54 protein-coding genes and 1 pseudogene (2 of these 55 cut by a window edge) are annotated in these 57,671 nt (G+C 73.3%); 50 read left to right on the top strand and 5 right to left on the bottom strand.

Annotated elements, in window-relative coordinates:
* The 6 genes from AC559T_RS31890 to AC559T_RS31865 all read left to right on the top strand — a co-directional run.
* Positions 1-838, top strand: the 3' portion of a protein-coding gene (locus AC559T_RS31890; RefSeq protein ID WP_071060635.1) for a lysophospholipid acyltransferase family protein. Its footprint begins 26 nt before the window's first position; the window shows 838 of its 864 coding nt (coding positions 27-864); its start codon lies beyond the left edge, outside the window; the stop codon is at positions 836-838.
* A complete protein-coding gene (locus tag AC559T_RS31885; RefSeq protein WP_071060633.1) occupies positions 835-1,839 on the top strand; it encodes an NAD(P)H-dependent glycerol-3-phosphate dehydrogenase in 1,005 nt (334 codons plus the stop codon). The genes AC559T_RS31890 and AC559T_RS31885 overlap by 4 nt, the downstream gene beginning before the upstream one ends.
* A 76-nt stretch (positions 1,840-1,915) precedes the next feature.
* Entirely contained in the window at positions 1,916-3,052 is a 1,137-nt protein-coding gene (locus tag AC559T_RS31880) for an MTB12 C-terminal domain-containing protein (protein WP_498871044.1), read from the top strand.
* 15 nt (positions 3,053-3,067) lie between these two features.
* Positions 3,068-4,510, top strand: a complete 1,443-nt coding sequence (locus tag AC559T_RS31875; RefSeq protein ID WP_498871043.1) for a WD40 repeat domain-containing serine/threonine protein kinase — start codon at positions 3,068-3,070, stop codon at positions 4,508-4,510.
* 17 nt (positions 4,511-4,527) lie between these two features.
* Complete coding sequence (locus tag AC559T_RS31870; protein ID WP_498871042.1) at positions 4,528-4,692, top strand: hypothetical protein; 165 nt, start codon at positions 4,528-4,530, stop codon at positions 4,690-4,692.
* Positions 4,689-4,991, top strand: a complete 303-nt coding sequence (locus AC559T_RS31865; RefSeq protein ID WP_498871041.1) for a WD40 repeat domain-containing protein — start codon at positions 4,689-4,691, stop codon at positions 4,989-4,991. Before AC559T_RS31870 ends, AC559T_RS31865 begins: the two co-directional genes overlap by 4 nt.
* 13 nt (positions 4,992-5,004) lie before the next feature.
* Here the strand turns inward: AC559T_RS31865 and murA are convergent, their stop codons facing one another.
* Together murA and thiD are read right to left on the bottom strand one after the other, a co-directional pair.
* Positions 5,005-6,411 carry a UDP-N-acetylglucosamine 1-carboxyvinyltransferase gene (gene murA, locus AC559T_RS31860; protein WP_071060631.1) on the bottom strand — a complete coding sequence of 469 codons (1,407 nt, stop codon included), beginning with the start codon at positions 6,409-6,411 and terminating at the stop codon, positions 5,005-5,007.
* A gap of 239 nt (positions 6,412-6,650) precedes the next feature.
* Complete coding sequence (thiD, locus tag AC559T_RS31855) at positions 6,651-7,472, bottom strand: bifunctional hydroxymethylpyrimidine kinase/phosphomethylpyrimidine kinase (protein ID WP_112105292.1); 822 nt, start codon at positions 7,470-7,472, stop codon at positions 6,651-6,653.
* Between the two features lie 211 nt (positions 7,473-7,683).
* Here thiD and AC559T_RS31850 point away from each other — a divergent pair, with 211 nt between their 5' ends.
* Positions 7,684-7,917, top strand: a complete 234-nt coding sequence (locus tag AC559T_RS31850; protein ID WP_018504536.1) for an Lrp/AsnC family transcriptional regulator — start codon at positions 7,684-7,686, stop codon at positions 7,915-7,917.
* The gene (locus AC559T_RS31845; RefSeq protein WP_373693930.1) at positions 7,914-8,438 is read left to right on the top strand and encodes a DUF3515 family protein; all 525 of its coding nucleotides are present in this window, start codon (positions 7,914-7,916) and stop codon (positions 8,436-8,438) included. The genes AC559T_RS31850 and AC559T_RS31845 overlap by 4 nt, the downstream gene beginning before the upstream one ends.
* Positions 8,439-8,540: 102 nt before the next feature.
* On the opposite strand, the gene AC559T_RS31840 is transcribed toward AC559T_RS31845, so the two are convergent.
* Positions 8,541-9,644 carry a D-alanine--D-alanine ligase family protein gene (locus AC559T_RS31840; RefSeq protein ID WP_071060720.1) on the bottom strand — a complete coding sequence of 368 codons (1,104 nt, stop codon included), beginning with the start codon at positions 9,642-9,644 and terminating at the stop codon, positions 8,541-8,543.
* Positions 9,645-9,771: 127 nt separating this feature from the next.
* The gene (gene rpmB, locus AC559T_RS31835) at positions 9,772-9,960 is read right to left on the bottom strand and encodes a 50S ribosomal protein L28 (protein ID WP_006545176.1); all 189 of its coding nucleotides are present in this window, start codon (positions 9,958-9,960) and stop codon (positions 9,772-9,774) included.
* A 222-nt stretch (positions 9,961-10,182) separates the two neighbouring features.
* On the opposite strand from rpmB, the gene AC559T_RS31830 reads away from it, so the two are divergent.
* The 27 genes and pseudogenes from AC559T_RS31830 to AC559T_RS31700 all read left to right on the top strand — a co-directional run bounded on the left by AC559T_RS31830 (position 10,183) and on the right by AC559T_RS31700 (position 39,650).
* A complete protein-coding gene (locus tag AC559T_RS31830) occupies positions 10,183-12,522 on the top strand; it encodes an ATP-dependent DNA helicase RecG (protein ID WP_498871040.1) in 2,340 nt (779 codons plus the stop codon).
* Between the two features lie 7 nt (positions 12,523-12,529).
* Positions 12,530-13,087, top strand: coding sequence for a 16S rRNA (guanine(966)-N(2))-methyltransferase RsmD (gene rsmD / locus AC559T_RS31825; RefSeq protein ID WP_071060623.1), 558 nt, complete (start codon positions 12,530-12,532; stop codon positions 13,085-13,087).
* Positions 13,084-13,572: a pantetheine-phosphate adenylyltransferase gene (coaD, locus tag AC559T_RS31820; protein WP_020458767.1), complete on the top strand. Its 489-nt coding sequence runs from the start codon at positions 13,084-13,086 to the stop codon at positions 13,570-13,572. Before rsmD ends, coaD begins: the two co-directional genes overlap by 4 nt.
* 223 nt (positions 13,573-13,795) lie before the next feature.
* Positions 13,796-14,716: a hypothetical protein gene (locus tag AC559T_RS31815; protein ID WP_498871039.1), complete on the top strand. Its 921-nt coding sequence runs from the start codon at positions 13,796-13,798 to the stop codon at positions 14,714-14,716.
* Between the two features lie 237 nt (positions 14,717-14,953).
* Positions 14,954-15,538, top strand: coding sequence for a YceD family protein (locus AC559T_RS31810; protein ID WP_020458769.1), 585 nt, complete (start codon positions 14,954-14,956; stop codon positions 15,536-15,538).
* Positions 15,538-15,708 (top strand): 50S ribosomal protein L32, encoded by a 171-nt coding sequence (gene rpmF / locus AC559T_RS31805; RefSeq protein WP_020458770.1) that lies wholly within the window; start codon positions 15,538-15,540, stop codon positions 15,706-15,708. Before AC559T_RS31810 ends, rpmF begins: the two co-directional genes overlap by 1 nt.
* Before the next feature lie 7 nt (positions 15,709-15,715).
* Positions 15,716-16,702, top strand: coding sequence for a phosphate starvation-inducible protein PhoH (locus tag AC559T_RS31800; protein WP_498871069.1), 987 nt, complete (start codon positions 15,716-15,718; stop codon positions 16,700-16,702).
* Positions 16,699-17,416, top strand: a pseudogene (gene rnc, locus AC559T_RS31795) (ribonuclease III); the annotation flags it as partial. The gene AC559T_RS31800 and the pseudogene rnc, both read left to right, overlap by 4 nt.
* A gap of 302 nt (positions 17,417-17,718) precedes the next feature.
* Positions 17,719-18,648, top strand: a complete 930-nt coding sequence (gene mutM, locus AC559T_RS31790) for a bifunctional DNA-formamidopyrimidine glycosylase/DNA-(apurinic or apyrimidinic site) lyase (protein ID WP_498871068.1) — start codon at positions 17,719-17,721, stop codon at positions 18,646-18,648.
* Positions 18,649-18,950: 302 nt separating this feature from the next.
* Positions 18,951-19,727: a DUF2786 domain-containing protein gene (locus AC559T_RS31785; protein WP_020458774.1), complete on the top strand. Its 777-nt coding sequence runs from the start codon at positions 18,951-18,953 to the stop codon at positions 19,725-19,727.
* Positions 19,728-20,244: 517 nt separating this feature from the next.
* Complete coding sequence (locus AC559T_RS31780) at positions 20,245-20,556, top strand: acylphosphatase (protein WP_071060615.1); 312 nt, start codon at positions 20,245-20,247, stop codon at positions 20,554-20,556.
* 518 nt (positions 20,557-21,074) lie between these two features.
* A complete protein-coding gene (locus AC559T_RS31775) occupies positions 21,075-21,272 on the top strand; it encodes a hypothetical protein (protein ID WP_018504552.1) in 198 nt (65 codons plus the stop codon).
* Positions 21,273-21,816: 544 nt separating this feature from the next.
* A complete protein-coding gene (locus tag AC559T_RS31770) occupies positions 21,817-25,608 on the top strand; it encodes an AAA family ATPase (RefSeq protein WP_498871038.1) in 3,792 nt (1,263 codons plus the stop codon).
* 196 nt (positions 25,609-25,804) lie between these two features.
* A complete protein-coding gene (ftsY, locus tag AC559T_RS31765) occupies positions 25,805-27,100 on the top strand; it encodes a signal recognition particle-docking protein FtsY (RefSeq protein ID WP_071060611.1) in 1,296 nt (431 codons plus the stop codon).
* A gap of 452 nt (positions 27,101-27,552) precedes the next feature.
* Complete coding sequence (ffh, locus tag AC559T_RS31760; protein WP_071060714.1) at positions 27,553-29,118, top strand: signal recognition particle protein; 1,566 nt, start codon at positions 27,553-27,555, stop codon at positions 29,116-29,118.
* Between the two features lie 256 nt (positions 29,119-29,374).
* Positions 29,375-29,815, top strand: coding sequence for a 30S ribosomal protein S16 (gene rpsP / locus AC559T_RS31755; RefSeq protein ID WP_026240110.1), 441 nt, complete (start codon positions 29,375-29,377; stop codon positions 29,813-29,815).
* Complete coding sequence (locus AC559T_RS31750) at positions 29,816-30,049, top strand: RNA-binding protein (protein ID WP_006544182.1); 234 nt, start codon at positions 29,816-29,818, stop codon at positions 30,047-30,049.
* A 36-nt stretch (positions 30,050-30,085) separates the two neighbouring features.
* On the top strand, positions 30,086-30,826 hold the full coding sequence (rimM, locus tag AC559T_RS31745) for a ribosome maturation factor RimM (RefSeq protein ID WP_498871067.1): 741 nt from the start codon (positions 30,086-30,088) through the stop codon (positions 30,824-30,826).
* A gap of 101 nt (positions 30,827-30,927) precedes the next feature.
* Complete coding sequence (trmD, locus tag AC559T_RS31740; protein WP_112105302.1) at positions 30,928-31,779, top strand: tRNA (guanosine(37)-N1)-methyltransferase TrmD; 852 nt, start codon at positions 30,928-30,930, stop codon at positions 31,777-31,779.
* Between the two features lie 563 nt (positions 31,780-32,342).
* Positions 32,343-32,699: a 50S ribosomal protein L19 gene (gene rplS, locus AC559T_RS31735; RefSeq protein WP_020458783.1), complete on the top strand. Its 357-nt coding sequence runs from the start codon at positions 32,343-32,345 to the stop codon at positions 32,697-32,699.
* A gap of 192 nt (positions 32,700-32,891) precedes the next feature.
* The gene (gene lepB / locus AC559T_RS31730) at positions 32,892-34,187 is read left to right on the top strand and encodes a signal peptidase I (protein ID WP_498871037.1); all 1,296 of its coding nucleotides are present in this window, start codon (positions 32,892-32,894) and stop codon (positions 34,185-34,187) included.
* Positions 34,188-34,192: 5 nt separating this feature from the next.
* Entirely contained in the window at positions 34,193-34,915 is a 723-nt protein-coding gene (locus tag AC559T_RS31725) for a ribonuclease HII (RefSeq protein WP_071060710.1), read from the top strand.
* On the top strand, positions 34,912-35,208 hold the full coding sequence (locus AC559T_RS31720; protein WP_011606858.1) for a DUF2469 domain-containing protein: 297 nt from the start codon (positions 34,912-34,914) through the stop codon (positions 35,206-35,208). The genes AC559T_RS31725 and AC559T_RS31720 overlap by 4 nt, the downstream gene beginning before the upstream one ends.
* Positions 35,209-35,405: 197 nt before the next feature.
* Positions 35,406-35,762, top strand: a complete 357-nt coding sequence (locus AC559T_RS31715; RefSeq protein ID WP_071060603.1) for a YraN family protein — start codon at positions 35,406-35,408, stop codon at positions 35,760-35,762.
* Entirely contained in the window at positions 35,762-37,354 is a 1,593-nt protein-coding gene (locus tag AC559T_RS31710; protein ID WP_498871036.1) for a YifB family Mg chelatase-like AAA ATPase, read from the top strand. Before AC559T_RS31715 ends, AC559T_RS31710 begins: the two co-directional genes overlap by 1 nt.
* Positions 37,351-38,577 (top strand): DNA-processing protein DprA, encoded by a 1,227-nt coding sequence (gene dprA / locus AC559T_RS31705; protein WP_498871035.1) that lies wholly within the window; start codon positions 37,351-37,353, stop codon positions 38,575-38,577. Before AC559T_RS31710 ends, dprA begins: the two co-directional genes overlap by 4 nt.
* 188 nt (positions 38,578-38,765) lie before the next feature.
* Positions 38,766-39,650: a tyrosine recombinase XerC gene (locus AC559T_RS31700; RefSeq protein ID WP_368672056.1), complete on the top strand. Its 885-nt coding sequence runs from the start codon at positions 38,766-38,768 to the stop codon at positions 39,648-39,650.
* Positions 39,651-39,778: 128 nt separating this feature from the next.
* Here the strand turns inward: AC559T_RS31700 and AC559T_RS31695 are convergent, their stop codons facing one another.
* Positions 39,779-40,588, bottom strand: coding sequence for a M23 family metallopeptidase (locus AC559T_RS31695; RefSeq protein ID WP_498871034.1), 810 nt, complete (start codon positions 40,586-40,588; stop codon positions 39,779-39,781).
* A gap of 1,020 nt (positions 40,589-41,608) precedes the next feature.
* On the opposite strand from AC559T_RS31695, the gene rpsB reads away from it, so the two are divergent.
* From rpsB to AC559T_RS31620, 15 genes are all read left to right on the top strand, one after another.
* Complete coding sequence (rpsB, locus tag AC559T_RS31690; RefSeq protein WP_498871033.1) at positions 41,609-42,529, top strand: 30S ribosomal protein S2; 921 nt, start codon at positions 41,609-41,611, stop codon at positions 42,527-42,529.
* 245 nt (positions 42,530-42,774) lie between these two features.
* Positions 42,775-43,389: a translation elongation factor Ts gene (locus tag AC559T_RS31685; protein ID WP_041253727.1), complete on the top strand. Its 615-nt coding sequence runs from the start codon at positions 42,775-42,777 to the stop codon at positions 43,387-43,389.
* 285 nt (positions 43,390-43,674) lie between these two features.
* Positions 43,675-44,472 carry a UMP kinase gene (gene pyrH / locus AC559T_RS31680; RefSeq protein ID WP_071060590.1) on the top strand — a complete coding sequence of 266 codons (798 nt, stop codon included), beginning with the start codon at positions 43,675-43,677 and terminating at the stop codon, positions 44,470-44,472.
* Complete coding sequence (frr, locus tag AC559T_RS31675) at positions 44,469-45,026, top strand: ribosome recycling factor (RefSeq protein ID WP_020458794.1); 558 nt, start codon at positions 44,469-44,471, stop codon at positions 45,024-45,026. The genes pyrH and frr overlap by 4 nt, the downstream gene beginning before the upstream one ends.
* Positions 45,027-45,137: 111 nt before the next feature.
* Positions 45,138-46,265 carry a phosphatidate cytidylyltransferase gene (locus AC559T_RS31670; RefSeq protein ID WP_498871032.1) on the top strand — a complete coding sequence of 376 codons (1,128 nt, stop codon included), beginning with the start codon at positions 45,138-45,140 and terminating at the stop codon, positions 46,263-46,265.
* A 51-nt stretch (positions 46,266-46,316) separates the two neighbouring features.
* Complete coding sequence (gene rlmN / locus AC559T_RS31665) at positions 46,317-47,474, top strand: dual-specificity RNA methyltransferase RlmN (RefSeq protein ID WP_112105088.1); 1,158 nt, start codon at positions 46,317-46,319, stop codon at positions 47,472-47,474.
* 2 nt (positions 47,475-47,476) lie between these two features.
* Positions 47,477-48,889, top strand: a complete 1,413-nt coding sequence (locus tag AC559T_RS31660) for a CE1 family esterase (RefSeq protein ID WP_498871031.1) — start codon at positions 47,477-47,479, stop codon at positions 48,887-48,889.
* Between the two features lie 302 nt (positions 48,890-49,191).
* Entirely contained in the window at positions 49,192-50,487 is a 1,296-nt protein-coding gene (gene dxr / locus AC559T_RS31655) for a 1-deoxy-D-xylulose-5-phosphate reductoisomerase (RefSeq protein WP_498871030.1), read from the top strand.
* Positions 50,487-51,668: a M50 family metallopeptidase gene (locus tag AC559T_RS31650; RefSeq protein ID WP_071060582.1), complete on the top strand. Its 1,182-nt coding sequence runs from the start codon at positions 50,487-50,489 to the stop codon at positions 51,666-51,668. The genes dxr and AC559T_RS31650 overlap by 1 nt, the downstream gene beginning before the upstream one ends.
* A 199-nt stretch (positions 51,669-51,867) precedes the next feature.
* A complete protein-coding gene (ispG, locus tag AC559T_RS31645) occupies positions 51,868-53,022 on the top strand; it encodes a flavodoxin-dependent (E)-4-hydroxy-3-methylbut-2-enyl-diphosphate synthase (RefSeq protein ID WP_368952550.1) in 1,155 nt (384 codons plus the stop codon).
* A 16-nt stretch (positions 53,023-53,038) separates the two neighbouring features.
* On the top strand, positions 53,039-53,890 hold the full coding sequence (locus AC559T_RS31640; RefSeq protein WP_071060578.1) for a GNAT family N-acetyltransferase: 852 nt from the start codon (positions 53,039-53,041) through the stop codon (positions 53,888-53,890).
* Between the two features lie 260 nt (positions 53,891-54,150).
* The gene (locus AC559T_RS31635) at positions 54,151-55,224 is read left to right on the top strand and encodes an ABC transporter substrate-binding protein (RefSeq protein ID WP_112105098.1); all 1,074 of its coding nucleotides are present in this window, start codon (positions 54,151-54,153) and stop codon (positions 55,222-55,224) included.
* A gap of 214 nt (positions 55,225-55,438) precedes the next feature.
* Positions 55,439-56,200 (top strand): ABC transporter ATP-binding protein, encoded by a 762-nt coding sequence (locus tag AC559T_RS31630; protein WP_498871029.1) that lies wholly within the window; start codon positions 55,439-55,441, stop codon positions 56,198-56,200.
* Positions 56,190-57,275, top strand: a complete 1,086-nt coding sequence (locus AC559T_RS31625) for an ABC transporter permease (protein WP_112105093.1) — start codon at positions 56,190-56,192, stop codon at positions 57,273-57,275. Before AC559T_RS31630 ends, AC559T_RS31625 begins: the two co-directional genes overlap by 11 nt.
* A 103-nt stretch (positions 57,276-57,378) precedes the next feature.
* Positions 57,379-57,671: the 5' portion of an RrF2 family transcriptional regulator gene (locus tag AC559T_RS31620; RefSeq protein ID WP_020458805.1), read on the top strand. The gene runs 163 nt beyond the window's last position; 293 of the gene's 456 nt are visible here — the first part of the coding sequence; its start codon is at positions 57,379-57,381; its stop codon lies off the right edge, out of view.

Raw genomic sequence — 57,671 nt, 5'->3', positions numbered from 1 at the left:
CTGGATCGCGCTCGCCGCGGCCGTCATCCGTCCGCTGTCCTGCCTGCTGACCCGCCGGCGCTGGTCGGGGCAGGGGAACATCCCCGCGTCGGGGGGCGTCATCCTGGTCGCCAACCATCTCTCGACGGTGGACCCGCCCCTGCTCGCGCACTATGTGTACGCCGCCGGGCGCAGTCCCCGGTTCATGGCGAAGAGCGACCTGTGGGAGGTTCCGATCCTGCGGCGTGTGCTGGCGGGCGCCGGGCAGATCCCGGTCTACCGCCGGGATCCCAGCGCGGGCGGCGCGCTGCGTGACGCGGTCGCGGCGCTGCGCGCGGGGCGCGCGCTGGTCATCTACCCGGAGGGCGGCATCACCACCGATCCCGACTACTGGCCGATGCGCGCCCGCACGGGCGTGGCCCGGCTCGCTCTCGCGACGGGCGCGCCGGTGATCCCGGTGGCCCAGTGGGGCGCGCAGCGCATCTGGGGGCGCGACCGGCGGCCGCACCTGTTCGCCCGCCCGGAGATCCGCGTCCACGCGGGCCGGCCCGTCGACCTGAGCCGTTTCGCCGCCCGGTCCGGTGCGCCGACCGACCCGTCCGGTGTGGCTGACCCGTCCGGTGCGTGGCTGCTGCGTGCGGTGACCGACGTGGTGATGGCCGATCTCACCGCGGTGGTGGAGCTGGTCCGGGGCGAGCCGGCGCCGCCGCCGGCCGGTTCCGCGGTGCCGGCTGATCCTGTGCCGCCGGCCGGTTCCGCGGAACCGGGTCCGGAGATTCCCTGTCAGCCGGAGGCGGCGGCGTCGCCCGGGGCCCGCCCGCCCGACCCGGACGCGCCGCGGGCCGGGAGCGCGCGGTGAGGCGCGCGGCGGTCCTCACCGCCGGCTCCTGGGGGACGGTCTTCGCCAAGGTGCTGGCCGACGCGGGCGCGCGCGTCACGCTGTTCGCCCGAGACCGGGCGATCGCGGACGCGATCAACGGCCGGCACGTCAACCCTCGCTACCTGGCGGACGTCCGCCTGCCGGACCTGGTCCGCGCCACCTCGAGCCCGGAGCGGGCACTGCGCGAGGCCGACCTGGTGGTGCTCGCCGTCCCGTCGCAGGCGCTGCGCTCCTGCCTCGTCGAGTGGGCGCCACTGGTGGGGCCCGGCGCCGTCTACGTGAGCCTGATGAAGGGCATGGAGGCCGGGAGCAGCCGGCGGATGAGCGAGGTGATCGCGCAGGCAGCCGGGGTCGGCCCGGAGCGCATCGCGGTGGTGAGTGGCCCGAACCTGGCCCGCGAGATCGCCGTCGAGCACCCCGCGGCCACCGTGGTGGCCAGTGCGTCCGCGGCCACGGCGCACGCCGTCCAGGCCGCCTGCTGGACGCCGTACCTACGGCCCTACACGAACGCGGACGTCCTGGGCTGCGAGCTCGGCGGGGCGGTGAAGAACGTGATCGCGCTCGCCGCCGGGATGCTGGAGGGCATGGGCTTCGGCACCAACAGCCTGGCCTCGCTGATCACCCGCGGGCTCGCCGAGACCGCGCGGCTCGGCACGGCGCTCGGCGCGGACCCGATGACGTTCGCCGGGCTGGCCGGTCTCGGGGATCTGGTGGCCACCTGCGGATCACCGCTGTCGAGGAACCGGAGCTTCGGCGAGAAGCTCGGCCGCGGCATGACCCTCGACCAGGTGCTCGCCGAGCAGCGCCAGGTGGCCGAGGGGGTGCGCTCCTGCCGGCCGCTGCTGGCGCTGGCCGACGGGCTCGGGGTCTCCATGCCGATCACCCGCCAGGTCGAGCGGGTGCTGTACGAGGGGCTGCCGCCGCTGGAGGCGGTCAAGGACCTGATGAGCCGCGAGCCCGGCCCCGAGTACCACCTTTGACGCGGCGCTGAGCGCGGCGGCGGTGCCGGGAATCCGATGGACGCCAAGTCACGGGTCTGTCACGATGCGGCGCATTATGGGATTCTTCGAGGATGTCCCGCAGCCCGTGCCGGCGGCGCCCCTGCCGGTCTCACTGACGGCCTCACTGACGGGGCCCGTGCGCGCTCCCTGGCTGGCGCCGCCGGACCACCAGCTCGGCGGGGTCGTCGCGGCGCCACCCTCGCTCGGGGTCACCGGGGACACCGCCGTCTCGATCGGTGGTGTCGTCGCCTACCCGAGCGGGGTGGAGATCACTCTGGAGGTCCGCCTGCGGCCGGGGACGGCGGCCGGCGCCGATCCGCGGCTGTCCGTGGCCTGGGCACGGGAGGCGCAGCGGATGGTCCGGTTCGGCGTCGTGCTCCCCGGCGGGGCCCGGGTGATCGCGGCCGATCCCGGCGTGCCCCTCGCCGCCCGGCTCGACGCCACCGCGGACACCTCGGGCACGCAGGACGACCCGTTGCTGACCGTCGTGGACTCCTGGGGCCCGGTGGAGGACTGGGCTGGCCCCGGCTTCGTCCAGCCGCCGCAGCCGGCCTACGGGTACGGGCCCGGGCCCGTACCCGGCCTCGCGTATCGCACGTTCACGGCCGGGTTCGCCGGTGGGCGGGCGCCGGACGTCCACCGGCTGCGGTACTGGCTGTGGCCGCTGCCGCCGGCCGGGCCGCTCACGCTGGTCGTCGACTTCCCCGCCCGCGGGCTGGCCGAGTCGCGCGTCACCGTGGACGGCTCCGCGTTGCGCGCGGCTGCCGAGCGGGCCGTGACGCTGTGGCCCGCGGGGGACGGGCTCGACGAGCCCGGCACGCCGCCGGTGGACGTCCCGACCGAGGCCGCGCGGGTGCGGGCGGCCTTCCGGCGCGCCTTCACCGGCGGGCAGGGTGAGGACCACGCCCTGAGCGCCGTCGAGGGCGGGCCGGGGCTGCGGGACGTCCTGGAACGGGTGCGGGAGCGGTTCCCGAGGCAGACCACGGGCGCGCGGGTACTGGTCGGCGAGCCCGTCTTCGTCGATCCCGGGCACGCGCGGGTGCTGTTCGAGGTCGTGGTGCCGGGAGCCTCGCTGGGCGGGGTCTCCGTCGGCGCCGCGGTGCTCGTCGCCGGGGACTGGAAGGTGACGACGCAGACCTACACCGGGGTGCTCGCCCGGTCCGGGATCGGGGCTTTTCCTGTTCGCCCCTGACCCGGCGGTGCGTCGATGAACGAGGTTGACCTGGCGCGGCTTGCCGCCGTCCTGCCGGACTACACGCTCGGCGACCCGTTGGGGAAGGGCGCGTCCGGCCTGGTGCTGGCCGGGTGGCACCGCGGCATGCATCGTGACGTCGCGGTCAAGGTGATGGCGCGCGGCTACGGCCGGGCGGACGACGGGTTCGCCGCCGAGGCGCGCATCGCGGCCCGCTTCGACCATCCGCACGTCATCCGCGTCTATGACTACGCCGAGCGGGACGGGCTGCGCGTGCTCGTCATGGAGATGCTCGCCGGCGGCACGCTGACCCGGCGCCGCGCCAGGATGAGCCCGCAGGCGGCCTGCGCGGTCGGCCTCGCGGCGGCGTCGGCGCTGACCTACGTCCACGGCCGCGGCGTGCTGCACCGCGACATCAAGCCCGACAACATCCTGTTCGACGCCGCCGGGCAGCTCAAGGTGGCCGACTTCGGGATCGCGAAGATCGTCGACGGGACGAGCCCGGGCGCGAGCACGGTGATCGGGACCCCCCGCTACATGGCGCCCGAACAGCTCGCGGGCGGTCGGCTGATGCCCGCCAGCGACCTCTACTCGTTGGGAGTCGTGCTTCTCGAGCTGCTGACCGGTGCGGAGGCGTTCGACCCGGCGACCTTCGTGCGGCCGGCGGGCGGGCTCGACCGGCCGGGGCCGGCGGGCGGGCTCGACCGGCCGGCGGGCGGGTTCGGCCCGCACCATGTCGCGACGCCGGCGGCGGACATCGCCGGCCCGGTCGCGGCGGTGGTCGCGAGCACGCTGGCCCGGGACCCGCAGGCGCGGCCGGAATCGGCGAAGGCGTTCGCGCTCTCCCTGGCCCGGGCCGCCGCCGCGGCGTACGGACCGGACTGGTTGGACCGCTGCGGCCTGCCGCTGCACCTCGACGCGGACGTCCGCTCCGAGGCCAATCGCCGCCTGCCGGCGGGGGCCGGGCCGCGGGCGTGGCGCCAGGGGCCGGCGCCGGCCCCAGCCATCGCCGCGGCTCCGGCCCTGACCCCACCTCCGGCCGTGGGGTCCGCACCCGCCGAGGCGGGGTCCGGGGCGCGCGGCCGGACTCCCACGGTGGCCGGGAACCCGACCGTCCGGGGCACGGGGAGCCGCTTCGGCATCGGGCGGCGGGTGGCTCCGCGTCCGGCCGGCCCGCCGCTGGCGGGTCACGCCGGCTGGGTCCTGGCGGCGGACTTCTCCTCGGACGGAGCGATCATGGCCACCAGCGCCAAGGACGGCGAGGTGCTGCTGTGGGACGTCGCCGAACCGGCCGCGCCCCGGTCGATCGGGCGCCTGCCGGACGGCCCCGACGACGGCGTCACGTCGGTCGTGTTCTCGCCTGACGGGCGCACCCTCGCCGGCACCAGCTGGGACGGCTCGCTGCGGCTGTGGGACGTCCCCGGCCCGGTGCTCCCCATCTGCTGGGCAGGCCGCTGAGGGCCCACGCGGGGCCCGTGCGCTCGGCGGCGTTCGCCACCGACGGCCGCATGCTCGCCACCGGAAGCGACGACCGGTCGGTCCAGCTGTGGGACATGGCCGACCGTGGCGCGCCCCGTCCGCTGGGCGGGCCGGTGACCGGCGCGACCTCGTTCGTGACCTCGGTGGCGTCGACGGTGTGATCCGGCTGTGGGACGTCACCGCCCCGGACCGCCCGACCGCGCTGGGCCGTCCGCTGGCAGGGCACGACAACCGTGTCTGGGCGCTCGCCTTCGCCCCGGACGGCCGCACCCTGGCCAGCGGTGGCTTCGACAATGTGGTCCGGCTGTGGGACACCTCCGAGCGGACCCGCGCGCGGCCGCGTGGCCGGCCGCTGGCGGGCCACGCGGACTGGGTGATGTCGGTCCGGTTCGCCCCGCACGGCCGGATCCTGGCCAGCACCGGCAAGGACCAGACCATCCGGTTGTGGTCCCTGCCGTGAGCCGTTCGCCGGCTCAGCCGGTGGCGCGGCTCCCCGCGGCGCCGGTGCTGTCGGTGCTGTCGGGCGGAACGTCCGCGGGCACGGTCTCGATCAGCGCGCCGATCGAGCGGAGCTTGCCCACCGGGTCCTCGTATCCGCGCTCGAGGAACCGGGTGCCGCTGATCAGGCTGGACCCCTCGGCGACCAGGGCCGCCATCACATAGGCGAACCCGGCACGTAGATCGGGGATCTCCAGGTCGGTGCCGCGCAGCCGGGTGGGACCGCTGACGACCGCCGAGTGCTCGAAGTCCCGGGACGCGAACCGGCACGCCTTGCCGCCCAGGCAGAACGTCGACAGGGCGATGTCCGCGCCCATCTCGTTGAGCTGGCGGGTGTAGCCGAAGCGGTCCTCGTAGATCGTCTCGTGGATCACCGAGGCGCCCTTGGCCTGGGTCAGCAGCACGGCCAGCGGCTGCTGCCAGTCGGTCATGTACCCGGGGTGGACGTCGGTCTGCACGTGCGTCGCGGTGAGCTCGCGCGCCCGGTGGAAGGTCAGCCCGTGCGGGCTCACCTGGAACTCCCCGCCGAGGCGGCGCAGGTGGTTCAGGAAGGTCGCCACGTGCTCCTGGCGGGCCCCGACGACGTCCACCCGGCCGTTGGTCGCGACGGCCGCAGCGGCGAACGAGGCGACCTCGATGCGGTCGGGGATGGCCTCGTGCGTCGCCCCGCGCAGCGCCTCGACGCCCTGCACGACGATCGTGCGGTCGACCTCGACGTCGACCAGCGCGCCCATCTGCTGCAGGAAGAGGATGAGGTCGATGATCTCAGGCTCCACCGCGGCGTTCGAGATCACCGTGGTGCCCTTGGCCCGCACGGCGGCCAGCAGCAGGTTCTCGGTGGCCCCGACGCTCGGGAACGGCAGCGTCACGTGCGCCCCGTGCAGGCCCAGGGTCTTGACCTCGACCGAGCGGAGCTGCTCGATGATCTCCGCGCCCATGGCGCGCAGCCCGCGCAGGTGGAAGTCGACCGGCCGCTTGCCGATCCGGCAGCCGCCGGGCAGCGGGACGACGGCCTCACCGACCCGGTGCAGCAGCGGGCCCATCATCAGGATGGGGATGCGGTTGACCCCGGAGTAGGCCTCGGCGAGCGAGGCGTCCTCGATGCGCGGGGTCGTCACCCGCACCGTGTGCGAGTCGAGCCACTCGACCTGCGTTCCCAGCTCGGCGAGCATGCCGAGGACGACGTCCACCTCGACGATGCGCGGCACCCGGCTCAGCGTGCAGGGCTCGGGGGTCAGCAGGGTGGCGACGAGCAGCTTGGTGACCGAGTTCTTGGCGCCGGAGACCTCGACGGACCCGGTGAGCGGCGCACCGCCGACGATCCTGTACCAGTGGCGGTCCGAACCCGCGGGTGTGGTCGTACCGGAACTGGGTTCCCTCACGGGCTGCCTCCACGGCGATGAGTCGGATGCGCCAGGTTTTCGGTGCGTCAGCTCCTGGCTGAAGCCGGGGAGATTCAATCAGACCGAGTGACCGGCGCCACGGGGCGTCCGGGCACGTGCCGCGGTGGCGCGATGGGCGAACATGTGTTCGAATACGTTCCGTGCGGATGATCGCGGAGAGCTACCGGCCCGGACCACTGCCGCCGGCGACGCCCCGCCGTGGGTGGCGGAGGTCCGGATCAGACGGTGCCGGCCCGGGTCAGATGGCCGTGGTCGACGGGCCCGATCCCGGCGCCGAGCGGGAAGCCGGCGGCGAGCGCTCCGGTCACATATGTCTTGGCCGCCCGCACCGCGGTCGGGACGTCGTCGCCCCGCGCCAGGTGCGCGGCGATCGCGGAGGCGAGCGTGCAGCCCGTCCCGTGGGTGTGCTCGCGCGGCAGCCGTTCGGCGCGCAGCAGGATGTCGGTCGACCCGTCGGTCAGCAGGTCGACGGCGTCGCCCGGCAGGTGGCCCCCCTTGACCAGCACCCACGCCGGGCCCAGGGCGAGCAGGGCCGCCGCGGCGCGATGCAGGTCGGTCTCGTCGGTGACCTCGATGCCGGTCAGCAGTCGCACCTCGTCCAGGTTCGGGGTGACGACGGTCGCGCGGGGGAGGAGCTCGGTGCGCAGCACGTCCACCGCGTCGGCGGCCAGCAGCGGGTCGCCGTGCTTGGAGACCCCCACCGGGTCGACCACGCACGGTGCCCCCAGCCCGGCGAGCTCCCGCGCCACCACCCCGACGAGGGGCGCGGAGGAGAGCATCCCGGTCTTCACCGCGTCCACGCCGATGTCGTCGGCGACGGCGCGGATCTGTGCGCGCACCGCCTCCGGGGGGAGGTCCCAGACGCCCTGCACGCCGAGGGAGTTCTGCGCCGTCACCGAGGTGATCGCGCTCATCCCGTGCACACCGAGCGCCAGCATCGTTTTGAGATCCGCCTGGATGCCGGCGCCGCCCCCGGAGTCCGATCCGGCGATGGTCAACACCCGGGGCGGGGCCGGGTTCGGTGGTATCGCTGGCGTCATGGCGTGTGGATCCTCACAGTGAGGTCTGGAGCGGGCCTGGCGGGCCTGAAACGGCCGAGTTCACCGGCTGAGGGGCGCGGTTCCTCCGTGCCAGTCGGGCGATCAGAGCAAATTCCTCGCCGCAGACCCTCTCATCCGGCCCGTTTGCCTGTTACCTTCTGTCAGCCCGTGTCTGCTCGACGGGCTGTCGACGTCCGACGAGGGAGCGTCTGTGGTCCACGCGTATATCCTTATCCAGACCGAGGTCGGCAAGTCGGCATCGGTGGCCAAGGAGATCGAGCAGATCCCGGGGGTCACCCAGGCCGAGGATGTGACCGGTCCCTATGACGTCATTGTGCGCGCGCAGGCGGCCAGCGTCGATGACCTGGGAAAACTCGTGATGTCACGAGTCCAGTCGGTTGACGGCATCACTCGTACCCTGACGTGCCCCGTCGTCCATTTCTGACTCGGCACGACCCGTCCGCCGGCTCGTGCCCCAGGGCACGGGCTGCGCGGCGGGTCCGGCTTCTCCCGCTCTGTATCGCGGGTCTGACGGGTCTGGCGGGTCCGCTCACCGCGTGTGGTGGGCCCGGGCCTGTGGCGATCACCGGCGCGCCCGCGCCGGCCGGTGCGGACCGGGCGTCCTGCGAGGCACTGACCGCCGCTCTGCCCGACTCGCTGGGTGACGGTCTCGACCGCCGTGAGGTGGAGCCTCCCGTTCCGACCACGGCGGCGTTCGGGTCCGACCCGGTTGTTCTCACCTGTGGAGCCTCCGGCGTCGCGGCGACCTACCGGCCTGACTCGACCCTCTCCGAGGTCGACCAGGTCGCCTGGTTCACCGAGGACGTCGGTTCCCAGGTCCGCTACTCCACCCCGACCAGGACCCCTCAGGTGGTGCTGACCCTGCCGGCGGACCGGCAGGCGTTCGAGGTCCTGGTGGCCCTGGCGCCGGCGGTTCGCGCGCACACCAGGTCCACGACCGCCTGACGCCGGGTCCGGGGCGGGCCAGGCTCTGGGCTCAGGCCGCCGGGCCCCGGGTTCGGGTCCGGGTGGCGTCGGGCCTCGCCTCACGGTGGCGTCAGGCCGGCGTCAGCGAAGGCCCGCGCCGTCGCGCAGGGCGAGCTGGACGAGGCGGTCCACCAGGGCCGCGTAGTCGATCCCGGAGGCCGCCCACATCCGCGGGTACATCGACATCGGGGTGAACCCGGGCATCGTGTTGACCTCGTTGAGGACGATCTCGCCCGAGGGCGTGACGAACATGTCGACCCGCGCCAGCCCGGCGCAGTCCAACGCCTCGAACGCGGCGACCGCGGTCGCGCGGACCCGCTCGGTCAGCTCACCCGGCAGGCGCGCGGGCACGTCGAAGACGGCTCCGTCCGAGAGGTACTTCGCCTCGAAATCGTAGAAGCCGGCCGACGAGGTGATGGTGACCTCGGCCGGCACGCTCGCCTGTGGGCCGGAGCCGTCGAGGCTGTCGAGAACGCCGCACTCGATCTCGCGGCCGACGACCGCCGCCTCGACGAGTGTCTTCGGGTCGCTGGCCCGGGCTGTCTTCAGCGCCGTGTCGAGGTCGGCCCAGGCGTCCACCCGGCTGATGCCGATGCTGGAGCCGCCGCGCGCGGGCTTGACGAAGACGGGGAGCCCGAGCCGCTCGCGGTCGGGCTCCGACAGCGCCTGGCCGGGCCGCAGGACGGCGTAGGGGCCGACGGGCAGGCCGGCTGCGGCGAGCATGCTCTTCATGTGCTGCTTGTCCATGGCCGCGGCGCTGGCGAACACTCCGGAGCCCACGTAGGGCAGCCCGGCCATCTCGAGCAGGCCCTGGATCGTGCCGTCCTCGCCGAACGGCCCGTGCAGCAACGGGAAGACCACGTCAACGGGGCCCAGGTCGCGCAGCGCCGCGGACGGGTCGTGCACCACCACCGGCGCCGCGGACGGGCTCGGGGGCAGCGTGACGGCCAGGCCGGTCGACGCGTCGACGACGGGGAGATCCGTGCCCACCGGGGCGAGCGCCGGACTGTCGTCGGGCAGCACCGCCCAGCGGCCCTCGGTGTCGATGCCGACCGGGATCACGTCGTAACGGGACCGGTCGAGCGCCCGCAGCACCCCGCCGGCGGACACGCACGAGATCGAATGCTCCGTGCTACGGCCGCCGAACAGAAGGACGAGCCGAACCCTGCGCGTGGAGGCTCCCATGCCGGGACAGTAGCCGATGCCCATGGAGCCCTGGCCGAAGCCCTCCAGAGGGCCGCCCGGCCTGTCTACAGGCCGCCGCGGTGCCGCCCGGTCAGGTCGCTGTGGCGGGATCCGGGCGCCGGCCGGGTCAGCCGCGGGTGACCTTGCCCGCCTTCAGGCACGAGGTGCAGACGTTGAGCCGCTTGGGCGTACGGCCGACCATCGCCCGGACGGTCTGGATGTTGGGGTTCCAACGACGGCGGGTGCGCCGGTGGGAGTGGGAGACCGACATGCCGAAGCCCGGCCCCTTGCCGCAGACGTCACACACCGAAGACACGAGAACACTCCGTCAATCGCGATGGCCGGGAACTGCCGGCCGCTCTAGCCTGTAGTCGACTGCGAGGCTACCCCAGTCGTGGCGATCGAGGTCGCCGCGGCCTGCGCCGGTGGGTGAGAGACCCGCGCCGATGGGCGGAAGAGGCGATCGGCCTGCCCGGGCGTCCGTGGCGGGGACGAGCCGGCCACCGAGAGTGTCGGTGGTGCGGTGCAGTATCGAAGGGTGCTCGACCTTGACACCCCGCTGAAGGGCCCGCTGGGAACGCGCACCGCCGCGCTGCTCGCCGACGGCCTGGAACTCGACACCGTCGGGGATCTCCTCGACCACCTCCCGCGGCGCTACCACGAGCGCGGCGAGCTCACCGATCTCCACGAGCTCGCCGTCGGCGAGATCGCCACCGTGCAGGCCCGGGTGACGAAGGTCGTCCGGCACCAGGGCCGGCCCGGGTCGGGCGGCGGGCCCCGCCGGCGCGGCGGTGGTGGCCGCACGGAGATCACGGTCACCGACGGCCGCGGTGAGCTCTCGCTGGTGTTCTTCAACCAGCAGTGGCGGGCGAAGGAGCTCGTCCCCGGCACGACCGCGCTGTTCGCCGGCAAGGTGGCCGAGTTCCGCGGCCGGCGCCAGCTCATCCATCCCGAGGTCCATCTCCTCGACGCGCCAGACCCCGAAGACGACGCCGACGGGGCCGACGGCATCGACGGAGCCAGCGGTGCCGATGGAGTCGGCGTCGTCGAAGGAGCCGGCGGTGCCGGGAGCGGCGCCGCGGCGGCGGGCGAGCCGGCCCCGGTGGCCGCCGGATTCGCCGGCTCCCTCGTCCCGATCTACCCGGCCACGGCGAAGATCACGAGCTGGACGCTGGCGCGCTGCCTGCGGCTGGTGCTCGACTCGCTCGGCGAGCTGGACGATCCACTTCCGGCGGTGCTGCGGTCCCGGCATCGCCTCGCCAGCCTGCGCAAAGCCTACGAACTGGCCCACCGCCCGACCTCGCGGGCCGACATCGCCGTCGCCCGCACCCGGCTGAAGTGGGACGAGGCGCTCGTCGTGCAGGTCGCCCTCGCCCAGCGGCGCCGGCGCGCGGAGCTGGCCGCCACGGTGTCCCGGCCGGGGTGCGCCGGCGGCCTGCTCGACGCGTTCGACGCCGCGCTGCCGTTCGCGCTGACCGACGGCCAGCGCGAGGTGGGGGAGACCATCGCGGCCGAGATGGCCAGGGCGTTCCCGATGCACCGGCTGCTGCAGGGCGAGGTCGGCTCGGGCAAGACGGTGGTCGCTGTGCGGGCCATGCTCACCGCCGTCGACTCGGGCGGCCAGGCCGTCATGCTGGCACCCACCGAGACGCTGGCGGCCCAGCATCACCGCAGCCTGCTCAAACTGCTCGGCGACCAGGCCCGGGCCGGTGAGCTCGGGGTGGACGGCCCCGCGACCAGGGTGGCGCTGCTGACCGGCTCGATGCCGGCCCGGGCCCGGCGCGAGGTGCTCGCTGCCGTCGCCGACGGCAGCGTCGGCCTCGTCGTCGGCACCCACGCGCTGCTCGGCGCGGACGTCGCCTTCGCCGACCTGGCCCTGGTCGTCGTCGACGAGCAGCACCGGTTCGGCGTGGAACAGCGCGACGAGTTGCGCTCGCGGGGCCGGCGCCCGCCGCACCTGCTCGTCATGACCGCGACGCCCATCCCGCGCACCGTGGCCATGACGGTGTTCGGTGATCTCGAGGTCTCCACGCTGAACCAGCTCCCGGCCGGGCGCTCGCCGATCTCGACCTTCGTCGTCCCCGCGGCGAAGAGTCACTTCATGGACCGGATGTGGGGCCGGGTGCGCGACGAGGTCGCCGCCGGGCACCAGGCGTACGTGGTGTGCCCCCGGGTCGGCGACGGCGAGGGCGGCGAAGGCGGAGACGGCGGCGAGGAGCCGTCCGGGCCGCCCGCGAGCGGGGCGGGCCCGCGGGAAGGGGAGCGCGTCGGCGCGACGGTCACCGAGGTGCTGCCCCGGCTCGCCACGGGCGAGCTCGCCGGCCTGCGCGTCGAGGGCCTGCACGGGCGGCTGCCCTCCCCGGTCCGGGACGAGATCATGACCCGCTTCGCCGCCGGCGAGGTGGACGTCCTGGTGGCCACCACAGTGATCGAGGTCGGCGTGGACGTCCCGAACGCCACCGTCATGATCATCATGGATGCCGACTGGTTCGGGGTGTCCCAGCTGCACCAGCTGCGCGGGCGGGTGGGGCGGGGCAGTGCGCCCGGGGTGTGCCTGCTGCACACCTCCGTCGACGGCGCCGCGCCGGCCGCCGAGCGCCTGCTGGCCGTCGCCGCGACGTCGGACGGCGCCGAGCTGGCCCGGCTCGACCTCGCCCAGCGGCGGGAGGGCGACGTCCTCGGTGCGGCCCAGTCCGGCGGGCGCCGGTCGCTGCGCCTGCTCGAGCTGCTGCGGGACGAGGACCTCATCCGCGCCGCACGCGAGGAGGCCGGGGCGCTCGTGGCGGCGGACCCCGAGCTCGAGGGCCAGCCGGCCCTGCAGCGCCGGCTCACGGCCGCGTTGGACGAGGCCAGCGCGGCCTTCCTGGAGAAGGGCTGACCTGGCGATGACGCGGATCGTGGGCGGGCACGCCGGGGGGCGGCGGCTGGTGGTGCCGCCGGGCGGCGCGACCAGGCCCACCTCCGAACGGACGAGGGAGGGCTTGTTCAACACACTCGCGACGCTGGTGGATCTCGCTGGAGCAAGGGTCGCGGACCTGTACGCGGGCTCCGGCGCGGTCGGGTTCGAGGCGTTGTCCCGCGGCGCGGTGCACGCCCTGCTCGTCGACCGGGACGCGACGGCGGTGCGCACCCTGCGCCGCAACGCGGAGGCCCTCGGCCTGGCGGGCGCCGAGGTGGTGCGCTCGGCGGTGGAACGGGTCCTGTCCGCCACCCCGGCCGAGGCCTACGACGTGGTCTTCCTCGATCCGCCCTACGCCCTGCCCGGCGCCGAGCTCGACGGCGTGCTCGGGCAGCTGGTCGGCGGCGGCTGGCTGGCCCCGGGCGCGGTCTGTGTGGTCGAGCGCGCGTACCGGAGCGGTCCCGTGACCTGGCCGGACGGCCTCATAGCACTGCGTGAGCGCAGGTACGGAGAGGGGGTCCTCTGGTACGGTAATCGATCATGAGGAGGGCAGTCTGTCCCGGATCGTTCGACCCCATCACCAACGGTCACCTCGACATCATCGTCAGAGCGAGCAAGCTCTTCGACGAGGTCGTCGTCGCCGTTCTGATCAATAAATCGAAGGCACATCTGTTCACGATCGAAGAACGGATCGACCTCATCCGGGATGCGGTGCGCAGCCATCCCGACGCACCCACCAACGTCGTAGTGGACTCGTCGCACGGCCTGCTGGTCGACTTCTGTCGGGTGCGCGGCATCCAGTCCATTGTCAAGGGCCTGCGGGCCGTCAGTGATTTCGACTACGAGCTGCAGATGGCACAGATGAACCACTCGCTGGCCGGAGTGGAGACCCTGTTCATGAGTACGAACCCGCAGTACGCGTTCCTCTCCTCGAGCCTTGTCAAGGAAGTCGCCCGCTACGGCGGCGACGTCTCCGGGCTGGTGCCGGACGTCGTCCTCAAGGGCCTGCGGGACCGCTCCGCGCCCTAGTCGCCCGAGTGTGGACCGATCGCCGGCGGCACCCCTGTGGGCGCCGCCGGCGGGAGTCTGCCATCAAGTGGTCGTTGTGTTTCTGTTGTGATGGCGTGTGCGCGGCGGGGTCGTATCGTCGCGTCGCGTCGATATCGGGCTTCCGGGTCGTCCTGGCGGGTCCGTGTCGGTTAGCGGAGTGTCGCTGCCGGGTGCTCCGTCGGCCGGTCGTAACCTACCGGTCATGGATGATCTCGCTGAGCGCCTCGACCTGATCATCGCTGTGGTCGAGGGGGCGCGGGCGATGCCGCTGACGACGTCCTGCGTGCTCAACCGCGCCGAGATGCTCGAGGCGCTGGAGGACCTGCGGGCGCGGCTGCCCGAGCGGCTGGCCGACGCCGACCGGGTACTGGCGGACAGCGAGGCGATCATCGACGACGCGCACCGGCGGGCCGCCGCGATCGTGGCCGACGGCCGGCGCGAGGGCGTCCGACTGGCCTCGGGCAGCGCGGTGGTCGCCCAGGCGGAGGCCGACGCCGCGGCGATCATCGCGGCCGCCCGCCAGGCGTCGGACGACATGCGCAGCCAGATCGACTCCTACGTCGACGGCAAGCTGGCCGGGTTCGAGGAGGTCCTCGACCGCACGCTCGCCTCGGTCGCCCGGGGCCGTGAGCGGCTGGCCTCCCGTGGCGCTGTGGCGGGCGGGGCCGGCGCCCACGGCGGGGCCGGTGGTCCGGCCGGCCCGCACCAGTTCGGGGGAGTGGGGCCGGCGGCGGCCGCACCGGTGGGCTCGTGGTCGGCGGCGGTCGGCGCCGGCGGAACGGACCTCCACCCGGCGGTCTCCGGCGGCCAGGCGGGCCCGGAGGCGGCTTTCTCCGACGCTGGCGCTCCGCACGCTGGCGGTCCGTACGCCGACGGGATGCACGGCGGTGGGATGCACGGCGGTGGGATGCACGGCGGTGGGATCGATCCGGCTGGCGTCAACGCCGCCGGCGCCGGCCCGGCCGGTCTCGGTGGGCCGCTGAACGCCGCCGCCGCGCCCGGGCAGCGGATGGACCCCGACCGGCCGGAGGACGGCGAGCGGTGGGCCGGTGTGCCCGCCGCGCGCGGTGGCATGACGGGCCATGTCCGGCTGACCTCCGGCGCGGGAGCACCGATCGGATAGTCTGGTGGTCCGTGCCCGGTGACGTGGGCGCGTCCTCTCGACACATCCAGGTCGTCACCCAGGTCGTTCGGCCTCCGGGCCGGGCCGGCCGGCGTCCACGCCGATCGGTTCACGGCCGGCCGGGTGGCGGCGATTCGGGAGGCTCGGGGCGGGTGCATTCCGGGTCCGTACGACCGGTGCCCGTCCCCAGGTCACTCCGACACCGACCGCGACGTGAGAACATCTGCTGTGACAGCCATGACCACACAACGAGCCCGTCGGCGCGCCCCCAGGGGGCCCTACGTCCTCGACACCCGAGAGCTCGGCCGCCGGCCGGGCTCGCTGCGGCGTGTCGAGACGACGATCATCCAGCCGTCGGATTTCGGCACCGAGCTGGTGCGCGTGCCCACCGGTGCCGCCGTCGAGCTCGACCTGCGGCTCGAGTCCGTCATGGAGGGCGTCCTCGTGAGCGGGGTGGTCACCGTCCCCCTCGTCGGCGAGTGCGGCCGCTGCCTCGACGAGGTCTCCGACTCGGCGTCCGTGGAGATCCTCGAGCTGTTCTACTACCCGGAGCGGGCCGTCGAGACCGAGGACGAGGACGACACCAGCGTCCTCGTGGACGATCACGTCGATCTCGAGCCGGTGGTGCGTGACGCCGTCGTGCTCAGCCTCCCGCTGTCGCCGGTCTGCCGTCCCGACTGTGCCGGCCTGTGCGTCGACTGCGGTGGGCGGCTCGACGATCTCGGGCCGGACCATTCCCACACCCAGCAGGACCCGAGGTGGGCGGCTCTGTCCGGCCTTGCCGAGGCCCCTGCCACCACCGATAACAAGGAGAAGGACTAGTGGCAGTCCCGAAGCGGCGCACCTCGCGCAGCAACACCCGGTCCCGTCGGGCGCAGTGGAAGGCCAAGGCGCCGGCGCTGGCCAAGTGCTCGCGCGGGCACACGATCCGGCCGCACACCATGTGCCCGACCTGCGGCCGTTACAACGATCGCCAGGTGCTCGACGTCTGACCACGGTATGGCACGTGTCGCTGTCGACCTGATCGGAGCGGGCTCCCCGCCGGGCGACCTGCTCGGCGAGATCACCGCCGTCCTCGATGCCGATCCGCGGGTGACCCTGACCGTGGTGGCGCCCACGGACACGGTCGCCCCCGTGCTCGCCGAGCACGGTGTGCTCGAGGGCGGCCGCGTCCGGCTGGTGAACGCGTCACGTGGCGTGGCGCCGGGCCCCGAGGCGCTGCGTGAGGTACGTGCGCTGCGTGAGGCCGGGGTCCGCGTCGCGGCCCGTCTCGTCCGGGACGGCCACGCCGACGCGATGGTCTCCGTGGCCCCGCTCGAAGCGGTCATCGCGGCGGCCGGGTTCACGTTCGGGCTGGTGCCCGGCGCGACCCGGGCCGCCGCGGCCGCGGTCGTCGGGCCGGCCGAGTCCCCGGTGATCCTCTGTGACGCGGGCGGCTCGGTCGACGTGACCGCCGACGAGCTGGCCCAGTTCGCCCTCGCGGGCGCATGCCTGGCGCGCGTCCGGCACGGTGTCGGCGCTCCGGCGGTCGGGCTGCTGTCGGCGCGGCCAGCCCTCCTGGACCCGCTGCGCCGCTCGGCCGGTGACCTGCTCGCGTCGCTGGGCCTCGACCTCGTCGGTCCGGTAACCGCCGACAGGCTCCGGACGGGAACCGGCGTCGACGTCGTCGTCACTGACGGATACACCGGTGACGTGGTGCTCTCCGCGCTGTACCCCAGCGCGCGCCGGGCACGGCCCGAGACGGACCCGGCCTGCTGGCAGGCGAACAGTTCGGACCTTCAGGGGGGAATCATCGTGCTGGGAGTGGACGGTACGGCCGTCCGAGCGGGTGGGCCGGCCGCGACGGCCCCGGTGGGGCCGGGAGCGCTGCCGGAGGCTGTCCGCGCCGCCGTGGGCGCCGCGCGCGCCGGGCTTTCCGGGGCGGTGCGGCAGGCCATGGCGACGCTCGTCGACCGCCGCCGGGAACTGGCGGGGCTGTCCCGATGAGCCGGTCGCAGTCGGTTCCCCCGCCGCGGGACGGATTGGTCGAGGCGCTCGACGTCCACATCGACCCCGAGCTGCTCGACCGCGCGCTGACCCACCGCTCGTACGCGTACGAGAACGGCGGGCTGCCCACGAACGAGCGGCTGGAGTTCCTCGGCGACGCGGTGCTCGGTCTGATCGTCACGGCCGCGCTGTTCCGCCGGCATCCCGACCTCCCCGAGGGGCAGCTCGCCAAGCAGCGTGCCTCGGTGGTGAACATGCGGGCACTGGCCGACGTCGCGCGGCTGATCGGTACGGCGGGTATCGGGCCGTACCTGCTCCTCGGTCGCGGCGAGGAGGCGACCGGCGGGCGGGACAAGCCCAGCATCCTGGCCGACACGCTGGAGGCGGTGATCGGGGCCGTCTACCTTTCGAACAGCCTCGACGTGGCCTCCGGGTTCGTCCACCGGCTCTTCGACCCACTCCTCGACGAGGCGGCCGGGCGCGGCGCCGGGCTGGACTGGAAGACCTCGCTGCAGGAGCAGACGGCTCTGCTGGGCCTCGGCCCGCCCGACTACGCCGTCACCGAGGCCGGCCCCGATCACGCGAAGCGGTTCACCGCGTTCGCGCGGGTCGCCGGCGAGGTGCTCGGCGAGGGTGAGGGCGGTAGCAAGAAGGAGGCCGAGCAGCGCGCCGCGGCCGCCGCCTTCGCGGTGCTCGAGAAGCGCTCGGCGGTGAACGCCGAGGACGAGCTGACGGCCGGCGCGGCCGCCGATCCGGGCGATACCGCCACCGCTTCCGGCAAAGGCGCCTCCGCTCCGGGTAACGGCGCCGCCGGACCGGGTGGCACCGCCGCCGGTTCGGGTGACGGAGCTGCCGCTTCGGCCAACGGCGCCGCGTCGGGCCGGGCGTCCGCGGTGGACGGAACGGGGCCGGCGAGCGATGCGGACGTGGACGTGGACGTGGCGGTGAGGGCCGGCGCCGCCCAGGGCGACTCGACGCCGGCAGCGCGGGACTCCCGATGACTCTCGCCATTGGTGATGCCTGAGCTGCCCGAGGTCGAGGTCGTCCGCCGGGGCCTCGAGCGCGGGGTGGTCGGCCGCACTGTCGCCGAGGTGGAGGTCCATCACCCGCGGGCGGTCCGCCGCCATCTCGCCGGGGCCGACCACTTCGCCGCCTCGCTTGTCGGGCAGACGGTGGCCACGGCGCGCCGGCGCGGCAAGTACCTGTGGCTCGGGTTCACGCCGTCTGAACCGCCCAGGCCTCCCGAGGCGCTCAAGTCGTCTGAACCGGCCGAGCCGTCCGAACCGGGCGGCCCGGCGGTCGGTGACGCGCTGCTCGGTCATCTCGGGATGAGCGGCCAGCTCCTCGTGGTTCCGGCGGACAGCCCGGACCAGGTACACCTGCGGGTCCGTTTCCGGTTCACCGACGAGGGCCGCGAGCTGCGCTTCGTGGACCAGCGGACGTTCGGTGGTCTTGCTGTGGTCTCGGGCGGGGCGGAGCTGCCTGCCCCGATCGCCCACATCGCGCCCGACCCGCTCTCCGTCGACTTCGACCCGGAGCGTTTCGTCGACGCGCTGCGCCGCCGGCGCACCGGCCTCAAGCGCGCCCTGCTCGACCAGACGCTGATCAGCGGCGTGGGCAACATCTACGCGGACGAGGGCCTGTGGGCCGCGCGCCTGCACTACGCCCGCCCGACCGAGACGGTGACCCGCGCCGAGGCGCTGCGGCTGCTTGACGCGGTCCGCACGGTGATGACGGCGGCGCTGGCCGCCGGCGGTACCTCCTTCGACCGGCTCTACGTCTCGGCCGAGGGCGTCAGCGGGCTGTTCGAACGCTCGCTGGAGGTCTACGGACGCGGCGGCCAGGCGTGCTCCCGCTGTGCCTCGACCATCCGCCGGGACGCGTTCATGAACCGCTCGAGCTTCAGCTGCCCGGCGTGCCAGCCCCGGCCCCGTCGGGTCCGGTGATATTCTTCGAACACACGTTCGAATCGCTTCGCGTCGAATCGCTTCGCGTCGGATCGGGAGCAAGCCGGTCCGGCACAGGTCGGTCCGGCACAGGTCGGTCCGGCACAGGTCGGTCCGGCACAGGTCGGTCCGGCACGCGGCGGTCGGGCGGGAAGCAGGATCCCGCAGGTATTCGACTCAGCCTCGTCGGTGGCCGTGACCGGGGGCGCTGGCGATGACAGCCATGCCCGGTCCGGCGGGGCCTCACAGACTGTGTTCTCTTCTGGTATCCACTCCGGAGGAGGACCGTGGACGGAGGCGCCATGAACCCCGACGCTCTGCTCGGCCGCGTGCGCAAGCTGCTGGCGATGGCGGAGGCCGAGGGCCTGCCTGACGCGGCCCGGGAGAGCTACAACGCCAAGGCGGCGGAGCTCATCGCCCAGTACGGCATCGACCGGGCACTGATCGAGGACGGTTCTCCCACCGGCCCGGCCGCCGGCGACGTCGTGATGGGCATCGACGCGCCGTACGCGCGGGACAAGATCTCTCTGCTCGCCAGCGTCGCCGACCCCCTGGGCTGCCGGCTCGTGCACCGCACGGCGCCGTCTCCGGCGGGCAGCGGCGGAGCAACCCTGCACTCCGCGCATCTGTTCGGCATGGCGGTCGACATCGAGCGGGTGCAGATGATCTACACCTCGCTGCTCGTCCAGCAGGCGCACGGCCTCGCAGCGGCCCGTCCGCCGGCCTGGGAGGATCCGCGAGCTTTCCGCCGGTCCTGGATGGCGGGCTTCGCCGTCGCCGTCCGGGACAGGCTCGCCCAGGCCGAGGAGGCGGCGCGCCGCAGAGCGGAGGAGAGCCGGGCGGCCGACCCGGCCGCCGCCGGGCCGGCCGCCCGGCGTTCGGTCGCGGTCGTGCTGGCCGGTCGGGAGGGCCTGGTCGAGGCACATCTCGCCCGCGTCTATCCGCGTTTGCGTACGACCCGGACGAGGCAGCTCTCCGGATCCGGCGGTCGGGACGGCTATCAGGCCGGCCAGCGGGCAGACCTCGGGGAGGGCAGGCGGGTGCCGTCGCAGCGGCGGGCGCGGCGGCAGATCAGTTGACCGGATGACGGGGCCGTGCGCAGATCCGCCCGAGGGCTGACCTGGAGTCGGTGTGGCGCCAGGAGTCGGTGCGACCAGGACCCGGCCGCACCGACTCGTCAGATACCTACAGCTTGCCGCCGGGCAGGTTGGGCACCGCGGTCTGAGTCGGCCGCTCGCCGCGAGGCGGCGCGTAGCCCGGCCCGATCACCTCCTCGGAGGGTGCCGGGGCCGGCGTCACGGTGCGGACGCCCTCGGTGCTGGCGTGCGGAACCGGGGTGACCCCACCGTCCTGATGAAAGTCCTGACCACAACCGGAGAGGAGGAGTGCGGCACCTATCGAGCCCGCGGCGGCGGCACACGCGAGAGATCGCCGAATCGCAGATCGCCTCGGCGTGTGCACGCGGTCACCAACGGTGGTCTCGCTTGACGGCGTCCCACGTCGCGGCCCGGCCTGAACGGTGGCCTGGGCGTCCCTGTTGAGCTGCGCGCTCTCGATGCACATGGTGTCCACAATGGCTAGTACCCTACCGCCCCGATGAACGAGGTTCGCGCGACGAAGGACGCCTCCGGCGGGGACGTGGTCCGCCTCACCGCCCGGGTCGAAGGTCTTGTCCAGGGAGTCGGGTTCCGTGACTACGTGCGCACCAAGGGCCGTCGTCTCGGGCTGGTCGGCTCTGCCACCAATCTGCCCGACGGTGCCGTAGCGGTGATCGCGGAGGGTGAGCGGGGCGCCTGCGAGGCGCTGCTCGAGCTGTTGGTGACCGGTCACACCCCGGGGCACACCGAGCGGGTCGATCATGTCTGGGGCGAGCCGCGGGGCGGATTGGCTGGCTTCCTGCGGCGCTGAAGCGCGTCGGACGAAGGGCGCGAACGCGTCGATTGAACAGACGCGCAATCTGCGGCGACGCGTGTACGAACGGCGGCGAACTTCGCGGAGAAGCCTTCGGCGGCGTGAGTGCGTTTTTGCCCGGTGGGACCACGCCGTCACCGCGTCGATTGTTGATCAATGCTGTCCGCTGTCACTTCGCGCCGCCCTGCTTCCCTTGCGGCATCGCATGATCGTGGCTGGTGGCAGGCCCGAACGTGGGAGGAAGGGGATGAGGAACAAGCCACCTGTCGAACTCGCCACATGGCGGAGCGGGGGTGAACGTGCTGCAACTGGTCCCGGGTCATGTGTCCCGTCGGGTGTACGCCGGCGAGGATTTTCCGATGTTCGGCGGACCGGGCAGGGGCCTTGTGGCATGCTCTTGACTTTCGGTCGCCTGACGTGGGATTCTTAGGTCATTCTCTGGGCCGCGCTCCGATCTTTCTGGTCCCGTCGCGCCCAACATCCCGCTAGGTCACTCATCGTGGAGGACCATCACCATGGCGAAGGCCCTTTTCGGCCACGTCGGTTCCGGCAGCGACATGCGTCTCTCGTACGAGGTACGCCGTCTTCGCGCCCGAGTAGCTGAGCTCGAGTCAGAGCTTGCACGCGTCCGGGCGGTGAACGAGGCACTCGTGGACGGTGTCGACGTCCCTGCCGACGTGCGCGCGCTCGACGTGGAGCCTGCGCTCACCTGAGCCCCCGAGCCCCGACATCCGGGCACCCTGTGTGCCCCATATGCAGTGTCCAGCACGGCACGGACCCCCCTGGTCCATCAGCCGGGCAGGCTCCGTCGCGCCTGCGTGCGTCCCACTCGGGTGTGCCCTAGTGTCCCACGGGCACACCCAGGTGCGCCCGTGGGCGATCATGCCTAATTTCCATCGCTCAGGGTAGGCGTTATGTAGCCTTGAGTCTATTTGGTGTGCTCGGGTGCTGATCCGCCGCTGGCTCCGCCTTTGTGGACGGGGCCCTCGCGGGCTGGCGTGCCGCCTTCGCGCACACGACAGCGGCCGTATGACTGCGGCCGCACATACGGATCGGGCTGCCGGTTCTCCGGTCGGCGCGGTCCCGCTCACGGTGCCGTGCGGTCCCGCGGCGACGTGCGGGGCAGGACGACGCTCGCCGGGGCGCCGGGCGTCCCTCGGTACCATGAGCGGGACGAATGTCGGTCGATCTTCGTCCGGGTCGGTGGTCGCCGGCCCGGTAGCGGGGGTTGCCGTTCCCTCCGCCGCCCGGAGCCCGGTGCATCTCAAGAGCCTTACCCTGCGGGGTTTCAAGTCGTTCGCGAGCTCGACCACCTTGCATCTCGAGCCCGGCATCACCTGTGTCGTGGGTCCCAACGGCTCGGGCAAGAGCAACGTCGTCGACGCGATCGCCTGGGTGCTGGGTGAGCAGGGCGCCAAAGCCCTGCGCGGCGGCACCATGTCGGACGTCATCTTCGCCGGCACGCCGTCGCGCCCCGCACTGGGCCGTGCCGAGGTCCTGCTGACGATCGACAACACCGACGGCGCGCTGCCGATCGAGTACTCCGAGGTCACCGTCGGGCGGTTGATGTTCCGCAGCGGTGAGAGCGAATACACCATCAATGGCACCACCTGCCGGCTCCTGGACATCCAGGAGCTGATGAGCGATTCCGGCATCGGTCGCGAGCTGCACGTGATCGTCGGCCAGGGCCAGCTCGACGCCGTCCTGCACGCCCGGCCCGAGGACCGCCGCGCGTTCATCGAGGAGGCGGCCGGTGTCCTGAAGCACCGCAAGCGCAAGGAGAAGGCGCTCCGCAAGCTCGAGGCGATGGCCGCGAACCTCACCCGCCTCACCGACCTGTCCGCCGAGCTGCGGCGTCAGCTCGGGCCGCTCGGTCGCCAGGCGGAGATCGCGCGCAAGGCGGGCGTGATCCAGGCGGCGCTGCGCGACTCCCGGCTCCGGCTGCTCGCGGACGATCTGGCCACCGCCCGCTGCGCGATCGCCTCCGACGCCGCCGACGAGGACGTGCTGCGGCTGCGGGTCGCCCAGACGGAGAAGGCGCTGGCCGACGGGCAGCGACGGGAGGCTGAGCTCGAGGCGCGGCTGGCCGCGGTCGTCCCCCGGGCGGCGGCGGCGGCCGAGACCTGGTACGGCCTGGCCTCGATCCGGGAACGGCTGCGGGGGAGCAGGTCGCTCGCCGCCGAGCGCTCCCGCCTGTTGGGCTCGGCGGAGGAGCACCGCGGCGGTCGCGACCCGGAGGAGCTGGAGCAGGAGGCGACGGCCGTCCGAGAGCAGGAGCTCGCGCTCACCGAGCGTCTCGAGCTGGACCGGGAGACCCTCGAGGAGGTCGTCGCCCGCCGGGGCTCGCTGGAAGAGGAGCTTGCGCGGGAGGAGAGGGCGCTTCTCGCCGCGGCGAAGGCGGCTTCGGACCGCAGGGAGGGAATCGCGCGGCTCGGCGGGCGGGTCGAGGCCGCCAGGTCCCGTGCGGGGGCCGCCGAGGCGGACATCGTGCGGATGACCGAGGCACTGGATGCCGCCCGCGCCCGGGACGCCGAGACTGCCGGGTCCCGCTCCGCGCTCGACACGGAGCTCGCGCGGATCGAGACCGCCCGCGACGAGGTCGCGCAGCGGCACAGCGAGGCCGTCGCCGTCCATGAGGCGGCGAGCGAGCGCCTGGAGGTCCTGCGCGACGCCGAGCGGGCGGCGGAGCGCGACCGTGCCTCCTGGCAGGCGCGCCGCGACGCGCTGGAGCTCTCCCTCGAGCCGGCGGACGGGGCCAGCGCCCTGCTGCGCGCGGCGGCAGGGGAGACGACACCGGCCGACGCTGGTACCGGCGCCGCCGGCGATGGCGGCAACAGCGCGGGGGAGGGGGCTGGGGGCGGTGGCCGCAAGCGCCGGCCGGGCCGTGGCGGGCGGAACGACCCGCGGCAGGCGGTTCCCGCGCAGCTTCCGCCGCTGGAGCCCTCCGTCCAGGTCATCGGCCGGCTCGCCAGCTTCGTCACCGTCGCGCCGGGTGCGCAGGCGGCGATCGCGGCGGCGCTGGGCCCCGCCGCCGACGCGCTGCTCGTCGGTACGCCCGCCGACGCGCTGGCCGCCCTGCGCTGGCTGCGTACCGCCGACGCCGGCCGAGCCGCCCTCGTCCCGGCCGACCGCGTGGACCAGCCCCACCGGGCTGATCAAACGGATGGGGTCGACCCGGCCGATCAGGCGGACGGGGCCGGCCGGGCCGAAGCGGGCGGTGGTTCCCCGCAGGGACGTCCCGCGGACCGGAAGCCGGACCTGCCGGCCGGCGCCGTGTACGCGTTCGACCTGGTCACGGTGGTCGACGCCCGGTACGCCCCGGCCCTGCGGGAGCTGCTCGCAGACACGGTCGTCGCCGACGACCTCGACGTCGCCGGGCGGGTGATCGAGCACAGTCCGGAGGCCAGGGTCGTCACCCGGGACGGGGACGTCGTCGGGCCCCGGTCGGCGGTCGGCGGCAGCGCCACGCCACCGTCGGTGCTCGAGATCCAGACCGCCGCGGACGAGGCCGACCGCGGCGCGACCGAGGCGTCCGCCCGCCGCGAGGCGGCCCGTGAGGAGATGGGCCCTGCGCGGGCCGAGGTCGAGCGGGCCCGCGCCGCGATCGACGCCGCGCTCGCCGAGCGCCATGCCGCCGACGCGCGCCACCGGGCCCTGTCCGAGCACCTCGCCCAGATCGAGCGGACCAGGGGCTCCGCCGCCGGGGAGATCAGCCGGCTCGAGCGGTCCAGGCTCGCCGCGGAGACGGCCCGCGACCAGGCCTACGGGGCGCTCACCGAGCTGGAGTCGCAGCTGGCGGCCAGCTCGTCCGAACCGGACGTCGGGGAGCGCTCGCCCGCGGAACGCGACCGGCTGGTCGCGGCGACCTCCGCGGTCCGCGCGGCGGAGGTCGAGGCGAGGCTGTCCGTGCGGACCAGTGAGGAGCGCGCCCGCAGCCTGCACGGTCGGGCCGACGCGCTCATGCGTTCGGCGGCCAACGAGCGGGCGGCCCGGGCCGCCGCGGCCCGGCGCCGGGAGGTCCGCGAGCGCCAGTCCGCGACCGCGGCCGCGTTGGCCGACGCGGCGGGCGTCGCGCTGGAGGCACTCGAGAGGTCGCTCGCCGCCGCCGCGACCGAGCGGGAGACGGCCGAGACGGCGCGGCGGGACACCGAGGCCGAGCTCGGCACGGTGCGTGAGCAGGTCCGCGGCCAGGCGACCGAGCTCGCCGCGCTGCGCGACGCCGCGCACCGCGACGAGCTGGCGCGGGCCGAGAAGCGCCTGCGGGTCGAGACCCTGGAGGCGAAGACCCTCGAGGAGCACGGCGTCGCGGCGGACGACCTGATCGCCGAGTTCGGCCCGGACGTCCCGGTGCCGCCCGACGAGCCGGACGGCGTGCCGACGCCGTTCGACCGGGCCGAGCAGGTGGCGCGGGCGGGCCGGGCGGAGAAGCAGCTTGTCCGGCTCGGGAAGATCAACCCGCTGGCCCTGGAGGAGTTCGCCGCGCTGCAGGAGCGCGCAGCCTTCCTCTCCACCCAGCTGGACGACCTGAAGAGCACCCGACGTGATCTTCTGCTCGTGGTCGACGAGGTCGACGCGCGGGTCCGGGAAGTGTTCGAGACAGCGTTCGCCGACACCGCGCGTGAATTCGAAGTGGTCTTCGCCACGCTCTTCCCGGGCGGTGAGGGACGGCTCGTCCTGACCGATCCGGACGACATGCTGACCACCGGGATCGAGGTCGAGGCGCGTCCACCGGGGAAGAAGGTCAAGCGGCTGTCACTGCTCTCCGGCGGGGAGCGCTCGCTCACCGCCCTCGCGCTGCTGCTCGCGATCTTCCGGGCCCGGCCCTCGCCGTTCTACGTCCTGGACGAGGTCGAGGCGGCCCTGGACGACCGGAACCTGGGCCGCCTGCTCAACGCCGTGGAGGGGCTGCGGCAGAAGTCGCAGCTGATCATCATCACGCACCAGAAGCGCACGATGGAGATCGCTGACGCCCTCTACGGTGTGTCGATGCGCGGTGACGGCGTCACCACGGTGATCAGTCAGCGGCTGCGCCAGCGCGCCTCCGCCTGACAGCCGGTGACGGCTGGTAGTGGCCGCCGAGCCGGGGGCTGTGCCCTGTCGCCGGCCCCGCTGCGGGCCGCCGGACGGCCAAACCACACCGCGAGCCGGTAACGAGGGCGCGTGACCACTCCTCCGGGCCGCCCCGCTTGCGGTGGTCACGGGGTGGGCGAGCGATGGTTGCCCGGCGATCTGTAAGGATCGTGTCGTGGAGCTGGTCATCCTCATCGTTGTGATCGCCGTGGTCCTGGTCGGCATGGTCGGCCTCGTGGCCGGCACCGCCCTGCGCTCACGCTCCCGTCGGGGCGGGTCGCGGGACGCGGACCGGCCGGACGCGGGCGCCGCGCCGTCCGCTCGGTCGGGTGTCGCCACACCGACGATCCCGCCGACATCCCCGCAGACCGGTGCGGCCCCACCCGGCCGGTCGGGCCTGCCCGGCGAGACGGCGGACTCGCCGGCCGGGCTGGTCGGGCAGGGCGGGCCGGCCCCCGCCGGCGCGGCGGGCACGGCGGGCGCGGACAGCGTGCCGGTCACCGGGCCCGAGATCGTCGCCCCGCGGGCCCCGATCGAAGTGCCCGCGCCCGCGACGGGCCGGATGGTACGGCTGCGCGCCCGGCTCGCCCGTTCGCAGAACGCGCTCGGCCGCGGTCTGCTGGCGCTGCTGTCCGGGGACAACCTGGACGAGGAGGCGTGGGAGGACGTCGAGGCGACACTGCTCGTCGCCGACGTCGGAGTCACGGCCACGGCCGAGATGGTCGAGGCGCTGCGCGAGCGCACCAGGGTGCTCGGGGCGCGCACGGCGGCCGACGCCCGGCTGATGCTGCGCGACGAACTGCTCGCCCAGGTCGGCACGACCACCGACCGGTCGCTGCGGACGTCCGCGCCGGACCGGCCCGCCGTGGTCCTTGTCGTCGGCGTCAACGGCACCGGAAAGACCACAACCTGCGGCAAGATCGCTCGGCTGCTCGTCGCGGACGGCCGCTCGGTCGTGCTGGGCGCGGCGGACACCTTCCGCGCGGCCGCCGCCGACCAGCTGGAGACCTGGGGCGGCCGGGTCGGGGCGACGACCGTGCGCGGCGCGGAGGGGGCGGACCCGGCGTCGGTCGCCTTCGAGGCCGTCAAGCGCGGGATCGACGACGGTGCTGACACCGTGCTCGTCGACACGGCCGGGCGGCTGCACACGAAGGTCGGCCTGATGGACGAGCTGACGAAGATCAAGAGGGTCGTCGGCAAGCAGAGCCCGGTGGACGAGGTCCTCCTGGTCCTGGACTCCACCACGGGGCAGAACGCCCTCGTCCAGGCCCGGGTGTTCACCGAGGCGGTGGACATCACCGGCGTCGTGCTGACCAAGCTGGACGGCACCGCCAAGGGCGGGATCGTCATCGCTGTGCAGCGGGAGCTCGGTGTCCCGGTCAAGCTGATCGGCCTCGGTGAGGGCCCGGACGACCTGGCGCCCTTCGAGCCGGAGGCGTTCGTCGACGCGCTGCTGGGCGAGCCGGCCTGACGGCCGCGCGACCGTCAGGCCGCGCCTTTACGTGGCCTCCGCGGTGCGGCCGCGGTTCCGCGGAACCGCGGCCGCACCGCGGCGCGCCTGCTCACTGCGAGGGGGCACCGGAGGACCACAGCTCCGGCCGCTCGAGCCACTTCCGCTCGGACCTGGGTTGATCTAGTCTTTCCGCCTGTGCGGATCCATCGGGATCCGCGGACAGCCGCGCCCCAGGCCGCGACCGGGTCTTGATCGGTCGGGCATGTGAGCCTCCGGCGAGGTGTCTCGCCCTCCTCAGCGCAGAGGGCGGAGCCGGCCGGCGTCGTGCCGGGATCCGTGCGGGCACGCCTCGCCGGGCCGGGCGTCCCGTCCACGGCGGGCCTCACGTCGTCCCGGGTCCCGGTTCCGGATCGGCGCGGGGTGCGTACGCTGGTGCCTGCGGTCCGTCTGCGATCTCGGAGTGTGTGCGCGTGTTCGACACCCTTTCCAGCCGCCTCGACAAGGTCTTCACGTCGCTGCGTGGCAGGGGGCGGCTGACCGACGCCGACATCGACGCCACCGCCCGTGAGATCAGGGTGGCGCTGCTGGAGGCCGACGTCGCGCTGCCGGTCGTCCGCGGTTTCGTCGCCGCCATCCGCGAGCGGGCCCGCGGGGCCGAGGTGAGCACCTCGCTCAACCCGGCGCAGCAGGTCATCAAGATCGTCAACGAGGAGCTCGTCGCCATTCTCGGCGGCGGCACGACCACGTTGCGCTTCGCCAAGACGCCGCCGACCGTGATCCTGCTCGCCGGCCTGCAGGGAACCGGCAAGACGACCCTCGCCGGCAAGCTCGGCCGCTGGCTGCGAGCCCAGGGGCACACGCCGCTGCTCGTCGCCGCCGACCTGCAGCGCCCGAACGCGGTGAACCAGCTCCAGGTCGTCGGCCAGCGGGCCGGGGTCGAGGTCTTCGCCCCGGAGCCCGGCAACGGTGTCGGTGACCCGGTGCGGGTCGCCCGCGACGCGCTCGCCCACGCCCGTCGCCACGTCTTCGACGTGGTGGTCGTCGACACGGCCGGCCGCCTCGGTGTCGACGAGGAGCTGATGCGCCAGGCCGCCGACATCCGCGACGCTGTCTCGCCGGACGAGATCCTCTTCGTCCTCGACGCGATGATCGGCCAGGACGCCGTCTCCACGGCCCAGGCCTTCGCCGACGGAGTCGGCTTCACCGGTGTCGTGCTGACCAAGCTTGACGGTGACGCGCGCGGTGGTGCCGCGCTGTCGGTGGCCCGGGTGACCGGGGCGCCGATCATGTTCGCCTCCACCGGCGAGACCCTCGACGACTTCGACGTCTTCCACCCCGAGCGGATGGCCTCGCGCATCCTCGGCATGGGCGACATGCTCACGCTCATCGAGCAGGCCGAGAAGGCGTTCGAGGTCGAGCAGGCCGAGGCGATGGCCGTCAAGATGGCCAACTCGGAGTTCACGCTCGAGGACTTTCTCGAGCAGATGCTCACCGTTCGCAAGATGGGCCCGATCGGCAACCTGCTCGGGATGCTGCCCGGAATGGGGCAGATCAAGGACCAGCTCGCCCAGGTTGACGACCGTGACCTCGACCGGGTCGTCGCCATCATCCGGTCCATGACGCCGGCCGAGCGGCGGGACCCGAAGATCCTCCAGGCATCCCGCAAGGCCCGGGTGGCGCGCGGGTCCGGCGTGACCGTCACCGAGGTCAACCAACTGCTGGACCGCTTCGGTGAGGCGCGCAAGATGATGCGGCAGATGGCCGGCGGCGCCGGCCTGCCGGCGGGAATGGCACGCGCGAAGGCGGCCCAGGCCCGCAAGGCCGCCAAGAAGGGCAAGGGCGCGCGGCGCAGCGGAAACCCGGCGGCACGCGCCGCGCAGGCGCAGGACCGCCGCAACGCGCCCCAGGACGGCCCGCCGGCGCTCGGCCTTGGGGGCGACGGCCTGCAGGGCATGCCTGACCTGTCCTCGCTCATCCAGCAGGGTGGCTTCGGGGGCGGCGACACCCCGCCGCGGCGTCCCCGCCCAGGCCGCTGACCCGCGCGAACCCACCCGCCCGGCGGGGGCCCTGGCGAAGACCCGGGTGCCCCGGGCGTTGCGTCGGCAGGTGATCTGGCAGACTGTAAGGTCATACAGGCCCTGCCTGCCGGCGTCGGCGTGGCCGCTCTCAGGTGAGTTCCCTCAGGGACCTCCGTGGTGGCTGGTCGTCGGCGGTGTTCTCCCGCCATCGGGGCGTCACGGCTAGTCCGTGTGTTCCGGTGGTCATCGATATGTCTGGAGCCGTACGACCACCGTGGCAACAAAGATCAAACTTCAGCGCCTCGGCAAGATGCGCGAGCCGCACTACCGCATCGTCGTCGCCGACGCCCGCACCAAGCGGGACGGCCGGGTCATCGAGGCCATCGGGCAGTACCACCCGAAGTCCGACCCGAGCATCATCAAGGTCGACCCGGACCGCGTCGGTCACTGGCTCTCCGTCGGCGCCCAGCCGACCGAGCCCGTGCTCGCGATCCTCAAGGTGACCGGCGACTGGCAGAAGTTCAAGGGCCTGCCCGCTCCCCCGCCGATGAAGGTCGCGGCTCCCAAGCCCGACAAGCGGGAGATCTTCGCGGAGGCGGCCCGCGCCGCGGCCGCGGCGGACGACAAGCCCGCCACCACTCCGAAGAAGGCGAAGAAGTCGGCCGCGGCCGACGGTGCCGAGTCGGCGCCCGCCGAGTCCGCCGCGGGGCAGTAAGTGCTCGAAGCGGCCCTCGAGCACCTCGTCCGAGGCATCGTCGACTATCCCGACGATGTCCGGGTGGATCTGTCGAGCAACCGGCGCGGCCGGACGCTGGAGGTCCGGGTGCATCCCGACGACCTCGGCAAGGTCATCGGTCGGCGCGGCCGGACGGCTCGGGCGTTGCGCACCGTGATGGGCGGTGTGGGCGGTCGCGGTCTGCGGATCGACGTCGTCGACGTGGACCGGTAGCCGTGTGCGCTCATCGTCTCCGTGCCCATCGCCTTCATGGGCACGTGGCCGCGTCCCATGGGTGAGCCTGTCGTCGTCGGGCGGGTCGGCCGTCCGCACGGCATTCGTGGCGACGTGACCGTCGACGTCCGCACCGACCTGCCGGAGCGCCGTTTCGCGCCGGGGGCCCGCCTGGTTCGCCAGGTGGCCGATGGGCCGGCCTCGCGGCCGGCCGCGGGCGCCGCCGGCCCGGCTGATGCCGCAGGTACAGCTGATGCCGCGAGCGCAGCGGGTGCGGCGGACGCCGCGGGTGCGGCTGATGCCGTCGGCACGGCGGCTGGTCCTGGCTCGGCGGGCGATTCCGGCGCCGCCCGGGCCGCCGGGCCGCCGGGCGCGACGGTGCTGTCCGTCGTGGCGTCCCGGTGGCATTCCGGCCGTCTGCTGGTCCGCTTCGACGGGGTCACGGACCGTGACGCCGCCGAAGCGTTGCGGGGCAGCTTCCTCACCATCGACTCCGACGAGTGCGGCCCGGCGGTCGACCCCGACGACGAGGACGACGACGGCGAGCTGTGGTGGGATCGCGACCTGGTCGGCCTGCACGCGCGCACGCCTGCCGGGGACGTCCTCGGTGAGGTCGTCGACGTCATCCATTCCCCGGGCGGGGAGATCCTCGCGATCGGCCGTCCCGAGGGCGGGGAGTACCTGGTGCCGTTCGTCCGGGAGATCGTGCCCACCGTCGACCCAGCGGCGGGGCACATCGTGGTGGACCCGCCTCCCGGCCTGCTCGACCTCGACTGATTCGGCGCTCCCGCCCGGCCGGCGCTCCCGGCTCCGTCACCGCCCCGTTTCGAGGCGCCGCCCACCGGGTGCGGCCCACCTCCCTCTGACGAAGGCAGCGGATGCGCATCGACGTCGTGACGATCTTCCCGGACTATCTGCGCCCGTTGGAGCTGGCCCTGGTGGGCCGCGCCGCGTCCCGGGACCTCGTCGACATCCAGACCCACGACCTGCGCGCGTGGACGCACGACGTCCACCGCACCGTCGATGATTCCCCGTACGGCGGGGGGCCGGGCATGGTCATGCGCCCGGAGCCGTGGGACGCGGCGCTGCGCGACATCGTGGCCCGTGATCCGTCGCGTCGTCCCCGAGTCGTGGTGCCCACCCCGGCCGGTGTTCCGTTCACCCAGAGCTACGCCGCCGAGCTGGCGGAACAGGACTGGCTGATCTTCTGCTGCGGCCGCTACGAGGGCATCGACGGCCGGGTGGTGGACGCCTGGGCCGACGACGAGATCTCGATCGGCGACTACGTGCTCGCCGGCGGCGAGGTCGCCACACTCGTCATGGTCGAGGCGGTGACGCGGCTGCTTCCCGGCGTCGTCGGCAACGCGGAGTCGATCATCGATGACTCCTTCGCCCACGGGCTGCTCGAGGGGCCGGTCTACACCAGGCCCCCGGTGTGGGAGGGCCGCGCGGTGCCCGAGATCCTCCGCTCCGGCGACCACGCGGCGATCGCCCGGTGGCGGCGGGAGGAGGCGCTGCGCCGGACCCGCCGAAGGCGCCCGGAGCTGCTCGACCGGATCGAGCTGTCGGACGCCGACCGCGCGGTGGTGGCGAGCACCATCGTGGCCGCCCATGGCGGCGGGGACGACCCCCCTGTAACGGGTGTCGAGGACGCGGTGACGGTTGCCGGGAGAGGCACGATCGGTGACGGGCCGGCTCCGTCGGGTTGTGCGTCGAGCCACTGTTCCTGAGCTTCCTGAGTGCTCCGTCGCCTGACTTCTTCGCCGTCCTCCGCCATCGCCGAGCCGGGCGGCCGACATCGAGCCGCCGACCAGCCTGGCCGCGAGGTGTGGACGGGGCGGGGCGTGAGCCGGCCCGTGGTGGCCGGGTCGGCCGCGCCGCGCGTGGTACTGGGGAGGGGCCTGGCGACCGGACGTCGCGATCGTGTGGCACAGTAGGATGCGGTGTCCGCCGGTTCTCTGGCCGACGTTGTCGTGACCGATGCGGTCGTGACCGATGCTTTGATGATCGACATAGCTGTGACCGGCCCTGCCGCGATCGGAGTTGTCGTGAGCGGCGTCGTAGCGACACGCGATATCGTGATCGGCGCTGTCGGTCCGCCGATCCGGCGCCCCGGTCGGTTCGCCGACCCGGCGTAGCCGCTGTTCCGGTTTCCGCCGTCCCGGCGTGTGCTCGCCCGGCCCTGGGTCGGTGCGGTGCCCCGCGTCGAGTGGCGTGCCGGTCGACGCGGCCCGCCGGGCACGTTCCGGCGTTCATGCATTTGACTGTGACAACCTCTGAGGAAGCGACTGCCATGCACACCCTGGACAGCCTCGACGCCGAGTCGCGCAGGACCGACGTGCCGGAGTTCTGGCCGGGCGACACGCTCAAGGTCCACGTGCGTGTGGTCGAAGGTAACCGCCAGCGCATCCAGGTCTTCCAGGGCGTCGTGATCCGCCGCCAGGGGGGCGGCGTGCGCGAGACGTTCACCGTCCGCAAGGTGAGTTTCGGTGTCGGTGTGGAGCGGACCTTCCCCCTCCACAGCCCGATCGTCTCGCGGGTCGAGGTCGTGACGCGCGGTGACGTCCGCCGGGCGAAGCTCTACTACCTCCGCCAGCTCCGCGGCAAGGCCGCGAAGATCAAGGAGAAGCGCGAGCCGGTCGGCCGCTGATCCCGCGCGCGGGCCGGCAGCCCGGTGACCTCGTCGCAGGACTTCCGGCGACTGGCCGCTCACCAAACCACTTCGCCGCGTGAGCGGTGCAGCAGGATGGTCAGGTCGTGGGTCGAACCGGTCAGGCCACGGCCATGGGCGGGTGTCGACCCGTTCCGTGACGAATGACGGCCGACCTCGCGAGGTGGCGCAGTGAGTGGATCGGACCGGGGCACGCCCGAGCCGTTCGGTGGTCAGGCGCAGGGCGGTCCGCCGTCCGGCGGCCCGGCCTCAGGCGCTGCGGCGGGTGGTCACGGGCAGCGCGGTGACGCGGCTCTCCCCTGGGACACCGGCACCGACGTCTCGGACTCCCGGCGCGCTGCGGATTCCGGCCTGGCCGATTCCGGGCTGGCCTCGGACACCCGCGGCCGGGATGAGCGCGGTGACCTGACGGGCGACGCCGTGCACCCGCCAAACGGGCCGGACGGGCCTACCGGAACGGCCGGGCACGAGGGCGCGGCCGGGGGCGGTGAGCCTGCGGCGACGGGCCGGCGGATCTCGCGCCCGCCGGCGGGGCGGGACCGCGGGCGCGGCTCCTTCCTGCGCGAGCTGCCGGTCCTGGTGCTGGTCGCGTTCCTGCTGGCGCTGCTGATCAAGACCGTGTTCGTCCAGGCGTTCTGGATTCCGTCCGAGTCGATGGAGCGGACGCTGCTCATCGACGACCGGGTCCTGGTGAACAAGGTCATCTACCATTTCCGGGACGTGCACCGGGGCGAGATCGTCGTGTTCAACGGCGAGGGCACCGGTTTCGAGCGGGAATCGATCGTGGCCCCGCCGGCCAACGGCCTGAGCAGGTTCATCCGCGGCGCACAGGAGCTGCTGGGCCTCGGCGCGCCGAGCGAGAAGGACTTCATCAAGCGGGTGATCGGCGTAGGCGGTGACGTCGTCGCGTGCTGCGACGCCGCTGGGCGGGTGACGGTGAACGGCAAGGCGCTGGACGAGCCGTACGTCTACGAGAACGACTTCCAGGCGTTCGGGCCGTTCACGGTCCCCGACGGGGACCTGTGGCTGATGGGCGATCACCGCTCTCGCTCGTCGGATTCCCGCCAGAACGGCCCGGTCCCGCAGGACAAGGTGATCGGCCGGGCGTTCGTGCGGGTGTGGCCGCTCGGCCGGTTCGGCCTGCTCACGGTGCCCGGCACGTTCTCCGGCATCCCATCGGCCTCCGCCGCGCCTGCTCGGACGCCCGCTCCGACGTCCGACGAGACGGCACCGAGTTCGCCGCCGGGCGCGGTCGGCGTGCCCGGAAGCACCGGATCCGCGGATCTGCTGATCGCCCCGGTCGGCGCACTCGCCCTCGCCGTTCCCGCGAGCCGGCGGCGGCACTCGGGCGGGCGGCGGTCGACCGGCGGGCGGTCCATCGGCTGGTCGACGCGGGCGAGCGGGGAGCGGCGCTGCGGCCCGCGCAGGCGGTGGGCGAGACGGCGCGGCATGGGCGGTTCACCCTGATCGCGATGGACGTGCGTGGCACGGCGATCCGCTCCGACGCCGGCCTCTTCGGCTACGAACGGGCGCTCGTCCGACGCGGGCTCGGGCCGGTCGCAGGTGTGGACGAGGCCGGCCGGGGAGCCTGCGCCGGGCCGATGGTGGTGGCCGCCGTCGTCCTGGATCAGCGTCGTCTGGGGCTGCTCAGGCGGCTGGCCGACTCGAAGCTCCTCACCGAGCGGGTCCGCGAGGAGGTCCACGCGGATGTTCTGGCAGCGGCGGCGGCGGTGTCGACCATCGTCATCCCCGCCGCCGAGATCGATCGGAACGGCGTGCACGTCGCCAACATCATGGGGATGCGGCGGGCGGTGGCGGCGCTCGACGTCCGGCCGAGGTATGTGCTCACCGACGGGTTCGCGGTCGCGGGTCTTGGGGCCGAGTCGCTGGCGGTGATCAAAGGCGACCTGATGGTCGGGTGCATCGCCGCGGCGTCGGTCGTGGCCAAGGTGACCAGGGACCGGATCATGCGTAGTTTGCACAAGCGGTATCCCGAGTACGATTTCGCGCAGCACAAGGGCTACGTCACAGCGGCGCACACCGCCGCGATGACGCGGTACGGGCCGTGCGAGCAGCACCGACTGTCATATGTCAACGTCGCCGCGCTGGCGGCGCCGGCAGGGGAAACACGATCGTTGCGGCTGGAGGACAGGGTTGCTATGACCAGCCTGCGTGGCGTCACGGAGACCGCATGAGCGCGGAGGATCTCGAAAAGTACGAGACCGAGATGGAGCTCCAGCTCTACCGCGAGTACCGCGACGTGGTCGGGTTGTTCTCGTACGTGATCGAGACGGAGCGTCGTTTCTATCTCGCGAACGATTATCAGATCGAGGTCCGGAACAGTACGGACGGCGAGGTCTTCTTCGAACTGACCCTGCGGGACGCCTGGGTGTGGGACATGTTCCGTCCCGCCCGATTCGTGAAGAACGTGCGAGTCGTCACCTTCAAGGACATCAACGTCGAGGAGCTCACCAAGGCCGAGCTCTGAGCGACGGCGCGCCACCGGTTCGCGTGCCGTCGCGGACGGTGGTGCCCCGTGGTGCCCGTCGCGCGGACCGCTCCGGGTGACCCTGTGGACGAGAAAACCTTGTCCACAGGTCTCCCTTCAGCGGCCACCGACGGCTCGCGCACGCGGAACCTGATCTCACCGGCGGGCGACCGACCCCCGGTGGGACGGAGCCTCGGATGCGGGTCAGTCAGCGGCTCGGCAAGTTCGGTGAGGACGTCGCCGCGCGCCACCTGAGCGCCGACGGTGCGGAGATCCTTGCCCGGAACTGGCGCTGCCGGGACGGCGAGATCGACATCGTCGCCCGCCACGGCGACACGCTCGTCTTCTGCGAGGTGAAGACGCGCAGCGGCGCGGACTACGGGAGCGGCCCGGACGCCGTGGTCGGCCGCAAGGCGGCGAGAATCCGGCGGCTGGCCGTGCGATGGCTGGCCGAGCACCCGCATCCACCGGCGATCATCCGTTTCGACGTGCTGTCGGTCTACCGGGAGCGGCAGGGGTCCGTCCGGGTGGAGCACCGGCGGGGTGCCTTCTGATGGCGCTTGCGCGGTCGCTGGCCGTCGCGGTCGTCGGTATCGAGGGCCATCTCGTCGAGGTGGAGGCCGACCTGGCCCGCGGCCTGCCCGGGCTGACGCTCATCGGCCTTCCGGACGCGGCACTCCACGAGGCCCGGGACCGGGTGCGGGCCGCTGTCGTCAACTCGCGTGAGCGCTGGCCGGACCACCGGATCACGGTCGGCCTGTTCCCGGCGACCCTGCCCAAATCCGGCAGCGGCTTCGACCTGGCCATGGCCGCCGCGATCCTGGGCGCCGCCGGCGTGGTCCCCGCAGCCGCCCTCGGTAGCAGGGTCCTGATCGGTGAGCTCGCGCTCGACGGCCGGCTTCGGCCGGTGAGCGGGGTGCTGCCAGCCGTTCTCGCTGCGGTCGAGGCCGGCCTGGCGAACATCGTCGTGCCCGAACCCAACGCGGGCGAGGCGTCGTTGGTCCCGGGCGCGGTCGTCGAGTCCATGCCCGACCTCGCCAGCGTGCTCGGCCTGCTGCGCGGCCGCCCACGGCTCGGCCTGGCCCGGTTCCCCGCGGCATTGGCACCGGCACGGGTGTCGGAGCCCGCATCGGTGTCGGCATCGGCGGCGGCGCCGCCGGAGCGGGAGCCGGAGCCGATCGGGCCTGATCTCGCGGACGTCGCCGGCCAGAGCCGGGGGCGCCTGGCCGTGGAGGTGGCCGCCGCGGGCGGACACCACCTGTTCATGCAGGGCCCGCCCGGCTCGGGCAAGACCATGCTGGCCGAGCGGCTGCCCGGGCTGCTTCCGCCGCTGGACACCGCCGCCGCGCTGGAGGTCACCGCCGTGCACTCGGTGGCGGGCGTTCTTCCCGTCGGCCGCCCGCTGGTCACGCGGCCTCCCTTCCGTAGCCCGCATCACTCCGCCACGCCGGCGGCGCTTGTCGGCTCCGGCTCCGCGGTGATCCGCCCGGGGCTGGCCAGCCAGGCGCACCACGGCGTCCTGTTCCTCGACGAGGCACCGGAGTTCGGCCGAACCAGCCTGGACGTGCTGCGCCAGCCGCTCGAGAGCGGTGTCATCGAGGTGGCGCGGGCCCGGGCCACCACCCGGTTCCCCGCCCGCTTCCTGCTCGTGCTGGCCGCGAACCCGTGTCCCTGCTCGCGGGCCCGCGGCCCCCGTGACAACACCTGCGACTGCCCGAGCACGGTGCGCCGGCGCTACCTGGCGAGGCTGTCGGGGCCGCTACTCGACCGGATCGACATCCAGGTGGCGTTGACCGCGCCGAGCCGTGCCGAGCTGCGGGCCGATCGGGGGCTTGGCACCTCCTCGAGCGTCGTCGCCGAGCGCGTCGCTTCGGCCCGGGCCGCGATGCGGCGCCGACTCGCCGGCACGCCGTGGCGGCGTAACGCCGAGGTGCCCGGCCCGTCACTGCGCCGCCAGTGGCCGCTGCGGCCGGCTGCGACCCGGCTCGCCGACCGTGCCTTCGAGCGGGGCCTGCTCACCGCGCGTGGGCTGGATCGGGTGCTGCGCGTCGCCTGGACGGTGGCGGACCTCAAGGGCGAGGACCGGCCGGGCCCCGACGAGATCGGGCTCGCCCTGGACCTACGCCTTCCCGGGGGATCAGCGTGAGTGCCGGGGCGGGCGAGGTGTCGTCCCCGATTGGTGCTCCTGCGCCCGGCGGCGACGAGCCACGGCGCCTTGCGCGGATCGGGCTGAGTCGCATCGCCGGCCCGGATCTCTCCTCGCTTCCCGAACAGCTGCACGGGCTCGGAGATATTGCGCTGTGGGAGCGCCTGAGGCCGCAGCACCCCGGTGTCGACCCGCGCCAGGACGTCGAGACCGCCGCGCAGGTCGGCGCGCGTCCCATCTGCCCAGGTGACCCGGAGTGGCCCTCCTGTGTCGACGCCCTCGATGAGGCCCGTGGCGGCGGCCGGGAGGTCGGCGCCCCTCTCGTGCTGTGGGCTCGGGGGGCGGGCCGGCTCGATCACCTCAGCCAGCGGGCCGTGGCCGTCGTCGGCTGCCGCGCGGCCACGGCGTACGGCGTCCACCAGGCGGAGGATCTCGGGTACGGGCTCGCCGGGCGCGGCTGGACGGTGGTCTCCGGCGCGGCGTTCGGAATCGACGCCGCCGCACACCGCGGCGCCCTCGCTGCCGCGGGGCCGACAATCGCGGTCCTCGCCGGGGGTGTGGACGTGCCCTACCCTGCCGCGCACGCCGACCTGCTCGACGAGATCGCCGCCTCCGGCCTGGTTCTCAGCGAGACCCCACCGGGCAGCCCGCCCTACCGGCGGCGGTTCCTCACCCGAAACCGGGTCATCGCCGCGCTGTGCGCGGGGACGGTGCTCGTTGAGGCCGGGCTCCGCAGCGGTGCGCTGAACACCATCCGCCATGCCCGGCGGCTCGGCCGCACCGTGATGGTGGTGCCCGGGCCGGTGACGAGCGCGATGAGCGCCGGCTGTCATCGCCTCCTGCGGGACCATCGCGAGGAGGCGGTGCTGGTCACCAGCGCCGGTGACATCTGCGAGGAGATCGGCCCGATCGGCGAGCTGGAGCCCCGCTCGACCGGCCCGGCCCGGGCGCGCGACGGTCTCGCGGATCTCGTGCTGGAACTGCTCGACGTGATGCCGGCCCGCTCCACGATCGGCGTCGCCGAGCTGGCCCGCCGCGTCGGCAGGCAGCCTGGGGCGATCCTCGCCCTGCTGGGCCCGCTCGCGGTCGAGGGGCTGGTGGAGGCGACCCACTCCGGGTATCGGCTGACCGCGCTCGGCCGCTCCTCCTCGTCCCCGCCCCGAGGCCAGCCAACCTCGCCCGAGGGCGCGCCGCCGGCGGCGTCCGGCTCCACGCCGCCTTGACGCCTCGCCATTCCGGCGGCCAAGGTCGCGCAATGGGGACGGGTGGCGATCCCGCGGCCACGGCCCGCGGTGGCCGTGGTGACAGCGCTGGTGGCGGCAACGGCGGTCGCGCTGGCGCAGGTCCTGGTGACGGTGATGGTGATGGAGGCAGTGGCGGCGACGGCTGGGCGGGTGCCGTCGAGGCTTTCGTGCGCCATCTGGTCGCCGAACGGGATCGTTCGCCGGAAACCGTCCGGGCCTACCGCGCAGATCTCGCGGGCCTACGTGCGCACGCCGCCGCGGCCGGCCGTACGGATCTCCTGGACCTGGATCTCGCCGTGCTCCGCGGGTGGCTGGCCGGCATGCGTTCCGCCGGAGCGGCACCGGCCACCATCGCCCGCCGTGCGTCCCTCGCCAGGGTGTTCTCCGCCTTCGCCGCGCGGCGGGGATTCCTCCCCGATGACGTCGGGGCGCGGCTGGCGACCACCCGGGCGCCGCGGCGGATCCCCCAGGTACTCACCGCGGCACAGGCGGACCGGCTGCTGGAGACACGGCCTCGGGGCGATCGTGCGCAGGAGCCGCGCGACGTCGCGCTGAACCTGCGTGACGATCTGGTTCTGGAGATCCTCTACGGCAGCGCGGTGCGGGTCTCCGAGCTGTGCCGGCTCGACATCGGTGACGTCGACCACGAGCGGCGCCTCCTGCGCGTGCACGGCAAGGGCGGCCGCCAGCGCAGTGTGCCGTTCAGCGTGCCCGCGGCGGGCGCGCTCGACGTCTGGCTCACCAGGGGCCGGCCCTACCTCGCGACGCGCGTCGAGGCGGCGCTGCTGCTCGGTACCCGTGGCGGCCGGCTCGACCCGCGTTCCGTGCGCCGGCTCGTCCAGGCGCGCGGCGCCGCCGCGGGGGTTCCCACCGGTCTGACGCCGCACGGCCTGCGCCACGGCGCGGCCACCCACATGGTCGAAGGCGGCGCGGACCTGCGCTCCGTGCAGGAACTGCTGGGACACGCCAGCCTGTCGACCACGCAGATCTACACCCATGTCACCCCGGAGCGGCTGCGCGCCGCCTTCGACCAGGCCCATCCGCGGGCCTGACGTCCGCGCCACCGACCGATCCCCGTAGCGGACCGAGCCGCATGACGGAGTGCTCCCGTTCGGTGGCGTCCCCGAGTACCGGGCCGGCCTGCCATCGGCGGTTCAGGGGCATCGGCGGTTCAGGGGCATCAGCCATCCAGCGGCAGCAGCCGTGGCGGGACCCGGTGGAAGAAGGAGAGGGGATCGAGGTACTCGGAGCCGCGCAGCACGCCCCAGTGCAGGCAGGCGGCACCCGGGCAGCCCGGGTGGCCGGCCTCGAGAAGCCCGAGCTGATCGCCACCGCCAACCGTCTGGCCTTCGTGGACGAGGGGGCGTACCGGCTCGTAGGTGGTACGCAGCGCGCCGTGGACCACCGTCACGACCCACCTGTCACCGACCCATCCGGCGAACCCGACGACACCCGGCCGCGCTGCCCGGACACCGACACCGGGATCGGAACGAAGATCCACCCCACGGTGGCCCGGGCCGTAGGGATGCGTGGGAGCGCGGAAGGTCCCGGCCACCGTGACCGGCTCCGGCAGCGGCCAACGCCACCTCTGGTCGCCGTCCCGCGCCCGCGCCGGGGCCGGGGCCTGCGCCGGGGACGAGGTTGGGGCGTCGGGCGTGGGTTCAGTCGGCGCCGCGGCTGTGAGCCCGCCTGGGGAGTCGTTGACCGCCGGAGCCGCGGTGGGCTCGGAGGAGGCCGTTCGGGGGATCGCCACCGTCGTCGCGGGTGTGTCCGCCGGTGACCTCGAGGTCGTGGCGTCCGGGCTCGTCGGTGCGGCAGGGATCGCGGCCGTCACGGGCGGTGCCGGGGTTGCCGGAGCGGTCAGCACGTCCGGTGCGCCCGCGCCGAACGACCCGCGGATCGGTACCCGCCCGGGGCAGCCCAGGGCGATCATCAGCGCGAGAGCGGGGATCACGAGCCAGTGCGGGTCGAAACGCGGCGGGTGGGGCACGGCGGTTCGCCTCCGGATTCGGCAGCCGACCGCGGCAGCCCGACACGGCGGCCATGCGTGACCGCTGATGGCCGACAGTGATCGGCTGGCTGCGATCGGCGCCGGCCGGCGTCGTCGCCGCGGGCGGGGTGGGGGAGCGAGGCTCCGTGGACGGTGTGGGGGCGGCGGCCGGGTCCGGTCGGGGGTGGGCCCGGCCGCCGCCTTGCTGGCTCGCGGGGGCTCGGTTTGCCAGCAACATCAGGATGCGTGCATGCGGCGGCAAATGCAGCTACCCAACGGCAAATGTGGATAACCGAAAATGAAAGAGCGAAGACGGTGTCTTCGGGTGTCTCTTGGCGCTTATGGTCGGGTATCGCCGGCCGCCGAGAGCGGGCTCCACCATGCGGGCCGAGGGGCCGCTCCGGCCTTCCGTGGGCGAGCCGCGGCCGGCCTGTGATCGATGGACCGCACCGCCATGGGTGTCCCGCCCGCACCTTGTTCCGCCGCCCCGGACCGCTCCGGTCCGTGCCCACCCGCCCCGCCCGGCCCAGTGTCGCGTGGCATATCCGGCCGTGCCCCATGCTGAGCTGGGCCGGGCGGGGGCCGGCGTCGCTGGTTCGGGGAGTGGGGAGTGGCCACGGCGGCCGGGTATCATCGACACGGAGTCCGTTGGTCGGTGCGTTCCCGGCTTCCTGGACGTCGCGGTGGTCCTGCGGCGCAGCTGTGCCGTGTCGCGGTCTCGTCGCGGTGTTCCTGATGCTGAGGTGTTCTCGGCGCTGTGGTGTTTCACGGTTTTCTACAGCGCCGTCGGCGCCAGGTGCGTCTCCGATGGCGGTCGGGTGGCGGTCGTTCGGTCGATCTCCCACCGCTCGCGGGCTCAGTTCGCACGCCCACTCCCGGCACTGACCGGGAGGGCCTCCTCGGTCCGTCGCCTCGCGGCGGCCACGGCCATCCGGGCGTCAGGGGCTCCGGTTTTCCGCCGGGGCCGTCACAACCGAGGCGTCCCGGCCCGCGGGCCGGGCGGGAAGGGAGCGACGGATCATGGCCGTCGTCACCATGAAGCAGCTCCTCGAGAGCGGCGTGCACTTCGGGCACCAGACCAAGCGCTGGAACCCGAAGATGAAGCGCTACATCTTCACGGAGCGCAATGGCATCTACATCATCGACCTCCAGCAGACGCTGTCGTACATCGACCGCGCCTACGACTTCGTCAAGGAGACGGTCGCCCACGGCGGCACCGTCCTCTTCATCGGGACGAAGAAGCAGGCACAGGAGGCGATTGAGGAGCAGGCCCAGCGGGTCGGCATGCCCTTCGTCAAGGAGCGTTGGCTCGGTGGGATGCTGACCAACTTCTCCACGGTCTACAAGCGGCTCCAGCGGCTCAAGGAGCTTGAGGAGATCGAGCTGACCGGCGGCACGGAGGTGCGCACCAAGAAGGAGCAGCTCGTCCTGACCCGGGAGAAGGCGAAGCTCGAGCGCACCCTCGGTGGTATCCGCGACATGGCCCGCGTGCCGAGCGCGGTGTGGGTCGTGGACACGAAGAAGGAGCACATCGCCGTCGGTGAGGCCCGCAAGCTGGGCATCCCGGTCGTGGCGATCCTCGACACCAACTGCGACCCCGACGAGGTCGACTACCCGATCCCGGGCAACGACGACGCGATCCGCAGCGCGGCGCTGCTGACCCGTGTCGTCGCCGACGCGGTGGCCGAGGGTCTGATGTCGCGGGCCGGCGCGTCGAGCAACGCCGAGGCCAAGCCGGAGCAGTCCACCGGCGAGGAGCCGCTCGCCGAGTGGGAGCAGGCCCTGCTGCGTGGGGACGCCGCGGCCGAGGCGCCTGCCGCCCCCGCCGCCCCGGTGGCGGCCGAGGCCGCCGAGCCGACCGAGCCGACCGAGGCGGTCGCGGCTGTCGAGACGGCCACCGAGGAGCAGCCCCAGCCGGACGCGGTCGGCACCGCCGTCTGACACATCCTGGTCTCACGCGGGTTCTCCGGGGGCGTGACCACGTCCCCGGAGAACCCGTTCCAGCCCCGGTAGGGCCGTCCGTGCGACTGTCGGGGCGGGCGACCCCTGGGAGGACGGACGTCGACCGCCGCGGGCGGGCGACGAGCGGCCCCGGGGGCGCCTCCGCGCGGCGGCGTCGCGTGTGTTTCGGCGCCGAGACAGAACGCCCACCATCGCCAGCAATCGGAACTGACGAGAAGAGCACCATGGCAGACATCACAGCCGCCGACATCCGCAAGCTCCGGGAACTGACCGGCGCGGGGATGAGCGACGTCAAGAAGGCGCTCGTCGACCACGACGGTGACTTCGAGAAGGCCAAGTCCTGGCTGCGCGAGAAGGGCCTCGCGCAGGTCGCCAAGCGCGCGGGCCGCAGCACGGCGAACGGGCTGGTCGAGTCGTACCTGCACCGCACCGACCCGCAGCTCCCGCCGACGCTCGGCGTGCTCATCGAGCTGCGTTGCGAGACTGACTTCGTCGCCAAGACCGACGACTTCAAGCAGCTCGCGCGGGACCTCGCCCAGCACATCGCCGCGGCGGACCCGCTGTACGTGACCGCCGAGCAGATCCCGAACGAGGTGCTCGAGCAGGAGCGGAAGATCTACGAGGCGGCCGCCCGCGAAGAGGGCAAGAACGACAAGGCCATCCCGAAGATCGTCGAGGGTCGGGTCAACGGCTACGTCAAGAGCGTCGTCCTGCTGGACCAGCCCTGGGTCAAGGACGGCAAGCTCACGATCCGCGCGCTGCTGGAGCAGGCCGGATCCGCGCTGGGTGAGAAGATCGAAGTGGGCCGGTTCGCCCGGTTCAACATCAAGCAGGCCTGAGCGCGAGCGCACCGCGCCGGGCGACGTGACACGGCCGGGCACCCGGTGGGGGAGGACCTCCGCGGGTGTCGGGCCGGAGTCCGTGCGGGGCCCGGGTGCGGCACGTGGGCGCGAGCGACGTCCGTGCTCGCCGGCGGGTGACCGCGGCGGTTGAGCCCGCCACGGTTCGCGCTGGTCGACGCGCCACGCGGGGCCACGGGCAGCCGTGCCGGAGTCGTGCGGCAGACTGCTGTCAGCATGAACATCCTTGGCCGCTGATCCCGGCCGCCGGCGAAGGAGCCGCCTGTGACCGATGACGCCGACAGTGCCGTTGGAGGGGTGGATCCCGCCGCCCGCACCGAGCCCGGGCCGCGGTGGACCCGCCTCCTGCTGAAACTCTCCGGCGAGGCCTTCGCCGGTGGTGAGCCGCTCGGGATCGACCCGGTGACGCTGGCGACGATCGCGCGCCAGATCGCCCAGGTGAGCCGCTCGGGCATCGAGGTCGCCATAGTCGTGGGGGCCGGCAACATGTTCCGCGGCCAGGCGCTCGCCGAGCGGGGCATGGACCGCGCCCGCGCCGACTACATGGGCATGCTGGGCACGGTCATCAACTGCCTGGCCCTGCAGGACGTCCTGGAGCGCGAGGGGATCGTCACCCGCGTGCAGACGGCGATCGCCATGGGCCAGGTCGCCGAGCCCTACCTCCCCCTGCGCGCGATCCGGCACCTGGAGAAGGGGCGCGTGGTCATCTTCGGCGCCGGCCTCGGGGCACCGTTCTTCTCGACGGACACCACCGCCGCCCAGCGGGCGCTGGAGATCAAGGCGCAGGCGGTACTCAAGGCGACGAAGGTCGACGGGGTCTACGACTCCGATCCGGCGACGAACGCCGGCGCCGTCCGGTTCGACAGCCTCACCTACAGCGAGGTCCTCGCGCGCGGCCTGAAGGTCATGGACGCGACCGCGATCAGCCTGTGCATGGACAACGACCTGCCCATTGTCGTTTTCGACCTCCTGACCGAGGGGAACATCTCCCGCGCCGTCCGGGGTGAGAAGATCGGCACGCTGGTCGGAGTCGAGACGTACGGAACGGAAGGTGCGCGGTGATCGACGACACGCTCCTCGAGGCCGAGGAGAAGATGGACAAGGCCGTCTCGGTCGCCAAGGACGACTTCGCCAACATCCGCACGGGGCGGATCACGCCAGCGGTTTTCGGGAAGGTCCTGGTGGACTACTACGGCGCTCCCACGCCGGTGCAGCAGCTCGCCTCGTTCCACATCCCCGAGCCGCGCATGGTCATCATCACCCCGTACGACAAGTCGTCGCTCGGCGCGGTGGAGAAGGCCGTCCGTGACTCCGACCTCGGGGTCAACCCGAGCAACGACGGGACGATCATTCGGTGCGTCTTCCCGGAGCTGTCCGAGCAGCGCCGTCGTGACCTGGTGAAGGTGGCCCGCACCAAGGCCGAGGAGGCCCGGGTCAGCATCCGCAACATCCGCCGGCACGCGAAGGACGCGATCGACCGGATCGTCCGCGACGGCGAGGCCGGCGAGGACGAGGGACGCCGCGGGGAGAAGGACCTCGATGAGGCCACCCACCGTTACGTCAGCCAGGTCGACGAACTGCTTCGCATCAAGGAGTCGGACCTGTTGTCGGTCTGACCCTCGACCAGCGCCCGTCCGCGTGCGACGCCGTGCCCATCCGCTGTCCCGGCCCCTGCGCCCGGGTTCCCGTCCCCGTCTCCGTCTCGTCGGCAAGCTGGCGGGCGGCCGGTGGACGGCGGACCTCGCGGCGCCGTGAGCGTCTCGGCCCTGGGGGTTCCTCCCGAGGACGCCTCCGTGACTGACCGCGCGGACACCCCCGACGGGGGGCGGGGGAACGCCGGCGACGTGCCGGTGCATCCCCGCCCGGTCGACCTGGCCCCGGCCGACCCCGTTCCGGCCGGTCCGGCACCGGCCAACTCCGCCTCGGGCACAGCGGCAACGCCGGACGCGGCTGCGCCCCCGGAGACAGCCTCGGAGCGGCCGCGCGGCGGCCGGGCCCCGCGGAACGGCCGGCGGGTGATCCGGGCCGGGCGCGACCTGCCCGCGGCGATCGCCGTCGGGGTCGTGCTGGGCGCGGTCATCCTCGTCCCGCTGTTCACGCTGTACCCGATCTGGGTCGCGGTGGTCAGCGCCGCCGTGGCGGTCGGCACCTACGAGGTGGTCCGTGCCCTGCATGTCGCGGGGATGAGCGTGCCGCTCGTCCCGCTGGCCGCCGGGGCGATCGCGATGCCCGTGGCCGCCTACACGTCCGGCACCAACGGGCTCGCGCTCGCGCTCGCGGGCACGACCCTGGCCGCCGTCGCCGTCCGCGCGGTGCGCGACCCGGCCGGCGGCGGGCGTCACGGCGGCGGGCGTCAGGCGCGGCTGCGGGACGCCGCGGCCTGCGCGTTCACCTCCGCGTATGTCGGCTTTCCGGCTGGGTTCGCCACGCTGCTCACCTCCGCCCCGGACGGCCACTGGCGCACCATCGCGTTCCTCGGAACCGTCGTGGCCAGCGACATCGGCGGCTACACCGCGGGTGTGCTGTCGGGCGGGCGGCACAAGCTCGCGCCCAGCGTGTCGCCCGGGAAGTCCTGGGAGGGGTTCGCGGGATCGGTGGTGGGCTGCGTCGTCGTCGCCAGCGTGCTGATGGCGTGGCCGCTGGGCGCCGAGATCTGGCAGGGCGCGCTGCTCGGCGCCGCCGTCGCCTGCACGGCGACCGTGGGCGACCTCGGCGAGTCGCTGCTCAAGCGGGACATCGGCATCAAGGACATGGGCAACCTGCTGCCCGGCCACGGCGGCCTCATGGACCGGCTGGACTCGCTGCTGTGTACCGCGCCCGTTGCCTGGCTGCTCATCACCGCGTTCCTCGGCTGACCGATCACCGATTCGTCGCGTGCCCGGGGCTCCTGGCAGACTGGACTGGCCATGACAGCCACGACCGCCGAATCCGGAAACCTCCTGCCACTGGTGTCAGGGCGGTCCAGGCCGCCGCGCCACCTCGCGGACCTCTCCCGGGACGAGCGGCGGGCCGTGGCCACGTCACTGGGCCTGCCGGCGTTCCGCGCCGACCAGCTGGCCCGCCACTACTTCACCCACCACCTGCGTGCCGACGACGCAGACCTGATGACGGACCTGCCCGCCTCGATCCGCCCCGCGCTCGTCGAGGCGATGCTGCCGAGGCTGCTCACGCCGGCCACCGCCCTCGACTGCGACGGTGGCCAGACCCGCAAGACCGTCTGGCGTACCGTCGACGGCGCCAAGATCGAGTCGGTGCTGATGCGCTACCCGCAGCGGGCGACGGTCTGTGTCTCGAGCCAGGCGGGCTGCGGCATGGGATGCCCGTTCTGCGCGACGGGCCAGGGCGGGCTGACCCGCAACCTCTCGACCGCCGAGATCGTCGAACAGGTGGTGGACGCGGCTCGAACGATGGCGGCCCGAACGACGGCCGAGGGTGGCCTGCCCGGTGGTCCCGGCAGGCTGTCGAACGTGGTGTTCATGGGCATGGGGGAGCCGCTGGCGAACTACGCCGCCCTCCTCGCCGCCCTGCACCGCCTCATCGACCCGGCGCCCGACGGGCTGGGCCTCTCCGCCCGCGGGCTCACGGTCAGCACGGTGGGCCTGGTCCCGGCGATCCGTCGCCTCGCCGGTGAGGGGCTGCCGGTGACCCTCGCCGTGTCCCTGCACGCCCCGGATGACGAGCTGCGCGACGAGCTCGTCCCGATCAACACCCGATGGCCGGTGGCCGAGGTGCTCGCCGCCGCGTGGGAGTACGCCCGGGTGACGGGGCGGCGCGTGAGCATCGAGTACGCCCTGATCGACGGCGTCAACGACTCGCCCGAGCGCGCGGACGCGCTGGCCGCCCTGCTGGCCGGCCAGCTCGCGCACGTGAACCTCATCCCGCTCAACCCGACGGGCGGCTCGTCCTGGCAGGCGAGCGCCCCGCGCGGCCAGCGTGTCTTCGTGGAGCGCCTGCGGGCCCGCGGGGTGGCGGCCACCGTCCGGGACACCCGGGGCCGGGAGATCGCCGCGGCCTGCGGGCAACTCGCCGCGGAGCCGCCCGTGCGCTCGAGGGCGGGCCGGTAGTCGTGGCCACCGGGAACTCCGCCGGTCGTCGGCGTAGCCACGGCCGGGCCGGGGCCGGCTCCGCGCGGTCGGGGGCCGCCCGGCAGGGGCTGGCCCGGTCGAGCGCGCTGCGGCACGGGTCGCGTCCGGCGAACACGCTGTGGCTGCCGCTCACCGCGGCGGCGGGGGTGCTCCTGCTCCTGGTCTGGTACGCGATGTCGCAGGATCCCGGGGAGGCGACCGGTTCCTCGTCCCCGGTCGCGTCCGCGCTGGGCGGAGCGGGCGGTGCCTCCGGCGGGCCCGCCGCCGTGGCGGCACCGACCGTCCCGCCGCCACCGCGCAGCGGCTGCGAGACCGGCAGCAGCCTGCCGGCGGGCGTCACCACCGAGACCATCCACGTCGGCGACGTCGACCGGCAGTTCCTGCTGGCCGTCCCGCAGGGCGGCGGGGCGGGTACCGCACTGCCGCTGGTGCTGAACCTGCACGGTTACGGGCAGCCCGCACAGGAGCTCGAGCAGTACACCCAGATGGCGGACAGCGGCACCCGGGCCGGCTACGCCGTCGCCATCCCGGTCGGGGCGTCGAACCGGTGGAACTTCACCCGCTCGGCCAAGGTGGGCCCGGATGACGTTCTCTTCGTCGGCGCGCTGCTCAACGACCTGACCGGCCGGATGTGCCTGGACCCGAAGCGGGTGTTCGCCAGCGGCTTCTCCGACGGCGCCGACATGGTCCTCGCGCTGGCCTGCGCGCTGCCCGAGCGCTTCGCGGCGGTGGTCACGGTCGCGTCGAGCCGCTTGCCGGATGCCTGCGCCGCGCCACGGGCCAGCCTGCTCGAGCTGCACGGCACCGACGATCGGATCGCGCCGTTCAACGGCGGGGGCCAGGCCCGCACCGCCCCCTACAACGGGCTCGTCGCCCAACCGGTGGGGGCCCGCACCGACAGGTACGCGCGCGCTCTCGGCTGCGGCGGCGAGCACTCGACGGCGCAGGACTTCACCCACGTCGCGCGGACGAGCTGGACGACCTGCCCGGCCGGCAAGGACGTCGGCACCCTGGCGATGCAGGGCGGCGGGCACACCTGGCCGGGCGCGGCACCACGGCCCGAGCTGGGTGGCACGGTGACGAACCTGAGCGCGACCGTCGTGGCGCTGGCCTTCTTCAGCGGCCACCCGGCCGACGGCCGGACGGTGACCGGTGGCGGCTCGGGAGGCGGCGCGCCCGCGACGGGCGGCGCGGCCACGGGCGGCGCCACCGCGCCGACCCAGCCGCCGGCGGGGGCACCCGCGACCACCCCGCCCGCCTCGGCGGCACCCGGTGACCAGCCCGAGCCCACACCGACCGGGGCGAGCGACGATCCCGACCCGGCGCCGTCGGCGCCGCCCGGCCCGTCCACGAGCGCGACGCCGACCGGTGAGACGCCCGCAGGCGCCGGGTAGTCGCACGGACGGGCACGTCGCTTCTGGTGATGCCTCGTCGGGCGGCGGGCAGGGGCACGAACGGGCACGTCGCTCCTCGTGACGGTTCCGCGGGCGCCGGGTAGGGGCACAGACGGGCACGTCGCGCCCGGTGAGGCGTCCGCGGGCGGCGGGCAGGAGAACGAAGATGCTGGTCACGCCCGGTGAGACATCCGCCGCCGGGGGGTACGGACAGGGGCGGGCAGGTCACACCCGGATGCTCCGGGTGTTGACCAGTCGTAGGCGCGGCTACACCCATTGCGCACCTTCGGGCCTCACCTGTCATGAACCGAACAGGCCTCGGTCGAAGCGTCGAAGGGCCTGCGAGAATAGGCAGCGTGGCGGAGGCTTCGGTCCAGCGTGAGGTTGTTCTGCTCGGGTCCACCGGCTCGATCGGGACTCAGGCGATAGATGTCGTACGCCGCAACCCGGACAGGTTCCGGGTGGTGGCGCTGATGGGAGGCGGGTCGCGGGTCGACCTGCTCGCGGCGCAGGCGCTCGACCTGGGGGTCGAGGCGGTCGGTGTGGCCGCGGCCTCGTCGGCGCAGGACCTTCAGCTCGCGTTCTTCGCGGAGGCGTCCAAGCGCGGCTACCGCCGTGGCGAGTTCGCCGTCCCGAAGATCCTCGCCGGGCCCGATGCGGCCAGCGAGATCGCGTCCTGGCCGGCGGACATCGTCCTCAACGGGGTGTCCGGCTCGGTCGGGCTCGCGCCGACGCTGGCGGCCCTCAAGGCCGGCGCGACGGTCGCGCTGGCGAACAAGGAGTCGCTGGTCGCGGGCGGCCCGCTGGTGCTCGACGCGCTCGGCGGCAACCCGGACCGGCTCGTCCCGGTGGATTCCGAGCACTCGGCGCTCGCGCAGTGCCTGCGCGGGGGGCGGCGTGAGGAAGTCCACAAACTGGTGCTGACCGCCAGCGGCGGGCCCTTCCGTGGCCGGAGCAGGGACGACCTGGCCGGGGTCACCCGGGAGCAGGCACTGGCCCATCCGACCTGGGCGATGGGCCCGCTGGTCACGATCAACTCGGCGACGCTGATGAACAAGGGCCTCGAGCTGATCGAGGCCCACCTGTTCTTCGGCGTGCCGTATGACGACATCGAGGTCGTCGTCCACCCGCAGTCGCTGGTTCACTCGATGGTCGAGTTCAACGACGGGTCGACCATCGCGCAGGTGTCGCCGCCGGACATGCGGCTCCCGATCGCGCTGGCCCTGGGCTGGCCGGACCGGGTGCCGCTGGCCCAGCCGCCGATGGACTGGACGCGCGCCCAGTCGCTGACCTTCGAGCCCCTGGACACCGTCGCGTTCCCCGCGGTGGACCTCGCCCGGACGGCGGGCCGCCTCGGCGGGACCGCGCCGGCCGTGTTCAACGCGGCGAACGAGGAGGCCGTCGCGGCCTTCCTCGCCGGGCAGCTGCCCTTCGTCCGTATCGTCGACCTGGTGGCCGAGGTGGTGCAGGCACACGAGGTGATCGCCCGTCCGACGCTGGACGAGGTGTTCGCCGTCGAGCGTGAGGCCCGCGCCGCCGCGAACCGCCTGATCGAGAAGGCCGGCGGGCATCCCGTGGCGGCCGGAGGACATGGTTGATGGCAACTCTGGGCATCGTCGCCTTCGTCCTCGCCCTGTTCGTCTCCGTCGTCCTGCACGAGGCGGGGCACTTCGTCACCGCCCGCTACTTCGGGATGAAGGCGTCCCGTTTCTTTGTCGGCTTCGGCCCCACCCTGTGGTCGAAGCAGCGCGGGGAGACCGAGTACGGCATCAAGGCCATCCCCGCCGGCGGGTTCGTCAAGATCGAGGGGATGACCTCCCTCGAGGAGATCGACCCGGCGGACGAGCCCCGTGCCTTCTACAAGGCGCGGGCGCGGGCCCGGCTGGTGGTGATGTCGGCGGGGTCGTTCGTGCACTTCGTCATCGCGATCGTGCTGATCTACGGGGTGCTGGTCACCATCGGCACCACCCAGCAGAGCCAGACGATGATCGGGCGCACGAGCTGCGTGGCGACGACGTCCGCCTGCACCGGCCCGGGGCCGGCGGCGGCAGCCGGGCTGCGGGTCGGCGACCGGGTGGTGAGCTTCGACGGTGTGGCCGTCACCACCTGGGAGAAGTTCACCCGGCTCGTGCGCGATCACGGGCCGGGCCCGGCGGTGCTCGTGGTGTCCCGCGACGGCGCGGACGTCACGCTGCGGCCGGACCTCGTCGAGGTGCTGCGCGACCGCGAGACCGGCCTCGCGGGCAAGGACCCGGTCGGCGCCCTGGGGGTCAGCCCCGGTCAGGAGACCGTCGACTACGGCCCGCTCTCGGCGGTTCCCGAGACGTTCTCGGTCATCGGCTCCGGGTTCACCGGGATGTACGAGACGTTCACCGAACGGATCGATGACATTGGCCGCATCTTCGGTGACAACCGCGACGAGAGCGGTTTCATCAGTGTGGTCGGCGCGGCCCGCCTCGGCGGTGAGGTGGCCGCGGCGGACGACGGCTGGACCGACCGGATCCGCGGTTTCCTGATCCTCGTCGCCGCGATCAACCTCGCCATCGGGATCTTCAACCTGTTGCCGCTGCTCCCGCTCGACGGCGGGCACATCGCGGTGCTCGGCTTCGAGCAGGCCCGACACGGCCTGCGTCGGCTGCGTGGCTATCGAGGCCCGGTGCAGCCGGTGGACTTCGCCAAGCTGTTACCAGCCACGTACGCCACGGTCGTCGTTCTCGTCGGGTTCAGTCTGATCATTCTGTCCGCCGACATCGTCAACCCCATCCGCATCAATCAGTAGCTGCCGTGTACCCGCGGTGGCGCGCGGTGGTGGTCTGCGGACGTCCCGGTCGCCGGTAGTTCCGGTGCGGGCGTCGCGTCTGGCCGTCGTGAGTGCGCCGCCCCGCACGACGCCGACTGACCCGGACGATCCCGTCCGTGACGGGCCTGGCCGGGTCGCCATCTGACGATCAAGCATCCGACACGCCAGTGAGGACATCGTGACCGTAACTCTGGGCATGCCCGCCGCTCCGCCTCGTCCGGTCGGAACGCGGCGGCTCAGCCGGCAGATCCACGTGGGCAACGTCCCGGTCGGAGGTGACGCCCCGGTCTCCATCCAGTCGATGTGCACCACGCTGACCTCGGACGTCAACGCGACCCTTCAGCAGATCGCCCAGCTCACCGCCGCCGGATGTCAGATCGTGCGGGTGGCGGTGCCCAGCCAGGACGACGCCGACGCGCTGCCGACGATCGCCCGCAAGTCGCCGATCCCGATCATCGCCGACATCCACTTCCAGCCGAAGTACGTCTTCGCCGCGATCGACGCCGGGTGCGCCGCCGTCCGGGTGAACCCGGGCAACATCAAGGCGTTCGACGACAAGGTCGGCGAGATCGCGCGGGCGGCGAAGGGCGCCGGGGTCCCGATCCGCATCGGGGTCAACGCCGGCTCGCTCGACAAGCGGCTGCTGGAGAAGTACGGCAAGGCCACGCCGGAGGCGCTCGCCGAGTCGGCGCTGTGGGAGTGCTCGCTGTTCGAGGAGCACGACTTCCGTGACATCAAGATCTCGGTGAAGCACCACGACCCCGTGGTGATGATCCAGGCCTACCGGCTGCTCGCCCAGGCCTGTGACTACCCGCTGCACCTCGGTGTGACCGAGGCGGGCCCGGCGTTCCAGGGCACCGTGAAGTCCGCGGTGGCCTTCGGGGCGCTGCTGTCCGAGGGCATCGGCGACACGATCCGGGTCTCACTGTCGGCGCCGCCGATCGAGGAGGTCAAGGTCGGCGCGGCCATCCTGGAGTCGCTCGGGCTGCGCGAGCGCAAGCTGGAGATCGTCTCCTGCCCGTCCTGCGGCCGCGCCCAGGTGGACGTCTACACCCTGGCCAACGAGGTCAGCGCCGGCCTGGAGGGCATGGAGGTGCCGCTGCGGGTGGCCGTCATGGGCTGTGTCGTCAACGGCCCCGGCGAGGCCCGTGAGGCCGACCTCGGTGTCGCCTCCGGCAACGGCAAGGGGCAGATCTTCGTGCGCGGAAAGGTCATCAAGACGGTGCCTGAGGCGCAGATCGTGGAGACTCTCATCGAGGAGGCCATGCGGCTGGCCGAGGAGATGGAGGCCAGCGGCGCGGCCTCCGGCTCGCCGTCGGTGTCCGTGGCCTAGTACCTGGAAGGGCTGGATGGGTCTGCCGCTTCGCTCCGCTCCGACCCGGCTGCTTGACGATCGGGATCTGCCCGCGGTCACCCAGCTGCTGGGCCGCAACCCGGTAGCCGATGTCTTCGTCGCGTCGCGGGTGGCGGCGTGCGGTCTGGACCCCTGGCGCCTGGGCGCCGAGGTGTGGGGCCACACGGTCGACGGGACCCTGACCGCCCTGTGCTACTCAGGCGCCAACCTGTGGCCCGTGGCGGCGGGCCCGGCCTCGGCGAAGCTTTTCGCCGAGCGGGCCCGCCGGCAGGGCCGCCGCTGCTCGTCGATCGTGGGCGTCGGCTCGGCCGTCACCGCCATGTGGCGGCACCTGGAGCCGGTGTGGGGCCCGGCCCGGGAGATCCGCGCCGACCAGCCGTTACTCGCGATCCAGGCCCCGCCGCGCATCGCGCCGGACCCGGCGGTCCGCCTGGTCCGGCCGGACGAGCTGGACGTGCTGCTCCCCGCCTGCATCGCCATGTTCACCGAGGAGATCGGCGTCTCCCCGGTCGGTGCGGACGGCGGCGCGCTCTACCGTTCGCGTGTCGCCGAGTTCGTCGGCCAGCGCCGCTCGTTCGCCCACATCGAGGACGGCCGGGTGCTGTTCAAGGCCGAGATCGGCGCGGTCGCCGGCGACGTCTGCCAGATCCAGGGCGTCTGGGTCGATCCGGCCCTGCGTGGCCGTGGCCTCGGCGCCGCCGGGACGGCCAGCGTCGTGGCGCTCGCCCAGGCGACGTTCGCCCCGGTGGTCAGCCTGTACGTGAACGACTTCAACCACCCCGCCCGGCGCGCCTACGAGCGCGTGGGGTTCGAGCAGGTGGGGACCTTCGCCTCGATCCTGTTCTGACCAGAGCGCGCTGGTGACCGACGTGCACTGAGCGGCCACGTTCCGCGCATCTTTCCGCCCGGTTTCGTCCGGCGCCCGCCAGCTGCGAGCGCCCTACGCGACCGGGCGTTCACGCGTGGTGGGAAATCGTGTCATCCGTGTGAATTCCGGTGACGGGAAGACCCTTGGTCTGGCATCCTTGCTTTCCCGATGTATCCAATCGACTTGATGCGCTCGATCGACTTTGTGCAAGGCGCCGTGCGTGTGGGAAAGGGAACGTGATGAGGCCCAAGAGGCTGTGGCAGCGGTTCGTGCCACTGGTTGCTGCCGGTGCGTTGGCGCTGGCGGTCACCGCCTGCTCGGGCGACGACGGGGGAACGGAGTCCGTGTCGGCGTCCGGGGAGGTGACCGGGACCCTGCGGCTGGGGTACTTCCCGAACCTCACGCACGCCCCGGCGCTCGTCGGCGTGGGGCAGGGCATCTTTGCCAAGGAGCTGGGTTCCGGCGTGAAGCTGGAGCCGTCGACCTTCAACTCGGGCACCACGGAGGCGGAGGCGATCCTCTCCGGCGCGCTCGACGCCGGCTTCATCGGCCCGAACCCCGCGGTGAACACGTTCATCAAGTCCAAGGGCGAGGCCATCCGGATCGTCTCCGGCGTCACCTCCGGCGGGGCGGCCCTGGTCGTCAAGCCCGAGATCACCTCGGTCGAGCAGCTGCGTGGCAAGACGCTGGCGACCCCGAGCCTGGGCAACACCCAGGACGTCGCGCTGCGGTTCTACCTGAAGAAGAACGGGCTCGTGACGGACACCAAGGGCGGCGGTGACGTCTCGATCCGCCCGCAGGAGAACTCGGTCACGGTCGACGCCTTCAAGTCCGGCGCCATCGATGGCGCCTGGGTGCCTGAGCCGGTCGCCTCCCGGCTGGTCGCCGAGGGCGGCAAGGTGCTCGTCAACGAGGCCGACGAGTGGCCTGACACCGACGGGAAGTTCGTCACCACCCTCCTGATCGTCCGCACGGAGTACCTGGAGAAGAACCCCGAGATCGTCCGCCGGCTCATCGCCGCCAACATCACGGCGATCGAGCAGCTCAACGCCGACCCGGCCGCCGGGCAGACTGCCGCGAACGAGGCGCTGGACAAGCTCACCGGCAAGCCGCTCGCCGACGGCGTCGTCACCTCGGCCTGGAAGACGCTGACCTTCGGCCCGGACCCGATCGCCAAGTCGCTGTTCCTCTCGGCGGCGCATCAGGAGGAGCTCGGGCTCATCGAGGACCCCAAGCTCGACGGCATCTTCGACCTGAAGATCCTCAACGAGCTGCTGGCGGACGCCGGCGACCCCGCGGTCTCGGACAAGTAGGCCTCCACACAGGTAGGTCTCCGCACAACTGAACCTCTGCACAACTGAACGACCGATCGACCGCGGCTCGGTGGGCGCCTCCCGTCCGCCGGGCCGCGATCCGGGCTCTGCCCCAGCCCGGCGATGCCGCGACCGAGGCTGCGCGGCCGGTGCCACACCGGCCGCGCAGCCCGTTCCGCGTCCAGATCACGACATACCCTGAGGGGAGCAAGCTGTGACCGCGCTCGCGACGGACACGGCGCTGCGGATCGACGGCGTCAGCCGGGTCTTCGGTGCCGGCGCCGGTCAGGTCCACGCCCTCGACGGCATCCACCTGGATGTCCGTCCCGGCGAGTTCGTCTGTCTGCTGGGGGCGTCGGGCTGCGGCAAATCGACCCTGCTCAGCCTGGTCGCCGGGCTCGACCGGCCGACCGTGGGCACCGTCGACACCGGTGGCCGCCGGGTCGGGATGATGTTCCAGGACTCGGCCCTGCTGCCCTGGCTCACGGCCGGCGGCAACGTCGAGGTGCCGCTGAAGCTGCGCCGGGTGCCGAAGGCGACGCGCCGGGCCCGGGTCGACGAGCTGCTCGGCATGGTCCGCCTGGCCGGCCAGGGCGGCCGCCGCCCGCACGAGCTCTCCGGCGGCATGCGCCAGCGGGTCAGCCTCGCCCGGGCGTTCGCCCAGGAGGCGGACATCCTCTGCATGGACGAGCCGTTCGGTGCCCTCGACGCGATGACCCGCGACCTGCTCCACGACGAGCTGGAGCGGATCTGGCGCGAGACCGGGGTCACCGTCCTGTTCGTCACCCACGACGTCCGGGAGGCCGTGCGCCTCGGTGACCGGATCGTCCTGCTCTCCTCCCGGCCCGGACGGGTCGCGGAGATCTTCGACGTCGCCATGGATCGCCCCCGCCGCATCGACGAACACCAGGTATCCGAGCTCGCCTCCGTCGTGACGGCGCGGCTGCGGCAGGAGGTCGCCCGCCATGGCCACTGACACCGACACGGTCACCAGCCGCTCCCTGGAAGCCGGTAGCGGGACCGATGGCCGGAACCTCGGCCCCGGGCCCGGCGGCGACCCCGCCACCGGCGACCCCGCCACCCCGGCGCAGCGGACGTCCGACGAGGCGCTCGCCGGCCTGGACGCCCTCGACCTCCCCGTCTCGTCCGGGCGGCCGACCGCGGGCCGGATCTGGTCGGTGACCTGGCCGAAGATCGCCGCGCTCGCGCTGTTCCTGCTCGTCTGGCAGATCGTCGTCTGGTCGGGGTGGAAGCCCACCTACGTGCTGCCCGGCCCCGGCGACACGCTGCCGGAGTTCTTCGACCAGCTCGGCACCGCCGAGTTCTGGGACGCGTTCGGCCGCACGCTGACGCGCGCCGGCGAGGGCTACGCGGTGGCGGTCGTGCTCGGTGGCGTCGTCGGCCTGGTGGTCGCCCGGTTCGGCCTGCTGCGCGCGGCGGTGGGGTCGTTCATCACCGCGTTGCAGACCATGCCGTCGGTGGTCTGGGTCCCGCTCGCGATCCTGCTGTTCAAGCTCAACGAGTCCGCGATCATGTTCGTCGTGGTCCTGGGCGCCGCCCCGTCCGTGGCGAACGGCGTCATCTACGGCGTCGACTACGTCCCGCCGCTGCTCGTGCGGGTCGGGCGCAGTATGGGGGCGCGCGGGTTCTCGCTGTACCGCCACGTCGTGGCGCCGGCGGCGTTCCCCTCGGTGCTCGCCGGGCTCAAGCAGGGCTGGGCGTTCGCCTGGCGCAGCCTGATGGCCGGCGAGCTGATCGTCATCGTGCCCGGGCACCCCTCGATCGGCGCCGACCTGCAGAACGCCCGGGACCTGTCGGACACCGTCGGCGTGCTGGTGTCGATGCTGACGATCTTCGCGATCGGCGTCGCCGTCGACGCGGTCTTCAACATCCTCGACCGGCGGATGCGTGAGCGCCGCGGCCTGCTCTCCGAGGGCTCGAACGCGGTGAGGGCGGCTCGTGGTCCTCGGAACGGTCGTCCGAAGGAGGATCCGACCGGTCCGACCGGGCCGGTCGGACCGCTCTCCGGCGCGGACACGTCAGCGGTCTGACCTTCGTCCGGCCCTCGCCCGGTGTCGGCCGGACGGGCGGTCCGGCCGCCCATGAGGAGCCCACGGGAAGCCCGCCCGCAGTGCGGACGGCAAGATGGGGGACATGCAGATCTCCGCCCGGGCCGACTACGCACTGCGGGCCCTGCTCACGCTCGCCGCGTCGGACGGCAGCCTCGTGAAGGGGGAGACGCTCGCCTCGGCCCAGGATCTTCCCCTGCGCTTCCTCGAGAACATCCTCACCGACCTGCGCCGCAGCGGCCTCGTGCAGAGCCGCCGCGGTGCCGACGGCGGCTACCAGCTGTGCCGCCCAGCCGAGGAGATCACGATCGCGACCGTGATCCGGGCGACCGACGGCCCGCTCGCCAGCGTGCGCGGCCGCCCTCCGGAGAACGCCCA

The organism is Frankia sp. Hr75.2 (assembly GCF_949319125.1).
Lineage (GTDB): Bacteria > Actinomycetota > Actinomycetes > Frankiales > Frankiaceae > Parafrankia > Parafrankia soli.
Note: the sequence above shows the minus strand (reverse complement) of the source record. Positions and strands in the feature narration are given on the sequence as shown.

What these genes read in the sequence shown, in the direction of transcription:
- AC559T_RS31880 (WP_498871044.1), top strand. Translation starts at nt 1,916, where the DNA reads ATGGGATTCTTCGAGGATGTCCCGCAGCCCGTGCCGGCGGCGCCCCTG.
- AC559T_RS31875 (WP_498871043.1), top strand. Translation starts at nt 3,068, where the DNA reads ATGAACGAGGTTGACCTGGCGCGGCTTGCCGCCGTCCTGCCGGACTAC.
- thiD (WP_112105292.1), bottom strand. Translation starts at nt 7,472, where the DNA reads ATGACGCCAGCGATACCACCGAACCCGGCCCCGCCCCGGGTGTTGACC.
- AC559T_RS31840 (WP_071060720.1), bottom strand. Translation starts at nt 9,644, where the DNA reads ATGGGAGCCTCCACGCGCAGGGTTCGGCTCGTCCTTCTGTTCGGCGGC.
- rsmD (WP_071060623.1), top strand. Translation starts at nt 12,530, where the DNA reads ATGACGCGGATCGTGGGCGGGCACGCCGGGGGGCGGCGGCTGGTGGTG.
- coaD (WP_020458767.1), top strand. Translation starts at nt 13,084, where the DNA reads ATGAGGAGGGCAGTCTGTCCCGGATCGTTCGACCCCATCACCAACGGT.
- AC559T_RS31815 (WP_498871039.1), top strand. Translation starts at nt 13,796, where the DNA reads ATGGATGATCTCGCTGAGCGCCTCGACCTGATCATCGCTGTGGTCGAG.
- AC559T_RS31810 (WP_020458769.1), top strand. Translation starts at nt 14,954, where the DNA reads ATGACCACACAACGAGCCCGTCGGCGCGCCCCCAGGGGGCCCTACGTC.
- AC559T_RS31800 (WP_498871069.1), top strand. Translation starts at nt 15,716, where the DNA reads ATGGCACGTGTCGCTGTCGACCTGATCGGAGCGGGCTCCCCGCCGGGC.
- mutM (WP_498871068.1), top strand. Translation starts at nt 17,719, where the DNA reads ATGCCTGAGCTGCCCGAGGTCGAGGTCGTCCGCCGGGGCCTCGAGCGC.
- AC559T_RS31785 (WP_020458774.1), top strand. Translation starts at nt 18,951, where the DNA reads ATGAACCCCGACGCTCTGCTCGGCCGCGTGCGCAAGCTGCTGGCGATG.
- AC559T_RS31780 (WP_071060615.1), top strand. Translation starts at nt 20,245, where the DNA reads ATGAACGAGGTTCGCGCGACGAAGGACGCCTCCGGCGGGGACGTGGTC.
- AC559T_RS31775 (WP_018504552.1), top strand. Translation starts at nt 21,075, where the DNA reads ATGGCGAAGGCCCTTTTCGGCCACGTCGGTTCCGGCAGCGACATGCGT.
- rimM (WP_498871067.1), top strand. Translation starts at nt 30,086, where the DNA reads ATGGGCACGTGGCCGCGTCCCATGGGTGAGCCTGTCGTCGTCGGGCGG.
- trmD (WP_112105302.1), top strand. Translation starts at nt 30,928, where the DNA reads ATGCGCATCGACGTCGTGACGATCTTCCCGGACTATCTGCGCCCGTTG.
- rplS (WP_020458783.1), top strand. Translation starts at nt 32,343, where the DNA reads ATGCACACCCTGGACAGCCTCGACGCCGAGTCGCGCAGGACCGACGTG.
- AC559T_RS31725 (WP_071060710.1), top strand. Translation starts at nt 34,193, where the DNA reads ATGGACGTGCGTGGCACGGCGATCCGCTCCGACGCCGGCCTCTTCGGC.
- AC559T_RS31720 (WP_011606858.1), top strand. Translation starts at nt 34,912, where the DNA reads ATGAGCGCGGAGGATCTCGAAAAGTACGAGACCGAGATGGAGCTCCAG.
- AC559T_RS31715 (WP_071060603.1), top strand. Translation starts at nt 35,406, where the DNA reads ATGCGGGTCAGTCAGCGGCTCGGCAAGTTCGGTGAGGACGTCGCCGCG.
- AC559T_RS31710 (WP_498871036.1), top strand. Translation starts at nt 35,762, where the DNA reads ATGGCGCTTGCGCGGTCGCTGGCCGTCGCGGTCGTCGGTATCGAGGGC.
- rpsB (WP_498871033.1), top strand. Translation starts at nt 41,609, where the DNA reads ATGGCCGTCGTCACCATGAAGCAGCTCCTCGAGAGCGGCGTGCACTTC.
- AC559T_RS31685 (WP_041253727.1), top strand. Translation starts at nt 42,775, where the DNA reads ATGGCAGACATCACAGCCGCCGACATCCGCAAGCTCCGGGAACTGACC.
- rlmN (WP_112105088.1), top strand. Translation starts at nt 46,317, where the DNA reads ATGACAGCCACGACCGCCGAATCCGGAAACCTCCTGCCACTGGTGTCA.
- dxr (WP_498871030.1), top strand. Translation starts at nt 49,192, where the DNA reads ATGAACCGAACAGGCCTCGGTCGAAGCGTCGAAGGGCCTGCGAGAATA.
- AC559T_RS31650 (WP_071060582.1), top strand. Translation starts at nt 50,487, where the DNA reads ATGGCAACTCTGGGCATCGTCGCCTTCGTCCTCGCCCTGTTCGTCTCC.
- AC559T_RS31640 (WP_071060578.1), top strand. Translation starts at nt 53,039, where the DNA reads ATGGGTCTGCCGCTTCGCTCCGCTCCGACCCGGCTGCTTGACGATCGG.
- AC559T_RS31635 (WP_112105098.1), top strand. Translation starts at nt 54,151, where the DNA reads ATGAGGCCCAAGAGGCTGTGGCAGCGGTTCGTGCCACTGGTTGCTGCC.
- AC559T_RS31625 (WP_112105093.1), top strand. Translation starts at nt 56,190, where the DNA reads ATGGCCACTGACACCGACACGGTCACCAGCCGCTCCCTGGAAGCCGGT.